General features: G+C 68.6%; 34 protein-coding genes and 1 tRNA gene. 25 read left to right on the plus strand and 10 right to left on the minus strand.

From position 1 onward, the window contains the following. Positions 1–513 precede the first annotated feature (513 nt). Genes QMG61_RS14865 through QMG61_RS14880 form a run of 4 tightly spaced genes read right to left on the minus strand, consistent with a single transcriptional unit; the run spans position 514 to position 5,775 of the window. Positions 514–2,256, minus strand: a complete 1,743-nt coding sequence (locus QMG61_RS14865; protein WP_283495114.1) for a dipeptide ABC transporter ATP-binding protein — start codon at positions 2,254–2,256, stop codon at positions 514–516. Further along, complete coding sequence (locus QMG61_RS14870; RefSeq protein WP_283495115.1) at positions 2,253–3,113, minus strand: ABC transporter permease; 861 nt, start codon at positions 3,111–3,113, stop codon at positions 2,253–2,255. Before QMG61_RS14870 ends, QMG61_RS14865 begins: the two co-directional genes overlap by 4 nt. Next, positions 3,110–4,129, minus strand: a complete 1,020-nt coding sequence (locus tag QMG61_RS14875; protein WP_502847049.1) for an ABC transporter permease — start codon at positions 4,127–4,129, stop codon at positions 3,110–3,112. The genes QMG61_RS14870 and QMG61_RS14875 overlap by 4 nt, the downstream gene beginning before the upstream one ends. After that, entirely contained in the window at positions 4,126–5,775 is a 1,650-nt protein-coding gene (locus QMG61_RS14880) for an ABC transporter substrate-binding protein (RefSeq protein WP_283495116.1), read from the minus strand. Before QMG61_RS14880 ends, QMG61_RS14875 begins: the two co-directional genes overlap by 4 nt. A gap of 373 nt (positions 5,776–6,148) precedes the next feature. Here QMG61_RS14880 and ileS point away from each other — a divergent pair, with 373 nt between their 5' ends. Genes ileS through ndk form a run of 4 tightly spaced genes read left to right on the plus strand, consistent with a single transcriptional unit; the run spans position 6,149 to position 11,715 of the window. Then, positions 6,149–9,592 carry an isoleucine--tRNA ligase gene (gene ileS, locus QMG61_RS14885; RefSeq protein WP_283495117.1) on the plus strand — a complete coding sequence of 1,148 codons (3,444 nt, stop codon included), beginning with the start codon at positions 6,149–6,151 and terminating at the stop codon, positions 9,590–9,592. After that, positions 9,585–10,961, plus strand: a complete 1,377-nt coding sequence (locus tag QMG61_RS14890) for a bifunctional folylpolyglutamate synthase/dihydrofolate synthase (protein WP_283495118.1) — start codon at positions 9,585–9,587, stop codon at positions 10,959–10,961. The genes ileS and QMG61_RS14890 overlap by 8 nt, the downstream gene beginning before the upstream one ends. After that, complete coding sequence (locus QMG61_RS14895) at positions 10,958–11,296, plus strand: DUF4233 domain-containing protein (RefSeq protein ID WP_283495119.1); 339 nt, start codon at positions 10,958–10,960, stop codon at positions 11,294–11,296. Before QMG61_RS14890 ends, QMG61_RS14895 begins: the two co-directional genes overlap by 4 nt. Next, positions 11,293–11,715 (plus strand): nucleoside-diphosphate kinase, encoded by a 423-nt coding sequence (ndk, locus tag QMG61_RS14900; protein WP_283495120.1) that lies wholly within the window; start codon positions 11,293–11,295, stop codon positions 11,713–11,715. Before QMG61_RS14895 ends, ndk begins: the two co-directional genes overlap by 4 nt. An 87-nt stretch (positions 11,716–11,802) precedes the next feature. Here the strand turns inward: ndk and QMG61_RS14905 are convergent, their stop codons facing one another. Next, a complete protein-coding gene (locus QMG61_RS14905) occupies positions 11,803–12,402 on the minus strand; it encodes a vitamin K epoxide reductase family protein (protein ID WP_349358585.1) in 600 nt (199 codons plus the stop codon). Between the two features lie 278 nt (positions 12,403–12,680). Between QMG61_RS14905 and QMG61_RS14910 the strand changes: the two genes are divergently transcribed. Beyond that, entirely contained in the window at positions 12,681–15,251 is a 2,571-nt protein-coding gene (locus QMG61_RS14910) for an Rne/Rng family ribonuclease (protein WP_283495145.1), read from the plus strand. 63 nt (positions 15,252–15,314) lie between these two features. Here the strand turns inward: QMG61_RS14910 and QMG61_RS14915 are convergent, their stop codons facing one another. After that, positions 15,315–15,605 (minus strand): DUF4031 domain-containing protein, encoded by a 291-nt coding sequence (locus QMG61_RS14915; protein WP_283495121.1) that lies wholly within the window; start codon positions 15,603–15,605, stop codon positions 15,315–15,317. Positions 15,606–15,802: 197 nt separating this feature from the next. Between QMG61_RS14915 and rplU the strand changes: the two genes are divergently transcribed. From rplU to QMG61_RS14980, 13 genes are all read left to right on the plus strand, one after another. Next, entirely contained in the window at positions 15,803–16,111 is a 309-nt protein-coding gene (gene rplU / locus QMG61_RS14920) for a 50S ribosomal protein L21 (RefSeq protein ID WP_134447928.1), read from the plus strand. 19 nt (positions 16,112–16,130) lie between these two features. Continuing rightward, positions 16,131–16,388, plus strand: a complete 258-nt coding sequence (gene rpmA, locus QMG61_RS14925) for a 50S ribosomal protein L27 (protein ID WP_134507497.1) — start codon at positions 16,131–16,133, stop codon at positions 16,386–16,388. A gap of 77 nt (positions 16,389–16,465) precedes the next feature. Beyond that, positions 16,466–18,043 carry a GTPase ObgE gene (obgE, locus tag QMG61_RS14930; RefSeq protein WP_283495122.1) on the plus strand — a complete coding sequence of 526 codons (1,578 nt, stop codon included), beginning with the start codon at positions 16,466–16,468 and terminating at the stop codon, positions 18,041–18,043. After that, a complete protein-coding gene (gene proB / locus QMG61_RS14935; RefSeq protein ID WP_283495123.1) occupies positions 18,040–18,849 on the plus strand; it encodes a glutamate 5-kinase in 810 nt (269 codons plus the stop codon). Before obgE ends, proB (QMG61_RS14935) begins: the two co-directional genes overlap by 4 nt. 70 nt (positions 18,850–18,919) lie before the next feature. Continuing rightward, positions 18,920–19,735: a glutamate 5-kinase gene (proB, locus tag QMG61_RS14940; protein ID WP_283495124.1), complete on the plus strand. Its 816-nt coding sequence runs from the start codon at positions 18,920–18,922 to the stop codon at positions 19,733–19,735. Positions 19,736–19,744: 9 nt separating this feature from the next. Continuing rightward, entirely contained in the window at positions 19,745–21,016 is a 1,272-nt protein-coding gene (locus QMG61_RS14945; RefSeq protein WP_283495125.1) for a glutamate-5-semialdehyde dehydrogenase, read from the plus strand. Positions 21,017–21,088: 72 nt separating this feature from the next. Beyond that, on the plus strand, positions 21,089–21,283 hold the full coding sequence (locus QMG61_RS14950; protein ID WP_283495126.1) for a hypothetical protein: 195 nt from the start codon (positions 21,089–21,091) through the stop codon (positions 21,281–21,283). 14 nt (positions 21,284–21,297) lie between these two features. After that, positions 21,298–21,891 (plus strand): nicotinate-nucleotide adenylyltransferase, encoded by a 594-nt coding sequence (gene nadD / locus QMG61_RS14955; RefSeq protein ID WP_283495127.1) that lies wholly within the window; start codon positions 21,298–21,300, stop codon positions 21,889–21,891. Positions 21,892–22,094: 203 nt separating this feature from the next. After that, positions 22,095–22,883, plus strand: a complete 789-nt coding sequence (locus QMG61_RS14960) for a hypothetical protein (RefSeq protein ID WP_283495128.1) — start codon at positions 22,095–22,097, stop codon at positions 22,881–22,883. 40 nt (positions 22,884–22,923) lie between these two features. Then, on the plus strand, positions 22,924–23,301 hold the full coding sequence (gene rsfS, locus QMG61_RS14965; protein WP_283495129.1) for a ribosome silencing factor: 378 nt from the start codon (positions 22,924–22,926) through the stop codon (positions 23,299–23,301). 72 nt (positions 23,302–23,373) lie between these two features. After that, positions 23,374–23,449, plus strand: a tRNA-Ala gene (locus QMG61_RS14970). Between the two features lie 152 nt (positions 23,450–23,601). Continuing rightward, positions 23,602–24,954: a phosphoribosyltransferase family protein gene (locus QMG61_RS14975; RefSeq protein ID WP_283495130.1), complete on the plus strand. Its 1,353-nt coding sequence runs from the start codon at positions 23,602–23,604 to the stop codon at positions 24,952–24,954. A gap of 93 nt (positions 24,955–25,047) precedes the next feature. Beyond that, positions 25,048–25,452: a YchJ family protein gene (locus tag QMG61_RS14980; RefSeq protein ID WP_283495131.1), complete on the plus strand. Its 405-nt coding sequence runs from the start codon at positions 25,048–25,050 to the stop codon at positions 25,450–25,452. 55 nt (positions 25,453–25,507) lie between these two features. Here QMG61_RS14980 and QMG61_RS14985 read toward each other — a convergent pair whose 3' ends face one another. The 3 genes from QMG61_RS14985 to QMG61_RS14995 all read right to left on the minus strand — a co-directional run bounded on the left by QMG61_RS14985 (position 25,508) and on the right by QMG61_RS14995 (position 29,537). Then, on the minus strand, positions 25,508–26,161 hold the full coding sequence (locus QMG61_RS14985; RefSeq protein ID WP_283495132.1) for an anaerobic ribonucleoside-triphosphate reductase activating protein: 654 nt from the start codon (positions 26,159–26,161) through the stop codon (positions 25,508–25,510). Further along, a complete protein-coding gene (locus QMG61_RS14990) occupies positions 26,158–28,254 on the minus strand; it encodes a ribonucleoside triphosphate reductase (protein ID WP_283495133.1) in 2,097 nt (698 codons plus the stop codon). Before QMG61_RS14990 ends, QMG61_RS14985 begins: the two co-directional genes overlap by 4 nt. Before the next feature lie 656 nt (positions 28,255–28,910). After that, positions 28,911–29,537 (minus strand): NUDIX hydrolase, encoded by a 627-nt coding sequence (locus tag QMG61_RS14995; RefSeq protein ID WP_283495134.1) that lies wholly within the window; start codon positions 29,535–29,537, stop codon positions 28,911–28,913. Between the two features lie 86 nt (positions 29,538–29,623). Between QMG61_RS14995 and QMG61_RS15000 the strand changes: the two genes are divergently transcribed. Then, the gene (locus QMG61_RS15000; protein ID WP_283495135.1) at positions 29,624–30,595 is read left to right on the plus strand and encodes an NAD(P)-dependent alcohol dehydrogenase; all 972 of its coding nucleotides are present in this window, start codon (positions 29,624–29,626) and stop codon (positions 30,593–30,595) included. Between the two features lie 38 nt (positions 30,596–30,633). Here QMG61_RS15000 and QMG61_RS15005 read toward each other — a convergent pair whose 3' ends face one another. Further along, positions 30,634–31,467 (minus strand): class I SAM-dependent methyltransferase, encoded by an 834-nt coding sequence (locus tag QMG61_RS15005; protein ID WP_283495136.1) that lies wholly within the window; start codon positions 31,465–31,467, stop codon positions 30,634–30,636. A gap of 211 nt (positions 31,468–31,678) precedes the next feature. On the opposite strand from QMG61_RS15005, the gene QMG61_RS15010 reads away from it, so the two are divergent. The 6 genes from QMG61_RS15010 (at position 31,679) to QMG61_RS15035 (ending at position 40,387) form a co-directional block, all read left to right on the plus strand. After that, a complete protein-coding gene (locus tag QMG61_RS15010) occupies positions 31,679–32,713 on the plus strand; it encodes an LLM class flavin-dependent oxidoreductase (protein ID WP_283495137.1) in 1,035 nt (344 codons plus the stop codon). Between the two features lie 117 nt (positions 32,714–32,830). Then, positions 32,831–35,128 (plus strand): glycogen debranching protein GlgX, encoded by a 2,298-nt coding sequence (gene glgX, locus QMG61_RS15015; RefSeq protein ID WP_283495138.1) that lies wholly within the window; start codon positions 32,831–32,833, stop codon positions 35,126–35,128. Further along, positions 35,125–37,485: a malto-oligosyltrehalose synthase gene (gene treY / locus QMG61_RS15020; RefSeq protein ID WP_283495139.1), complete on the plus strand. Its 2,361-nt coding sequence runs from the start codon at positions 35,125–35,127 to the stop codon at positions 37,483–37,485. The genes glgX and treY overlap by 4 nt, the downstream gene beginning before the upstream one ends. Further along, entirely contained in the window at positions 37,475–39,319 is a 1,845-nt protein-coding gene (gene treZ / locus QMG61_RS15025; protein ID WP_283495140.1) for a malto-oligosyltrehalose trehalohydrolase, read from the plus strand. The genes treY and treZ overlap by 11 nt, the downstream gene beginning before the upstream one ends. Then, the gene (locus QMG61_RS15030; protein ID WP_283495141.1) at positions 39,316–39,855 is read left to right on the plus strand and encodes a hypothetical protein; all 540 of its coding nucleotides are present in this window, start codon (positions 39,316–39,318) and stop codon (positions 39,853–39,855) included. Before treZ ends, QMG61_RS15030 begins: the two co-directional genes overlap by 4 nt. After that, positions 39,848–40,387, plus strand: coding sequence for a hypothetical protein (locus QMG61_RS15035; RefSeq protein ID WP_283495142.1), 540 nt, complete (start codon positions 39,848–39,850; stop codon positions 40,385–40,387). Before QMG61_RS15030 ends, QMG61_RS15035 begins: the two co-directional genes overlap by 8 nt. Positions 40,388–40,425: the final 38 nt, after the last annotated feature.

The following is a 40,425-nucleotide window of genomic DNA, read 5'->3' on the forward strand; positions in this document are numbered from 1 at the left end:
CGCGGCAAACCCCAGGTCGCCGCCCCCGCCTGGGCCGGCACCACCACCACCTGGATCCCCGGCGCCACCCACCGCGCCCAACACCCCACCCTCACCCCGGTCTCGACAGGCTCGACCACCGGGCCAGGCTGACCCGCCGGGTCTCGACGGGCTCGACCACCGGGCCAGGCTGAGCGTCCGCGAGGGTCTCGACGGGCTCGACCACCGGGCCGGGCTGAGCGTCCGCGAGGTCTCGACGGGCTCGACCACCGGGCCGGGCTGAGCGTCCGCGAGGGTCTCGACAGGCTCGACCACCGGGCCGGGGTGAGCGTCCGCGAGGTCTCGACGGGCTCGACCACCGGGCCGGGCTGACCGCCCGCGAGGGTCTCGACGGGCTCGACCACCGGGCCGGGCTGACCGTCCGCGAGGTCTCGACAGGCTCGACCACCGACGAGCTCGAACACCGGGCCGCTCGACCAGCGGGCCGCCTGACCTCAGCACTCCTTCAAGGGAGTCCGTGAGACCCGCGCGTGGTTAGGCCAGCCGGGGGACCGCTGCCAGCAGGGACCGGGTGTACGGGTGCACCGGCGCCCCGAACACCTGCTCGGTTGGGCCGGTCTCCACAATCCGGCCGGCCAGCATCACGGCGACCCGGTCGCTGACGTGCTGGATCACGCCCAGGTCGTGCGAGATAACGAGCAGGCTGAGCCCCCGTTCGCGCTGAAGCTCGTCGAGCAGGTCGAGAACCTGGGCCTGCACGGTCACGTCCAGGGCCGAAACGGGCTCGTCGCAGACGAGGATCTGCGGATCCGAGGCGAGGGCCCGCGCGATCCCGACCCGCTGGCGCTGACCGCCGGAGAGGCTCAGCGGGCGCCGGCTCAGAAGCGCCGACGGGAGCGACACCTGGTCGAGCAGCTCGAGCACCCTCGCCCGGTCGCCGGAGGCCGTTCTTCCCACCTGGAGGTCCGGCCGTTCGGGGCCGTCCCCGGCGAACCAGGGCCTCGCCTGGCGACGCGCGCCCCGCACGGCGTCGCGAAGCACCGCTCCGACCGTGAGTCGGGGGTCGAAGGAGCTGAGGGCGTCCTGGTAGATCGCGCCGAGCTCGGGCCGCAGCCGGCGGCGCTCCCGCTCGGAGGCCGCACTGAACGGGCGGCCGAGCACGCGCACTTCACCCGCGTCCGGCCGGCTGAGCGCCAGCAGCAGACGCGCCGTCGTGGTCTTGCCCGACCCGGACTCTCCGACCAGGCCGAGGGTGGTCCCGCGGGCGAGCTGGAACGAGATTCCGTCCACCGCGGACATCACGGTGCCGTCCGGTTGGCGGAAGTTCTTGACCAGCCCGATCGTTTCCAGCACGACCTCGCCGGGCGCCGGCATCGCCGCGAGCGCTACCACGGGTACCACCGGGGATGCCTCGGCCGGTGGAGCAGTGAGGCGGGTTCCGCGGGGCTTGTCGACCGGAATCGCCGCGATCATCCGTCTGGTCTGCTCCTGCCGCGGCGCGGCGAGCAACCGCGCGGTCCGCCCCTGTTCCACGATCCGGCCGGCACTCATCACGGCGATCCGGTCGGCGATCCGGCCCACAACGGCGAGGTCGTGGCTGATCAGCAGGATGGCCGTGCCACGCGCCTTGAGACTCTCCAGGAGCTCGAGGATCTGCGCCTGCACGGTCACATCGAGGGCCGTCGTGGGCTCGTCGACGAGCAGAAGCGGCGGGTCGAGAGCGATCGCGGCGGCAATCAGGGCCCGCTGGCGTTGCCCGCCGGACAGCTCACCCGACCGTTGGCGTACCCGGGTCCGCCCGTCCGGCAGACCGACTCGCTTGAGCACGTCCTGCACCCGTTCCCGCCGGGCCGCCCGGTCGAGGGTGGTGTGCAAACGGAGTGAATCGGCGATCTCGCGGCCGATTGGGCGAAGCGGATCGAGGGAGACGAGTGCATCCTGCAGCACCAGTCCGACATCCCGGCCGCGACGGCGACGCCATTCGCCCTCGGTCAGGCCGAGGACATCATTGCCGTTGATCGCGAGTTCGGTGGCCTCAAGCCAGGCGGTGTCCCCGGCCAGGCCGATCAGGCTCCTGGCGGTGACGCTCTTTCCGGAGCCCGACTCGCCGACCAGCGCCAGGCACTCGCCCGGCGCGATGTCGAAGGAGAGCCCGGAGACGACCGGGTTCTCTCCCGGCTGCCCGAACCCCACCGTGAGGTCGCGGACGCGGAGCATGGAGACGAGCGGCCCCGGTGCCGCCGAACGATGACCGACCGGATGCGTGCCCTGGCTCATGCGTGCCTCAATCGTCGTTCGATGGCGCGGCCGAGGCTCGTGGCAGTGATCGCGGTGAGCACGATGAACAGCCCGGGGAAGAACGCCATCCACCAGGCCGAGGTGATGTAGGTGCGGCCGGCCGAGAGCATGGCGCCCCATTCGGCGGCCGGCGGGGCTGCGCCGAGCCCAAGGTAACTCAGCGCCGATGCCCAGACGATGGCCTGGCCGATGCCGAGGGTGCCGAGCACGAACAACGGTGCCAGCGTGTTCGGCAGGATGTGCCGCCAAAGGATCTGCCAGGGGCCGCGGCCGAGCACGGTGGCCGCTTCGACAAAAGCCGACGACCGCACCGAGATGAGCTGGGCCCGGATGATCCGGGCATAGCCGGGCGCCGTGGCCAACCCGACGGCCACGGTCGCCGTCTGGGCGCCCGGGCCGAAGACGAGGATGACGAGCAGGGCCAGGAGCAACCCGGGGAACGCGAACATCACCTCGAGAAAACGATTCACGGTGAAGTCAACGACCCGACCCAGCATCCCGGCCATCGTGCCCAGCAGGATCCCGAGGCCGAGGCCGAGCGCGGTGGCCAGCGTGCCGATCGCCAACGAGCCTCCCGTGCCGTGGCTGACCCTGGTGAAGATATCGCGGCCGGACTCGTCGGTGCCGAACCAGTGACCGGGGTTCGGCGCCTGGAAAGCCGACAGCGGGTCGATCGCCAGCGGGTCGCCCGGGGCGACAAACGACGGGACGAAGGCGGCCACGACGAGGAACAGCGCGAAGGCCAGGGCGAGCGCCTCCGCGACGCCGATCTGGCGACGCGGGGTCCTGGCCCGTTCGAGGCGGCCGAGCCCGGCCTGGATCTCGAGCTCGCTCATCGGCGCCGCAATCTCGGGTCCGCGATCCACTGGGCGAGGTCGGTGGCGACGGTCATCAGGATGTACCCCGCGGCAACGATCATCACGACCCCGATCACGACGGGCACGTCGCGCACGGTGACGGCGTTGAGCATGGTGCGACCGAGCCCGGGCCGGGCGAAGATGGTCTCGACGACGACGGCGCCGCTGATCAGGGAGCCGAACGCCCAGCCGGAGAGGCTGATCGCCGGAAGGGACGCGTGCCGGAGCGCATGGATCCAGCGCACCCCGCGTTCGCCCTCGCCACGCGCCCTGGCCGAGAGCACGAACGGTGATTCGAGGGCGGTGAGCAGGGACTCGCGCATGATCTGGCCAAGGAACCCGGCCAGGGGAATGGCGAGGGTGAGCACGGGCAGCACGAGGCCGGCCGGCCCTGAAGTGCTGATCGGCGGTAGCCAACCCAGCCAGACGCTGAACAGCACGATCAGTGCGGTGGCGAGCCAGAAGTGAGGCAGCGCAGCGGCGACGATCTCCAGGCCGGATCCGATCCGGCGGGCGAGTCGGTCGCCGCGGGTGGACCAGGTGGCGAGCAGGAGCGCGAAGAACCAGGCGACGACAAGGGCGAGGGTCGCCAGCAGAAGCGTGCCGCCGAGCTGGCCGACCAGGAGGGGGGCGACGTCCTGCCTCAGGGCATAGGAGCGACCGAAGTCGCCGGTGGCCAGGCGGCCCAGTTGCGCCAGGTACTGCACCAGGACGGGCTGGTCGAGCCCGTACTGGGCGCGCACGGCGGCCAGTGCCTCCGGGGAGGTCTGCGAGCCGGGGCCGCCGAGGATGGCCTCGGCCGGGTCGCCCGGGATCAGCCTGACGGCGAAGAAGGTGATCGTGGCGACCGCCCAGAGCACGAAGACCGCCCCGGCCAGGCGGGCGGCGACCAGGGCGGGGACCGAGAGCCGGAGGGCGCGCCGCGGCACAGCCCGGTCCGGCCCGACGGAGCGTGCTCCGTCAGGCCGGTGGGCGCCCGCCGCGGCGTCGGTCACTCGGCCGGAAGCCAGGCGTCGTAGAACGTGGGCGTGGACACGGTCGGCATGGCGCGGGCGCCGGTGACATCGGAGCGAAGCAGGTAGTGGTTCTGCTGGTCGTAGAGCGGCAGGATGTAGAAGCCCTCGAGCACACGGTTCTGGGCCTGGCTGTAGAGCGAGGCGCGCTTGGCGGCATCCGTGACCGCCGTGGCCTCGGTGAGCAGCGTGTCGACCTTCGGATCGTTCACCTGGGCGTGGTTGGCGAAGTAGCCGCTCGGCGCGGGAACGATGCCGGCGGAGTCGAAGAGGATGCGCAGCACATCAGGGCCGACCTTGGTGTACGGGGCGCTGACGGCGTCGTAGGCGTTCTCACCGAGCGCGGTGTACCAGCTGGAGAGGTCCATCGGGGTGAGCACCACGTCAAAGCCGGTCTTCTTCGCGGTCGCCTGGATCTGCTCGAACAAGGACTGTTCGGCGGGGATGGACTGGTTCGTGCTCACCGGGAATTCGACGGTCAGGCGTGCGCCGTCCTTCACCCGGTAGCCGGCCGAGTCACGGGCGGTCCAGCCGGCGGAGTCGAGCAGGGTCTCGGCCGCCTGGGCGTCGTAACCGAACAGGTCCGGCCGTGAGATCCCAGCAGCCTCGACGCTGGACAGCGCGGAGTAGGAGCGGGTGGCCGTTCCCTGGAAGAGGCTGGCCACAGCGTCGTCGACGTTGGCCGAGCGGATGAAGGCCTCACGAACGAGCGGGTCGTTGAAGGGAGCCTTGGACGAGTTGAGTTCGATCCGGTTCGAGGCTCCGGGCCGGGGTGCGTCGAGGTGCCGGATCGAGTCGCCCTTCTCGGCCTGCACGATGGTGTCCGGCTGGGCGTTGTCGATCACGTCGACGTCGCCGGCCTGCAAGGCCGCGAAACGGGACGCGGAGTCGGGGATGAACCGCCAGACGATTTTCGCCAGGTAGGCCGGGCCGGTGTGGTCGGCGTCGGCGGGCGGTGACGTGTAGTCCGGGTTGCGCACAAGCACGACCGAGTCCTGCTTCACCCAGCTCTCGACCATGAATGGGCCGGTGCCGACGGGAGCCGCGCAGTTCTCCTCCACGCCGCGGGCGAGGCCGGCGGGGGACTCGATCGCCAGCCACGGCTGGGTCAGCGACTCGAGCAGAGCGCTGTCCGGCTCACTGAGAGTGACGCGAACCACGTTCGCAGAGACGGCTTCGGTGCCGGCGACCTTGGCCAGGGCCAGGTAGCCGGTCGACGAGCCGGTCTCGGGGTCCTGCAAGTGGGCGATGTTGGCCTGCACGGCGGCCGCGTTGAGCGGGGTCCCATCCGTGAAGGTCACGCCGTCCTTCAATGTGAACTCCCAGGACAGTCCATCGGGGCTTTCGGTCCAGGACTTGGCGAGCCAGGGAATGATGGTGCCGTTGCTGTCCCGGGAAACCAGAGACTCGAGGTATTGAGTGCTGATCAGGGCCTGCGGGTAATTGCCGCCGACGTGCGGGTCGAGGCAGGTCGGTTCGGCGTCTCCCGACGCGTAGGTGAGGGTGCCTCCCTTGACCGGAGTGGTGCTGTCGACGGCGTCGGGCGAGGCCGCGCAGGAGGTGAGCAGCAGGCCGGCGGCCAGGACGGCGCCGAGGGCGGCTGAGCGAGAATGAACCGGGGAGCGCATGATGGGAATCTCTTTCCACGGCGGGGAACGGCCGAGTTGTGCTGGTCGGGGAGCCGCCCGTGCCGGGCCGCCAATGGTCCATCGTAAAACACGGGGCAGCGACACAGAATTCCACCCGGCGGATGCGGCAGGGTAGAATCGTGCACGCATGACTATGATCCGGCCATCACCGGTGAGTCTTCGGAAGAACGGCCCTCCCGGGGCCTGGTAGAACCGAACGGGTCGGGCCCGTCACAGCCTCTGAACAAGCGGTCGTCCGGTCAACCGGTCGGCAAGCGAGGTGGTACCGCGGCGTTTCCTTTCGGAGTCGGCGTCCTCGTGGAACAGGGCAGTTTTCGCTCACCCGGAAACTTCCGACTCGTCCAGGAGAAGCATGACGTACCCCAAAGGTCAGCAATCAGATTCGGCCGCCCGGCAGAGCGCAGCCATCGTGCCGTCGCCGAACTTCCCCCAGCTCGAAACCGAGGTGCTCTCGTTCTGGAAGGACGACGCCACCTTCCAGGCGTCGATCGACAACCGCGACGGTGCCCCGGAGTGGGTCTTCTATGACGGCCCGCCGTTCGCCAACGGTCTGCCGCACTACGGCCACCTCCTGACCGGGTATGCGAAGGACCTCTTCCCGCGCTTCCAGACCATGCGCGGCAAGCAGGTGCACCGCCGGTTCGGCTGGGACACCCACGGGCTGCCGGCCGAGCTCGAGGCCGAACGCGAGCTCGGCATCGTCGACAAGAGCGAGATCGAAAAGATGGGAATCGGCGCCTTCAACGCCGTCGCCCGCAGTTCCGTGCTCAAGTACACCAAGGTCTGGGAGGAGTACGTCACCCGCCAGGCCCGCTGGGTCGACTTCGAGAACGACTACAAGACCCTCGACATCACCTACATGGAGTCCGTGATCTGGGCCTTCAAGCGGCTGCACGACAAGGGCCTGGCCTACGAGGGCTACCGAGTGCTGCCCTACTGCTGGCGCGACCAGACCCCGCTGTCCAACCACGAGCTGCGGATGGACGACGACGTCTACAAGATGCGCCAGGACCAGACCGTCACGGTCACGTTCCCGCTCGTGGGTACCAAGGCGGAGTCCCTCGGCCTGACCGCGGTGCGCGCGCTCGCCTGGACCACGACCCCCTGGACCCTGCCGACCAACCTCGCCCTGGCCGTCGGACCGCAGATTGTGTATGCCGTTGTGCCGGCGGGCCCGAACGGCACCCCCGACGCCACGGTCCTCCGCGAGGAGACCGGACGATCGGATTCCGCGGCCCGGGTGCTCGGCGCCGAGTACCTGATCGCCATCGACCTCGTCGGCAACTACGCCAAGGACCTCGGCTACGAGTCCGCCGCGGAGGCAAGCGAGGCCATCTCCCGCACCGTGCTCGGCAGCGACCTCGAGGGCGTCTCCTACGACCGGCTCTTCGACTATTACGCGGACACCGCGCTCTGGGGCACCCAGAACGCCTGGACGATCGTCGTCGCCGACTACGTCACCACCGCGGACGGCACCGGGATCGTGCACCAGGCACCCGCATACGGCGAAGAGGACCAGCGGATCTGTGAGGCCGCCGGCATCCCGGTCATCATCTCCCTCGACGACGGCGGAAGGTTCCTGCCCGACGTCCCCGAGGTCGCCGGTCAGCTCTGGTCCGACGCGAACAAGCCGCTCACCCAGCTGATCCGGGCGGAGGGCCGCCTGCTCCGCCAGGCCAGTTACGAGCACTCCTACCCGCACTGCTGGCGCTGCCGCAACCCGCTCATCTACAAGGCCGTCTCGAGCTGGTTCGTGCGGGTGACCGACTTCCGGGACCGCATGGAGGTGCTCAACCAGGACATCAACTGGGTCCCGGAGAACGTCAAGGACGGCCAGTTCGGCAAGTGGATCGGGAACGCCCGCGACTGGTCGATCAGCCGCAACCGGTACTTCGGTTCGCCGATCCCGGTCTGGAAGAGCGACAACCCCGACTACCCGCGGATCGACGTCTACGGCTCCCTCGACGAGCTCGAGGCCGACTTCGGCGTTCGCCCCACCGATCTGCACCGCCCGCACATCGACGAGCTCACCAGGCCCAACCCCGACGACCCGACCGGGCAGTCGACCATGCGCCGCATCACGGATGTGCTCGACGTCTGGTTCGACTCCGGCTCGATGCCGTTCGCCCAGGTGCACTACCCGTTCGAGAACCGGGACTGGTTCGACAGCCACAACCCGGCCGACTTCATCGTCGAATACATCGGCCAGACCCGCGGCTGGTTCTACATGCTGCACGTGCTCGGGACCGCCCTGTTCGACCGTCCGGCCTTCAAGAACGTCGTCAGCCACGGCATCGTCCTCGGCAACGACGGGCAGAAGATGTCCAAGTCGCTGCGCAACTACCCCGACGTGAACGAGGTTTTCGACCGCGACGGGTCGGATGCGATGCGCTGGTTCCTGATGAGCTCGTCCGTGCTCCGCGGCGGCAACCTCATCGTCACGGAGGAGGGCATCCGCGAGGGCGCCCGCCAGGTGATGCTCCCGCTCTGGAGCACCTGGTACTTCTTCTCCCTCTACGCCAACGCGTCCGGCGACACCGGCTACGACGCGAGCTGGCGCACCGACTCCACCGATGTGCTCGACCGCTACCTGCTGGCCAAGACCGGCGCCCTGATCGGTGGAGTCACCGCCGACCTCGAGAACCTGGACAGCACCCTCGCCTCCGCCCGGCTCCGCGACTTCGCCGACGTGCTGACCAACTGGTACGTGCGTCGGTCGCGCGACCGGTTCTGGGCCGGGGCCACGGTCTCGGGCGCCGCCGGCAGCGAGGCCTTCGACACCCTCTACACCGTGCTCGAAACGGTCACCAGGGTCGCCGCGCCGCTGCTCCCGCTCGTCACCGAGCGCATCTGGCAGGGACTCACCGGCGGTCGCAGCGTGCACCTGGCCGACTGGCCGGATCCGGAACTGTTCCCGGCCGACGACGTGCTGGTGGCCGCCATGGACCAGGTGCGCACCATCAGTTCCACTGTGCTCTCCCTGCGCAAGCAGGCCGGGCTGCGGGTGCGGCTGCCGCTGGCGAACCTCACCGTGGTCACCACCGATACCGCCGCGATGGCGCCGTTCGAGGCCATCCTGCGCGACGAACTCAACGTCAAGAACGTCTCTCTGGTCGAACTCGCCGCCGACAGCGCGACCGCCTACGGCGTCACCTCCCGGCTGAACGTGAACGCCAGGGCCGCCGGCCCGCGCCTCGGCAAGCAGGTGCAGCAGGTGATCAAGGCCGCCCGCGCCGGGGACTGGAGCGAGACCAACGGCATCGTCACCGCGGGCGGGATCGAACTCGCCCCGGGGGAGTACGAGCTGGTGCTGCAGACCGGCAACCAGACCGCCGACAGTGACCCGGCCGCCGACTCAGGCGACACGACGGCGCTCGCCCTGCTCGCCGGTGGCGGCTTCGTGCTGCTGGACACGACCACGACCGCCGAACTCGAGGCCGAGGGCTTCGCCAGGGACCTGATCCGGGCCGTGCAGGACACCCGAAAGTCCGCCGGATTCGAGGTGAGCGACCGCATCCGCCTCGATCTGGTCTTCTTCGACGACAAAGACGCGGCCACCTTCGCCCTGGCCGCCGAAGTCGACGTGCCGACCGAAACCCTGACCACCCGCTTCGCCACCCACCGCGTCGTCGACAGCGACGCCGAGTTGCTGACCGCGACCCTGCCCTCCGAGTGGCTCCCCGGTCTGGTCGGCGCGCCCGTCGAACACTACGTCCGCTTCGAAGCCGGCCAGTACGCCAACCAGGGTGCCGTGCTGGTCGCCGTCGCCAGAGAGAACGGACTCATCCATGTCTAAGTCCAGCCCCAAAGCAAACGATGCCGGGCGCGAGGCCGGCGACGCCGTCTACGCGGCGCTCCTCACCCGGGTCGGCGAGGGCTCCCCGCGGCCGCGGCTCGAACCGACCAGGCGTGCCCTCGAGCTGCTCGGTGACCCGCAAACCGTCTACCCGATCATCCACATCACCGGCACCAACGGGAAGACCAGCACCAGCCGGATCGCCGAGAGTCTGCTTCGGGCGTACGGCTTGCGCACCGGACTGCTGATCAGCCCGCACCTGGTGCGGCTCAACGAGCGCATCGTGATCGACGGGGAGCCCATCGACGACGCGGCCCTCGCCGCGAACTGGGACGACATCACCCCGTTCCTGGCCATGGTCGACGACGAGCTCACGGCGGCCGGCGATGAGCCGCTGACCTTCTTCGAGGCGCTCACCGTGCTGGCGTTCGCCTGCTTCGCCGACGCCCCCGTCGACGTCGCGGTGATCGAGGTCGGCATGGGCGGCGAGTGGGACTCGACCAATGTCGCCGACGGGCAGGTCGCCGTGATCACGCCGATCGCGTTGGACCACACCAAGCGCCTCGGCGACACGATCGCGGAGATCGCGCGCACCAAGTCCGGGATCATCAAGCCCGCGTCATCCGTCGTCACCGCCAGGCAGACGGGCCCGGCACAGGCCGAACTCGAACGGGCCGTCGAACTGACCGAATCGACCCTGGCCAGCGAAGGCGAAGACTTCGCCCTCCTCGACAGCCAGGTCGCGGTCGGTGGGCAGCTCATCTCGGTGCGCGGGCTCGCCGGCACCTACTCCGACCTGTTCCTGCCGCTCTACGGCACCCATCAGGCGCAGAACGCGGCCGTCGCGATCGCCGCCGTGGAGTCCTTCATCGGGGCCGGCAGCCAGGAGCTCGGCTACGACCTCGTCGAGGAGGGTCTGGCCTCGGCGACCTCACCGGGCCGGCTGCAGCTGGTCGGCGTCGAACCGACCGTGCTCGTGGATGCCGCGCACAACCCGCACGGTGCGGCCGCCCTGGCCGCGGCCCTGGACGCCTACTTCGACTTCGACGAGATCGTCGCCGTGGTCGGGATCCTCTCCGACAAGGACGCAACGGGGATCATCGCGGCGCTCCAGCCGGTCGTCACCCGATTCCACGTCACCGCGTCCCACTCCGAACGCGCCATTCCCGTCGACGACCTGGCCGACCTGGTCGCCGAGTCGGCCGGGGAGGACACCACCATCCGCTTCGACGACCTCGCCCAGGCCCTCGAATCCGCCAGGGACTGGGCCGAGGAATCCCCCAAGCGCGCGGTCATCGTCACCGGGTCGATCACCCTCGTCGGCGAGGCCATCGCCCTCGCCGACGCGCGGGAATGGCTGGCGAAATGAGCCAACGCTCGGTGAAGCGAACGCTCGCCTCGATCGTGCTGGGCTTCGAGATCATCGTCGTCTTCCTCGCCGCGCTGGTCATTTTCGGGCTCGGCGCGCTGCCGGCCTGGCTGGCGCTCGGCGGGGGAGCGGCACTCTGCCTGGCGATGGTCGCGGTCATCGGACTGCTCGGCGCGAGCTGGTCGTACTATGCCGGCTGGGGCGTGCAGGCCATCGTCCTGGCCAGCGGATTCCTCAATCCCACAATGTTTCTCGTCGGCGCAATGTTCGCCGCCATGTGGACGTACTGCATGGTCGTCGGCACCAGATTAGACAACCAGAAGGAGAGCTCATGAGCACCCAGATCGAAGAAACCCTTGTATTGGTCAAGCCTGATGGCGTCGCCCGCGGCCTGTCCGGAGAGATCCTGCGCCGGATCGAAGCGAAGGGCTACTCCCTCGTCGACGTGAAGCTGGTTCAGCCGGACCGGTCGCTCCTCGCCGAGCACTACGCCGAGCACGAGGGCAAGCCGTTCTTCGAACCGCTCCTGGAATTCATGGAGAGCGGCGCCATCCTCGCGCTCCGGATCGCCGGAAACCGGGCCATCGAGGGCTTCCGCGCCCTGGCCGGAACGACAGACCCCACGACCGCGGCACCCGGCACCATCCGCGGTGACCTCGGCCGCGACTGGGGTGTCAAGGTGCAGCAGAACCTGGTCCACGGCTCAGACTCGCCCGAGTCCGCCGCACGTGAACTGGCGCTCTGGTTCGCCTAACCCCCCACGCCGAACTGTGAGAAAAGACCGCCTCCGGCCCGCCGGGGGTGGTCTTTTCTCACAGTTCGGCGAGGTGATTCGGCGCGATCAGAGGCGGTGCAGGAAGTCCATCTGCACCTGGGCGATGGTGGCGGCAACCAGGTAGCAGCCGATCGTGAGCACGACGATCCAGGAATACGCTCCCGCGGCGAACCTGCGCACCGCAGCGGATGCCGGCAGGTTCCCCTCGGTCAGATTGTGCAGGGTGACCGCGAGGAAGACCGGGATCGTCACGACCCAGGTCACCATGCACCACGGGCACAGCACATCGAGCACGAAGAAGCTCTGCGCCATCAGCCAGACCACCAGGGCGAGCGCGGCGGTGACGCCCACGTTCAGGCAGATCCAGAACCAGCGGGCGAACCGAGCCCCGGCGAGGATCGCCGCGCCGATGGTGATCACAACGGTCCAGCCGACCAGGCCGATCAGCGGGTTGGGGAAGCCGAAGATGGCACCCTGCCAGGAGCCCAGATTGGTGCTGCAGCCGACCAGCACGCTGAAGTTGCAGGACAGCTGCGCCTGCGGATCCTCGAGGACGTGGATCTTGTCCAGCGTGAGCAGGAAGGCCGCGGTCAAGGCGACCAAACCCCCGATGATAAGCAGAATGGCGAGCCCAACGGGGCGCTTGGATATCACGGGCTGCGGCACCCTCGGATTATGTCATGAGCCTCGCGCGTGATCCTGAGAATGCATGCGATAATCGAGGAAGTCGCTTGAGCCGCGCTCAAGCCGACGCCAGAAGGCCTAATGGGCGGTGAAAGCCCAGATTCATTGGTCCCACGACCAAAGGTATTAGCAGCCAGAGCCAAGAGCCGGTTGCGAACGAAGAGGATTCCCGGGGTTTTTGCGCAAGCGGAAATCTCGCACGAGAGAGTAGCCGGATGGGTGGCGCGGTCGCCCAAAACCGGTCAAGGAGCGCACCAGTGATGGTGGAAGACAACGAAAACAAGAAACGCAAGGGACTGTTCGGTGGTCGCAGGACCAGCCGACGAGCCTCCGCGGCCGCATCGAATACGCCGGAGGCGGCCTCCGCGCCGCAGCCGGTGCTGACGGATGTCGCCCCGGCCCGAGACGCGAGCACCACCGCGACGCAGACCAGCGCCGTGACCACACGCAATGAGCCGGCCGATTCGACATCCGCTTTCGAGGCCGCGCCCCAGACCCCAGCGGAACAGGACACCAACGTGGACCTCACCACCCCGCCCGTCGAACAGGCCGAGGTGCGACGTCCGTCGACCTCCCTCCTCTTCCAGGCACCGAACATCGTCCCGCTCCCGGCCCGCACCGGTGCGCGCCAGACAACGCCGCGTCAGGACAACCAACGGCAGGATCAGGACGACGACGGCGACGAAGCCTCGACAGTGCGCCGCCGTGCCCGGCGCCGCACGGGTGACGAGGGTCGGTCCGGCTCGGACGACCCGGCGAACACCGTCGTTCGGGTGCGCACGCCGCGCGAGCCGGAGCTGATCACCGAACCCCAGCGAATCAAGGGGTCCACCCGTCTCGAAGCCAAGAAGCAGCGTCGCCGCGACGGCCGGGATGCCGGTCGCCGCCGTCCCGTGATCACGGAGGCCGAGTTCCTCGCCCGCCGTGAGGCCGTCGACCGCGTCATGGTCGTGCGCGCCAAGCACAACAAGATCCAGATCGGCGTGCTCGAGGACGGCGTGCTCGTCGAGCACTACGTGGCCAAGAACCAGGATGCCTCGCTCATCGGTAACGTCTACCTCGGCCGGGTGCAGAATGTGCTCCCGAGCATGGAAGCCGCCTTCGTCGACATCGGCCGCGGCCGAAACGCCGTGCTCTACTCGGGCGAGGTCGACTGGGACGCCGCAGCGGAAAACTCCGGCAACAGCAGCCAGGCCCGACGGATCGAACTGGCCCTCAAGCCGGGCGACAAGGTGCTCGTGCAGGTCACGAAGGACCCGATCGGCCACAAGGGCGCGCGCCTGACCAGCCAGGTCTCCCTTCCGGGCCGCTACCTCGTCTACGTGCCCAATGGCTCGATGAACGGGATCAGCCGCAAGCTGCCCGACACCGAGCGCGCCCGGTTGAAGAAGATTCTCAAGGAAGTTCTCCCCGACAACGTCGGCGTGATCGTACGCACCGCGGCGGAGGGCGCCACCGACGAGCAGCTGACCCTCGACGTGAACCGCCTCACCTCCCAGTGGGCATCCATCGCCAAGCAGGTTGACACCGTGCAGGCGCCCGCCCTCCTGCACAGCGAGCCCGACCTGCTGATCAAGATCGTCCGGGACGTCTTCAACGAGGACTTCCAGAAGATGGTCATCTCCGGTGACGACTCGCAGGAGATCATCGAGGCCTACCTGCGTCAGGTGGCCCCCGACCTGGTCGAGCGGGTCGAGCGCCACGAGGGTGAGGTCGACGCCTTCGACGAGTACCGCATTTCAGAGCAGATCGAGAAGGCCCTTGACCGCAAGGTCTGGCTGCCATCGGGTGGCTCGCTCGTGATCGACCGCACGGAGGCCATGACCGTCGTCGACGTCAACACGGGCAAGTTCGTCGGCTCCGGCGGAAACCTCGAGGAAACCGTCACCAAGAACAACCTCGAAGCGGCCGAAGAAATCGTGCGCCAGCTGCGTCTGCGCGACATCGGCGGCATCATCGTCGTCGACTTCATCGACATGGTTCTCGAGACCAACCGGGACCTCGTGCTTCGACGCATGCTCGAATGCCTCAGCCGCGACCGCACCAAGCACCAGGTTGCCGAGGTCACCTCGCTCGGTCTTGTGCAGATGACCCGAAAGAAGCTCGGCCTCGGACTGCTCGAATCCTTCAGCGAGAACTGCGAGGCCTGCGCCGGCCGGGGGATCGTCATCCACCACGACCCCGTCGTCAAGCACCGTCAGACCGCCCAGCCCGCCATGGAGCGTCGCCCGCGCAGCAAGTCCGGCAACAGCGGCGATAGCGGCAACGGCAACGGCAATCGTGACAACAGCCGCGGCGGCACCGACCACTCCCACCGGGGTGACGGGGGCTCCCGCGGCGGGAGCAACTCCGGGAACCAGCAGTCGGAACCGACGAAGTCGGGAGCCGGCACGCACGGGATCACCGAGGACGCCAAGCACGCCCTCGCGCAGATCGCGGCCCGCACCATCAGTCGCGCCCTGACCGGGTCCATCCCGGTGGTCCCCGCAGCACTGGCGGAACCGACCGCGGCAGCGGTCGAGGCCGCACCGGTCGAGGCTGCACCGGACAACGTTGCCGAGGTTGCCGTCGCGGCCTCTGTCGCGGCCGAGCCGCTGGTCGACGATCGTTCCGAGTCCATGGCGATCCTCGACATTCCGGTGACGAAGTCTCCGCGCAGCAGGCGCACGGTCAGCAAGCAGGTCACCGACCAGCTCCTCGACTCGGTGCTCGAGTCGCTCCCCGAGCCCAAGCAGCCGGGCCAGGGGCGCGCGCGCAGCCGCCGGGTCACCACCGCCGGCGGCTCGACCGCCACGGCGCAGCCGATCGTCACCCCCGGCGACACGCAGTAACGAACGGCGCCGCCCGGCGACCGATGGAGAGCGGCTTCGGCCGTGACCCATCGGTCGCTGCGTTTAACCGATGGGCGGCATCGCTCGATTCCGGCGTTCCTTCTGTGGCACCCGGAGACCACTGGCGCGCAGGCGCAGCACGAGCTCCCGGTTCCCTACCGGATGCGCCCCAGCGGCCACCAGTGCGTCGTACCGGTGCTCGGGCACGTCGTAATGGTCGAGGTCGAACCCTCGGCGGGGGATCTCGTTGGCGGCCGCAAACGCATGCAACTCGTCCAGCGAGTCATCGCTGACAAGGTGGGACCAGATGGTACCGTGGGCGGGCCACATCGGGCTGTCGATCAAGACGGTCATCACCAGATTCTATGTTCCCCCTCGGTTTGACCGGGGGTGGAGGATCAGCTAAAGTCGATTGTTGGTGTGCGATGGGCCTGAGCCCGCGCGGTCACCAAGGTTTTCTGACAGCGACGGGCCGACTTGGTTTGTTCAACGCAGTAACTTTCCATCTTAGGAATCGGAGCCTCACGGCTCCCCAGAGTTAGGTACGTAACGTGGTTTACGCAGTTGTGCGCGCCGGTGGGCGGCAGGAGAAGGTAGAGGTCGGGACCATCGTCACGATGGACCGAATCAAGGCTGATAAGGACGGCAACGTCGAGCTGGCCGCCGTGCTTCTCGTCGACGGCGACAAGATCACCTCTGACTCGAAGTCGCTGGCCAAGGTCACGGTTACCGCCGAGGTCCTCAACGACCTCCGTGGTCCGAAGATCGTCATCCAGAAGTTCAAGAACAAGACCGGGTACAAGAAGCGTCAGGGGCACCGTCAGGAGCTCACACGCGTTCAGGTCACCGGCATCGCCTAAGGCCTGAGGAGAAGAACAGATGGCACACAAAAAAGGTGCGAGTTCCACTCGCAACGGTCGCGACTCCAACGCTCAGCGCCTCGGCGTGAAGCGCTTCGGTGGTCAGGTTGTCAGCGCGGGCGAGATCATCGTTCGTCAGCGCGGCACGCACTTCCACCCCGGAGTCAACGTCGGCCGCGGTGGAGACGACACGCTCTTCGCCCTGGAGTCCGGCTCGGTTGAGTTCGGCGCCAAGGGCGGCCGCAAGGTCGTCAACATCGTGGTGGCTGCCGCGTAGGCATCCACAACTCTTGATCGTCAGGGCGGGCTTCGGCTCGCCCTGACGTGTTTTCGCCACCTGAAAGGGGCACCCCCATGGCCACATTCGTTGACCACGTCACGCTGCACCTGAGAGCGGGCAACGGAGGGAACGGTTGTGTCTCCGTCAAGCGTGAGAAGTTCAAGCCTCTCGCCGGCCCCGATGGCGGAAACGGCGGCAACGGTGGGGACATCGTGCTCGTCGCCGACCCGCAGGTAACCACGCTGCTCGGCTTCCACCGTTCACCGCACCGCAGCTCCACCAACGGCGGACCCGGCATGGGCGACCACCGGGCCGGCTACGCCAGCGACCTGATGGAACTCTCCGTGCCGCTCGGCACCGTCGTCAAGGACGCCGAGGGCAATGAACTCGCCGACATGACCGAACCCGGCTCCCGGATCGTCGTTGCGCCGGGCGGCCAGGGCGGCCTCGGCAACGCGGCCCTCGCGTCGACCAAGCGCAAGGCCCCCGGCTTCGCGCTGCTCGGCACCTACGGCTGGGAAGGCGACGTCCAGCTCGAGCTCAAGACCGTGGCGGATGTCGCGCTCGTCGGCTACCCGTCGGCCGGCAAGTCCAGCCTGATCGCAGCGATCTCGGCCGCACGCCCCAAGATCGCCGACTACCCCTTCACCACCCTGCACCCCAACCTCGGCGTCGTCGACGCGGGTGAGGTTCGCTACACCGTCGCAGACGTTCCCGGCCTGATCGAGGGCGCGAGCGAGGGCAAGGGCCTCGGGCTCGAGTTCCTGCGCCACGTCGAACGCTGCACCGCGCTGCTGCACATCCTCGACTGCGCCACCCTCGACCCCGACCGCGATCCGCTCAGCGACCTCGACGTCATCCTCGGCGAACTCGCCGCATACCCCGTCCCCGAGGGGCAGAAGCCCCTGCTGGACCGCCCGCAGCTGGTGGCCCTGAACAAGATCGACGTGCCGGAGGCCCGCGAACTCGCAGCCTTCGTCAAGGGCGACCTCGAGGCCCGCGGCTACCGCGTCTTCGAGATCTCCACGGTCAGCCACGAGGGCCTCCGCGCGCTCAACTACGCCCTGGCCGAGGTCGTCGAAGCCGGCCGGGTCGAGGCCGCGGCCAGCCAGGCGCTCAAGCCGCGCATCGTCATCCGGCCCAAGGCCGTTGACGACAGCGGTTTCGTGGTCAAGGTGGAGGGCGGGTCCTTCGGTAACATCTACCGCATCATCGGCAGCAAGCCCGAGCGCTGGGTGCAGCAGACCGACTTCAAGAACGACGAAGCCGTCGGGTTCCTCGCGGACCGGCTGGCCAAGCTCGGGATCGAGAACGAACTGTTCAAGGCGGGCGCCATCGCCGGCTCGACGGTCATCATCGGCCCGGGCAACGGAGTCGTCTTCGACTGGGAGCCGACGCTCACCTCCACCGCCGAGCTGATCACCGCGCCGCGCGGCACCGACACCCGGCTCGACGATTCCAAGCGCCGCACGAGCAACGAGCGCCGCGAGGAGTACTTCGGTCGGATGGACGCCAAGGCGGCCGCCCGCGCGGAGCTCATCCGCGAACGTGAGGCCGGAATGTGGTCAAGCGGCGAAGAGGAATTCAATGGGGAGGTGACCGGTGACGGTTCGGTCCCGGTGAAGGGCACGAAGGAAGGCGGGACCGAATGAGCGCCCGCGCCCGCGCCCAGGTCTCCGCCGCCCGCCGCATCGTGGTGAAGGTCGGTTCCTCGTCGATCAGCGGTGACAATGCCGACCAGATCGCACCGTTGATCGAGGCCCTCGCCGAGACCCACGGGCGCGGCGTCGAGGTGGTCCTGGTCTCCTCAGGCGCCGTGGCGAGCGGGATGAGCTTCCTCAACCTCGACGGTCGGCCGAGCGACCTGGCCACCCAGCAGGCTGCGGCATCCGTCGGGCAGAATGTGCTCACCGCCCGCTACCAGGAGACCCTGGACCGGCACGGCATTGCCGCCGGGCAGGTGCTCCTCACCGAGGGTGACCTGCTCAACGAGCCGCACCGCAGCAACACCCGCCGTGCCGTGAACCGCCTGCTCGACCTGCGCATCATGCCGATCGTGAATGAGAACGACACCGTCGCCACCTACGGCCTGCGGTTCGGCGACAACGACCGGCTCGCCGCCATGCTGTCCGTGCTGATCAGGGCGGATCTGCTCCTCCTGCTCAGTGACGTGGACTCGCTCTACACCAAGCCCCCCCACCTTCCCGGCGCTGAACGGATCGACCACATCCGCTTCGACGAGGAACTGGGCGGCATGGAGTTCGGGGCCACCAAGGCGGACGGCGGCGTCGGCACCGGCGGAGCCAACACCAAGGTCAAGGCCGCTCGCCTGGCCGCGTCCGCCGGCACGGCCGTGCTCGTGACCGCGACCGGACTCGCGGCCGCCGCACTGCGCGGAGAGCAGGTCGGCACCTGGTTCGAGCCGATGCCCACCGCACCGGGGCGCGCGCTCCTGTGAACCATGGCGCGGTGAGCCGAACGACGCCGAGCCGGGGGACGAATCCGCGGCCGGATGAAGGCACCGTCGAATGAGCGTGCTCGCGCGGCACCAGATCGGATCGGCGGCTCGCATCGTCGTCAAGGTCGGTTCCTCCTCGATCAGCGGTGACAACGCCGGTCAGATCTCCCCCCTCGTCGACGCCCTCGCGGCGGCCCACGCTCGCGGAGCCGAAATCGTGCTGGTTTCCTCCGGAGCCATCGCGACCGGGATGCCGTATCTCCAGCTCGACGAACGGCCCACCGACCTGGCGACCCAGCAGGCCGCGGCATCCGTCGGCCAGAATCTGCTGATCTTCCGCTACCAGGACAGCCTCGACCGGTACGACATCGTCGCCGGCCAGGTTCTGCTCACCGCCGGCGACCTCGAGATCCCGGCGCACCGCAGCAACGCCCAGCGGGCGATGGACCGGCTGCTCGGGCTGCGCATCCTGCCGATCGTGAACGAGAACGACACCGTCGCCACGCACGAGATCCGTTTCGGCGACAACGACCGGCTGGCCGCGCTCGTCGCCACGCTGATCCAGGCGGACCTCCTCGTGCTGCTCAGCGACGTCGACGCGCTCTATACCCGTCCGCCGCACCTGGCCGGCGCCGAGCCGATCTCCCACGTCGGCGCGGGCGAGGAACTGCCCGGGGTCGAGTTCGGGGCGAGCCGCTCCGGTGTGGGCACCGGGGGAGCCGCCACCAAGGTGTCGGCGGCCCGGATCGCCTCCGGCGCCGGCACGGCCGTGCTGCTCACGTCGACGGCGCTCGTGGCCGAGGCGCTGCGCGGAGACCTGGTCGGAACGTGGTTCGAGCCGACCGAAGGCGACACCATCCAGCCGACGGGCAGCCCGGTCGCGTAGGCTACCGGGATGTCGTCACAGTCCCTGACCGAAACCGTCCAGCTCACGCCCATCCTCGAATCGGCCAGGGCCGCATCGGTTGCCCTCGCCGCGGCGCCCACCCAGGTGAAGAACCTGGCGCTGGCCGCGATTGCCGCCGCATTGCGCGGGAGCGTGCCGGACATCCTCGCCGCGAACAGGATCGACCTGGCCAACGGTCACGAGAACGGCCTGTCCGCCGGGATGCTCGACCGCCTCAGCCTGGACGACACCCGGATCGAAGGACTGGCCGCCGCCGTCGAGCAGATTGCCCTGCTCACCGACCCGATCGGCGAGGTTGTGCGGGGGAGAAGCCTCCCCAACGGCATCAGGATCAGCCAGGTGCGCGTGCCCTTCGGCGTGGTCGGGGTCATCTACGAGGCCCGGCCCAACGTCACCGTCGACATCGCCGCGATCGCGCTCAAGAGCGGCAATGCCGTCGTCCTTCGCGGGGGATCCGCCGCCGAGAACACCAACCGCATCCTCGTCGGCCTGCTGCAGCAGGCGATCGGCTCGGCCGGCTTGCCCGCCGAATCCGTGCAGACCATCGATCCCTTCGGGCGCGAGGGCGCCACCGCCCTGATGCAGGCCCGCGGCTACGTCGATGTGCTGATCCCCCGGGGAAGCGCAGGCCTGATCCAGGCCGTCGTGAACCAGTCGAAGGTGCCGGTGATCGAGACCGGAGCCGGCGTGGTGCACATCTTCCTCGACGAGAGCGCGAACGCGGACTGGGCCGTCGAGATCGTACACAACTCGAAGGTGCAGCGCCCCAGCGTCTGCAACTCCCTGGAAACCCTGCTCGTCCACCGGGACGCCGCAACCAGGTTGCTGCCCGCCGTGCTGGCGAAGCTCGCGGCATCCGGGGTCACGATCCACGCGGACCCACGGGTCAGGGAGATCTTCCCCGACGCCGTTCCGGCGACACCGGAGGATTGGGGTACCGAGTACATGGGCCTGGAGATCTCCGTGGCCGTGGTCGACTCCCTCGACGAGGCGATCGCCCACATCCGCCGTTACTCGACCGGGCACACCGAATCGATCATCACCAACGATGTCGTGAACGCGGAGCGGTTCCTCGCCGAGGTGGACTCGGCGGCCGTCATGGTCAACGCCTCCACCCGATTCACCGACGGCGGCGAATTCGGATTCGGCGCCGAGGTCGGCATCTCCACCCAGAAGTTGCACGCCAGGGGGCCGATGGGCCTGCCGGAGCTCACCAGCACGAAGTGGATCGTGCGCGGCTCGGGCCAGGTTCGCGGATAGGCCCCGCTAGAATACTGTCGGAGCCGTCCGCTCTCGTCGGTCAGCCCTGAACCACCCCTGAATGGAGAACCCATGTCGTTCCTGAACGTAGTGCTCGCGCAGGTCGAACACGCTCTGCCCATGCCGACGTTCGTCTACGGCCTGATCGCGCTCGTGATCTTCGCCGCGCTCGGCGTCGTCGTCTGGTCCTACCGTGACGTGGCAAACCGCCACCAGACCAAGGCTCAGGCATACGCCGACGCGCACGGCGCGCACGGCGACCACTAGGGATCCTCGTTCCGATGCCACCGCGCCGCCCGAGAATCGGAGTGATGGGCGGCACCTTTGACCCGATCCACCACGGGCACCTCGTCGCGGCCAGCGAAGTCGCGCAGAGCTTCGACCTCGACGAGGTCGTTTTCGTGCCTACCGGGCAGCCATGGCAGAAACAGGATGTCACGGAGAGCGAGCACCGCTACCTGATGACGGTGATCGCCACGGCCTCGAACCCGCGGTTCACGGTGAGCCGGGTCGACATCGATCGCACCGGGCCGACCTACACGATCGACACCCTCCGCGACCTGCACGCCCAGCGTCCGGATGCCGAACTCTTCTTCATCACCGGGGCGGACGCGATCCGGCAGATCCTGGACTGGAAGGACGTTCAGGAGCTCTGGAACCTCGCCCATTTCGTGGCTGTGAGTCGTCCGGGACACGAGCTCAGCGTTTCGGGATTACCCAACCAGGACGTAAGCTTGTTGGAGGTTCCGGCTTTGTCTATTTCGTCCACAGACTGCCGGGCACGTGTGAACCGGGGCTTCCCGGTCTGGTATCTGGTCCCCGATGGGGTAGTCCAGTACATCTCAAAGCATCATCTGTATCGGAGTGTGGCATGACGTTGGGTAATGACCCACAGCCACTGACGCGGCGACAAGCCCGCGAGTTGGCTCAGGGGCACGAGCCTGCCTCGGCGGACCAGCAGCATTCGTCGACCCACGTTCCCACGCACTCCTCCGCCAGCGCTCCGGCGCAGGCCGAAACTCCGCCAGCGACACCGGCTCCAGCGACACCGGCTCCAGCGGCACCGGAGAAGCCCGCCGTGGCATCCGTGTTCGCGCCGCCCGTGACGAAGTCCGGCTGGGCCGCCGCCGTGAGCGCCCCGCGCCAGCCCGGCGCCGAACGAACCGTCCCCGACCGAACGCTCACCCGCCGTGAACTGCGCGCCCTGATGCTGGCCGAGGGCCACGATGCCGAGTCGGGGCATGACGAGCACGCTGCAGACCAGCCTCCCGCCGTGAGGGCGAACCCGCCCGTTCCCGTCGAGTTCCTCGTCGAAGCCAAGTCTTCCGTCTCCTCGACCAGGCCCCGCCCCGGACTTCTCCACCCGCCGGTCGGCCACTGGTCCCTCGATCGTGACGAGGATGAGAGCATCCTCCCCGGTGAGCTCCGGGTGGAACCCTTCGACCAGCTCATGTCCCGCGGCATCGGAGCCGGCGGAATCCCGACGACCACGAACGCGCTGATCCTCCCGTCGATCCCGCACCAGGGAACGACCTCAGGGCCGTTGACCAGCACGGGCGAGATCATGATCACCGGTTCGATCGACCTGCCGCGCAGCCTGGGCTCCACCGGTGCTCACCCGAACCTGATCGACTCCGCCGAGATGGACCGCATGCTCGACCAGCTCGACGAGAGCGGTCACCACAGCGACGTCGCCCCCGTCAGCGCGAGCCGCGCCGTCAGCACCCACGCCTCGACCAGGGGCGTCATGGCGCCGCCGCCCAAGCGCGGCGTTACCCTGCCCACCATCCTGACCATCATCGTCGGCGCGCTGGCCCTCGGTGTTGTGGGCCTCTTCGTCGCCGGCTACGTCTTCAAAGTTTTCTAATGCCATCTCATTCGCTTTCACTAACTCAGGGATTCAATCGATGACCGCTTCTGCCCATGCTCTCGAGCTCCTCAAGCTGGCCGCTGCCGCCGCAGACTCGAAAGCGGGGGAAGACCTCGTCGCAATCGATGTCTCCAACCCGCTTCCGCTCGCCGACGTCTTCCTGATCGTCACCGGGCGCTCCGAGCGCAACGTCGTCGCGATCGCCGGCGAGATCGAAGACAAGCTCACCGAGGCCGGTCACAAGCCGCTGCGTCGTGAGGGTCGGGCCGCGGGCCGGTGGATCCTCGTCGACTTCGGAGACCTCGTCGTCCACGTATTCCACGAAGAGGAACGCGTCTACTACTCCCTCGAACGACTGTGGAAGGATTGCCCGGTCATTCCGATCGAGCTGCCGGCCCACAAGGTCCAGGAGTAGCAGTGGTACTCAACCGGGCTCGGGATGTAGTAGCCTAGAGAAGTTGTTTCGGGGGAATCCGAAACACAATCTGGGTCCGTGGCGCAGCTGGTAGCGCACCTGCATGGCATGCAGGGGGTCAGGGGTTCGAATCCCCTCGGATCCACCAGGCAAGACAGTTCGACAAGAAAGACCCGCTCACCGAGCGGGTCTTTTTTTGTGCGCCGACAATCTCCGGCCAGGACCTGTCGTCGAGCCCGGGTCGGGGGGATGATGTGCAGAAGCACCCGATAGCTGTGCAGGATCCGGAGGTTTCGAACGATGGTGGTATTCGCCGATCGTGGTGATGCGGGTCGACAACTCGCCGAACGCCTGCTCCCTTTGCGTGGCCGGGACGTGGTTGTGCTCGGTCTGCCGCGTGGTGGTGTGCCCGTGGCGTTCCAGGTCGCCGAGGCCCTCCACGCCCCCCTCGACGTGATCGTTGTGCGCAAACTCGGCGTGCCGTACCAGCCCGAACTCGCGATGGGGGCCATCGGCGAGGGCGGAGCCCGTGTCCTCAACACCGAGGTGCGTGCACTGACCGGCGTCACCGACGAGGAACTCGAGACCGTGGAGCGGCGGGAACGGTCGCTGCTGGCCGAACGGGTGGCGGACCTGAGGATGGGTAGGGAGCGGCTCGACCTGGCCGGACGAACGGTCGTCATCGTCGACGACGGCATCGCAACGGGGTCGACGGCACGGGTGGCCTGTGAGGTGGCTCGCCACCTCGGGGCGACCACCGTGATCATGGCGGTTCCGGTCATGCCGGCGGAGACCGACGGAAGCTTTCTCGGGGCCGATGAGGTCGTCAGTGTCCTGGCGCCGGAGCATCTGGTCGCCGTGGGAAATCACTACCGCGACTTCTCGGCGACCAGCGACGAGGAGGTCATCGTGCTGCTGGATACGGCGGCCCGGCGAATGCGCAACGGCAGGGTCGTTGCCGACAGCCTTGATCGAGACGTGGAGATCCCCGCAGACGGCGTGCTCCTGGAGGGCCATTTGCGCCTGCCGAAGGGCGCCACCGGAATCGTGGTTTTCGCCCACGGCAGCGGCAGCAGCCGGCACAGCCCTCGGAACCAGTTCGTCGCGGAAATGCTCCTCCGCGTCGGGCTCGGCACCCTGCTCCTGGACCTGCTCACCGCCGAAGAGGAGCCGAACCGCACCAACGTCTTCGACATCGAACTGCTGGCGCACCGGCTCACCGCCGCCACGACCTGGCTGCGCAGGCGCCCCGAGACGGCGGGGTGCCGGATCGGTTATTTCGGAGCGAGCACGGGCGCCGGTGCGGCGCTGTGGGCCGCCGCCGAACCGGGCAGCGACATCGCGGCCGTCGTGTCCCGCGGCGGACGTCCCGACCTCGCCGCGGCCCGGCTGCCGCAGGTATCGTCCCCGACCCTGCTGATCGTGGGCGGAGCCGACGCCGCCGTGCTCGAACTCAACCGGCAGGCCCAGGCCCGACTGCGCTGTCGAACGCGGCTGACCGTCGTCGACGGAGCCACCCACCTGTTCGAGGAGCCGGGGACCCTGGCGATCGCGGCCAACCTGGCCGGCGATTGGTTCACCCACTACCTCCTGCTGGAAGCGGAGGAGAACCCGCCGGACGGCCTGGTACCCCCGAAGGCGGAGTCACCCTGAACCGGGCCGGCCGCCGGCCGGTGCAGAACTGATCAGCCTGGGATGCCGACACCCGGTTGTGAAGGCCGAACGCTCCTGGCCGATAATGGGACTGTGCCGACCATCGAGACGAAGATCGCCCGCCCGGAGCGCTGCCCGTGCCAGAGCGGCGAGCGCTATCTCGACTGCTGCGGCCCGCTGCACAGCGGGGAGGCGGTGGCGCCCACCGCCGAACGCCTGATGCGATCCCGATACAGCGCGTTCGCGGTCGGCGACACCGGCTACCTGCTCTCGACCTGGCATCCGAGCACCAGGCCCCGCGAATTCAAGCTCGACGCCGGCCTCGTGTGGACACGCCTCGACATCGAACGGACCCTTCGCGGGGGTCCATTCGACACCGAAGGAATTGTCGAATTCACGGCGCAGTGCCGCAGTGACGGCACCCGCAGCACGCAACACGAGGTGAGCCGGTTCGTGCGGGTGGACCGCCGCTGGCTCTACCTGGACGCCTCGGGCTGACGAGCAGGCCAAGCGGGCCCAGGAGGCTGACCGGGCCGACCGGCGGTAGCCCGACTCAGGCGAGGTACGCGGCCAGCCGTTCCGCGAATTCGGGTCGGGCGCCCTCCATACGAACCGTCTGGATCACGTGTTCGCGCACGCCGAGATCGCTGAGGATGCCCGTGAGTCCGGCAACGTCGTCGTCCGACATGATCATCGGATCAACCGTCGTGCGCACCTGCAGGTCGACGGGGGAGTCCAGTGCGACCCGGAGGCAGGCGAAGGCCTTGGCCGCCGCGGACTGCACGCCGGTCACCGCACCGTAGAGATTCTCCGGCGCCTTGATGTCGAGACCGACCCAGTCGCAGAGCGGGAGCACCTCGGCGAACCGCTTCGGGTACGGCCCCGCGGTGTGCATGCCGACCCCGAAGCCCAGGGCCTTGACTTCGTGCATCGCCGCGGCGAGTCCGGGCTGCCGGGTCGGCTCACCGCCAGAGAAGACGACGCCGTCGAGCAGCCCGTGGCGTTTTTCAAGGAGTTCACGCACCTGCTGCCAGGAAACCGTTCCCGGCGTGCGCGGGTCGAGCAGCTCGGGGTTGTGGCAGTAGGTGCAGGCCAGGGGGCAACCCTGGAGGAACACCGTTGCCACGAGCTTGCCCGGCCAGTCACAGGTGGACAGGCTGACCAGCCCCGCGATCTGCAGGTCGTCCGCGCACGCCGGGGTCGTCATCGGGCCATCGCGGCTTCGACGAAGTGGGTGCGCTCGGCGTGTTCGCCCTTCTTGCCGATGTTGAACGAACTGACCGGACGGAAGTAGCCCATCACCCGGGTCCAGACCTCACACGGACCGCCACACGTCGTGCAGGTCGGGTGCTCGCCGGCCAGGTAGCCGTGGTCGGGGCAGATCGAGAACGTCGGCGTGACCGTGATGTACGGCAGCCGGTGCGTCGACAGGGACCGCTTGACCAGCTCGCGGCAGGCCGCGGCCGTCGAGAGCTTCTCCGACATGTACAGGTGGAGCACCGTGCCGCCGGTGTACTTGGTCTGCAGCTCGTCCTGACGGTCGAGCGCGTCGAACGGGTCGTCGGTGAAGCCCACCGGCAGCTGAGACGAGTTCGTGTAGAACGGGTTCGCCACGGTTCCGGCCTGCAGGATCGACGGGAAACGCTTCTTGTCTTCCTTGGCGAACCGGTAGGTGGTGCCCTCGGCGGGCGTGGCCTCCAGGTTGTACATGTTCCCGGTGGCCTCCTGGAACTCGATCATGCGCGTGCGCACGTGATCGAGCAGGCGGACGGCGATCGCGTGGCCCTCCTCGGAGGTGATGTCGTGGGCGTCGTCGGTGAGGTTGCGGATCATCTCGTTGATTCCGTTGACGCCGATGGTGGAGAAGTGGTTGCGGAGGCCCGCGCCGAGGTAACGCTTCGTGTAGGGGAAGAGACCCTCGACGATCAGCTTGTCGATGACCGTGCGCTTGAGCTCGAGGGAATCCTTGGCCAGGTCGAGCAGGCGGTCCAGGTCGGAGAGGAGCGCGGCCTCGTCGCCGCGGTGCACGAAGCCCAGGCGGGCGCAGTTGATGGTGACGACGCCGAGGGATCCGGTCTGCTCTGCGGAGCCGAAGAGCCCGTTTCCGCGCTTGAGCAGCTCACGCATGTCGAGTTGCAGACGGCAGCACATCGAGCGGATCTGGTTCGGCTTGAGTTCGGAGTTGATGAAGTTCTGGAAGTACGGCGTGCCGTATTTCGCGGTCATCTCGAACAGCCGGTCGGCGTTCTCCGACTCCCAGTCGAAATCCTCGGTGATGTTGTAGGTGGGGATCGGGAAGGTGAACACCCGGCCGCTGGCATCCCCGGCCGTCATCACGTCGATGTAGGCCCGGTTGATCACGGCCATCTCCTCGGCGAGGTCACCGTAGGCGAAGGACTGCTCCACGCCGCCGATGACCGGCACCTGCTCGCGCAGGTCTTCCGGGCAGACCCAGTCGAAGGTGAGGTTGGTGAAGGGGGTCTGGGTGCCCCAGCGGGAGGGCACGTTGAGGTTGTAGATGAGCTCCTGGATGCCCTGGCGCACCTCGGAGTAGCTGAGCTTGTCGATGCGCACGAACGGCGCCATGTAGGTGTCGAAGGAGCTGAACGCCTGGGCTCCGGCCCACTCGTTCTGCATGGTGCCGAGGAAGTTGACGATCTGGCCGATCGCGGAGGAGAAGTGCTTCGGGGGAGTCGATTCGACCTTGTCGGGAACGCCGTTGAGGCCTTCCTCGAGCAGCACCCGTAGGGACCAGCCGGCGCAGTAGCCGGCGAGCATGTCGAGGTCGTGGATGTGCAGTTCACCCTCGCGGTGCGCCCTGCCGATCTCGGGCGAATAGACGTTGGACAGCCAGTAGTTGGCGACGACCTTGCCGGCCGTATTGAGGATGAGCCCGCCGAGGGAGTAGCCCTGGTTCGCGTTCGCGTTCACGCGCCAGTCGGAGCGGTCCAGGTATTCGTTGATCGAGGTGCTCACGTCGACGGTGGTGCGGGTGACGTCGCGGTCCCTGGCGTGCTGGTCCCGGTAGGCGATGTATGCCCGGGCGGTGGCGGCATAATTCTTGGACAGCAGGGTCTGCTCCACGAGGTCCTGCACCTGCTCGACGGTCGGATACGCCCGGCCCAGGTCGGCCAGCGCCACGACGACGGTGTTCGTGACCAGGTCGGCGTCGTCGCCGACCATCTCTCCCGACGCGGTTCCGGCGCTGGTGATGGCGGTCCGGATGCGTTGGGCATCGAAGGGGGCCGTCGCGCCGGTGCGCTTGATGATGCCTAAGGGAGAGCTGGTTTGTGCTGTCATTCGAGGAGATCCTTGGTTTGTGGCCGCCATCCGGATGAGTCGGGCCGTTGAATCACCACCCTACGCCTGGGCACCACATGTAGTGGTCAGGTCGCGATGCGCTCCCGCATATAGTGTTTCGCCCAATACTTAGTGCCCAATGTTTTCGCGCCATCCCGCGGTCTTCAATCCGGAAAATGTGGTCAGACCACATTGCCCGCCCGCGCGTGTCGTGCCACCCCACCGCGCCGCGCCGCGCCGCGCCCCGCCCCGTGCGCCTCGCGGCCCGCGTTCTGGAAGCGGGCGCGCCGAGCACCACGCGCCGCGTTCCGGAACGCGCGCCGCGACGATGGGCACAGGCGCGGCGGCGCGGTCACGAGAGGCGCGCGCGGCGCGGCGGTGCGGACGGATGCCGTGGGGCGGGCCGCCTAGAGGAGGCGGGCGTCCAGCTCGGCGACGTGACGAAGCCGGCGTTCGTGCTCGGCGTCGAAGGCATCCTGACCGCTGGCCTTCGCGATGAAGCCCGGATGATCCGAGTAGTGCGCCCAGCGGTCCAGATCGGCCCGTGCTGCGGCGATCTCCTTCGGCGTCGGTGCGGAGGCATCAGGCTGCCTGGGTCGATTATCGCCTGATTGGTCGCCGGCGTGGTTATCCCGCGCCCGTGCCGAATGCGCAATTCAGGCCGATGGATGTCCCCGCGTACCGGTGCGAGCGGCCTGACCGGCGACCCGGGCCAGTTCGTCCAGCACTCCGTGCAGCCGGAGTGCGAAGTCCGGCGGGACCGTGGCGGGGAGCGCCACGATGGGCCACCAGGCCACGTCGTCGCTCTCGTCGCTGACGGCCGGAACGGCGTCCGGTGCCACGACGGCCGCGAACCCGACGTCCCAGTGCACGCCGCACCGGCCGAAGCCTCCGCCCAGGGAATGCCGGTCCAGGTCGACGATGGCTCCGCCGGATAGCGGGCTCAGCTCGTCGATTCCGCACTCTTCGCGGGCCTCGCGGAACGCGGCCGAGGCGACCGAGTCGTCCGCCGCCTCGATGTGACCGCCGAGTTGCACCCAGAAACGCCCCTTCCGGTGGAAACAGAGCAGTACCCGCGTCAGGTCGGGGCTGAAAACGAAGCAGCTCGCGGTGAGATGCTCCGGCCCGCCGTTTCTGTCCAGGGCGGTTCGCGGAGAGCCGGCGACGAGGTCCCGGTATTCGGCGCGGAGCGTCTGGTGCCGAACGGAGCGCGGTGTCCACGCCTCGAGCGCGTTCACGAAGTCCGTCGCGGGCGAGGGAGAGTTCGCCGGGGTCTGGGGCATCGCCTCAGGATAGCCGCGGAGACACCGGCCGACCGGGCGAGTCGCGCCGCCTTCCGGATTTCGCCCGGGTTCGTTAGGGTCCAGAGATGAGAGCAGCGGTGCACACACGCTACGGCCCGCCCGATGTGGTCCGGATTGAGAACGTGGAAAGGCCGGCGGTCACCGACGACGGTGTGCTGGTGCGGGTGCACGCGACAACGGTGAATCGCACGGATTGCGCCTACCGGGCGGCCCGGCCGTTCTTCATGCGACTCTTCACCGGGTTGGTCCGGCCGAGTGTGACCATCCTCGGCAACGAGTTCGCGGGGGTGGTCGACGCCGTCGGCGGCGCCGTCACGACGTTCGCCGTCGGTGACCGGGTGTTCGGATACACCGAGGGCCCCTTCGGAGCCCACGCGGACTATCTGGCGATGCCCGAGACCGGCTCCATCGCGACAATGGCCGAGAATTCCACGTTCGCGGAGGCCGCGGCGAGCACCGAGGGCTCGCACTACGCCCTGGCGCAGATTCGGGCGGCGAAGATCGGGGCCGGGCAGGCCGTGCTCGTCTACGGCGCGACCGGGGCGATCGGCTCCGCGGCCGTGCAATTGGCCAAGGGTCTCGGCGCCACTGTGACGGCTGTCTGCGGGACCGCCGATCTGGAGCTGGTCAGGGGGCTGGGCGCCGACCGGGGCGTTGACTACACGGCGGAGGACTTCACCCGGGACACCGACCGCTACGACGTCGTCCTGGATGCCGTCGGCAAGAGTTCGTTCGGCCGGTGCCGGCCGCTCCTCAAGCCGGGCGGAATCTACCTGTCGACGGAGCTCGGCGCCGGGGCCCAGAACCCCTTCCTCGCCCTCGTCGGCTCGGTCCGCGGCGGCACCAGGGTGATGTTCCCGATCCCCAGGCACGACCAGGCGATGATCGTCTACCTCAGGGGGCTGATCGAAGCCGGAACCTTCACCCCGGTCATCGATCGCAGTTACCCGCTCGACCGCATTGTCGACGCCTATCGCTACGTGGAAACGGGCCAGAAGACGGGCAACGTCGTCATCAGCCTCGACCAGCAGAACTGACCCAGACGAGCCTCGCCGGCCCCTGACCGCCGCCCTCGCTAACCGGCCGCGGTTCCGCGGCCGAAGACGGCCACCAGAGGGTGTTCAACGCTTTCTCCGCCGGCTCCGGTCAGGGTCTCCTCCAACTCGGCGAGGATGGCGGCCGTGGCCTCCGGGTCCATGGTGGCGATCTCGGGACCGAAGGGGGTCCCCGCGATTCCGCGGGCCTCGTCGTGAAGTGTCGGCCAGCGCACGGCGAGGTGTTCCAGAGTCGCGGCGACCTGCGCGAACCCGCCGTCCGTCAACGCCTCGGCGACCTGCCCGGTGGTCATGGAGAGTGTCCCGCCGGCCATCGCCCGCGCGAACGGCGAGTCGGGCAGGTGCCGGCGAACGACGGCGGCATAGCTGTCGAACGGCTCCAATCGTTCACCGAGCGCCCAGACCGCGACGAAAACGGTACCGCCCGGGCGGAGGACGCGCCTCATCTCACGAGCCACCGCGACGCGATCGGGCATAAAAGGAAGCCCCTGGTGGCAGAGCACGACGTCGACGGATGCATCGGGCAGCGCGATCGCCGCGGCCGAGCACTCCAGGGCGTCGATCGGCGCTGCTGCCTGATCGGGTTCTGCGACCAGGTCCGCCGCCAGCGCCGCGAGCATGGCCCGGCTGATGTCGCTGGCGATGACCCGCCCGCCGACACCGACGACCGAAGCAGCGGCACGCGCCACGGCCCCGGTTCCGGCGGCCACGTCGAGCACGGTCTGTCCGGGCACGAGACCGGCGTAGGAAACCAGGCGCCTGGCCCACGGGTCGAACAGTACCGGCTGGAGGTAGCGGCGATAGTGCTCGGCCACGCGCGCCGGTTCGAACAAACTCCGGTCCGGATCCACCATGATCTGCACTCCCTCACGCCCGGCGCCGATTGCTGTGCCGCAGCACCGGAGAGAATAGACCCGGGGAAGGGCGGGCGGAAGATGCCCGCCCCGCACCACCAGCACTCATGAACCCGTAACAAGTCAGGGTTCACCGCCGGAATACGGCGGGCACCGACACGGTTCCCCTGTTGAATGCATTTGCATGCAAATTGACTGAGGGAAGACGACGATGGCGCAGAAGATCGAATTGGGACTGGACACCTTCGGAGACGTGACCTTCGACGCGGCGGGGGCGCTGCTTCCGCAGCCGCAGGTGCTGCGGAACGTGGTCGCCGAGGCTGTGCTCGCCGACCAGGTCGGACTGAACTTCTTCGGAATCGGCGAACACCACCGCACCGACTTCGCGGTGTCGGCCCCCGAGGTCGTCCTGGCCGCGATCGCGGGGCAGACCCGCGACATCCGGCTCGGCTCAGCGGTCACGGTGCTCAGCTCGGATGACCCGGTGCGGGTTTTCCAGCGCTTTTCCACCCTGGACGCCGTGTCGAACGGGCGCGCCGAGGTCATCCTCGGTCGCGGCTCCTTCACCGAGTCCTTCCCGCTCTTCGGCCTGGAGCTCGACCAGTACGAGCTCCTGTTCGAGGAGAAGCTCAACCTCTTCACCGAGCTCCTCAAGGAGGAACCCGTAACCTGGGCCGGGGAAACGCGGGGCGCCCTGAACCACCAGAGCGTGTATCCGCCCACCGAATCCGGTTCGCTTCGTACCTGGATCGGTGTCGGCGGCAGCCCGCAGTCGGTCGTGCGCGCCGCACACTACGGGCTGCCGCTCATGCTGGCCGTCATCGGTGGCTCGCCGCTCGCGTTCGAGCCGCTGGTCGACCTGTACCACCGCGCCCTCGCCCAGTTCGAGAAGCCGACCCAGCCGATCGGGGAGCACTCGCCGGGTTACGTGGCGGCGACGGATGCCCAGGCGCGTGAGGAGATGTGGCCGCACTACGCCGCCATGCAGGAGCGGATCGGGCGTGAGCGAGGCTGGGGGCCAGTCAGCCGGGAGCGCTTCGAGCACGACGCCGGCCCGGACGGTGCACTCTTCGTCGGTTCGCCCGAGACCGTCGCAACCAAGATCGCCGCCGTGGTGACGGGCCTCGGACTGTCGCGCTTCGACCTCAAATACAGCCTCGGTACGCTGGCCCACGAGAAATTGATGACCAGTATCGAGCTCTATGGCACCAGAGTCGCCCCGCTCGTGCGTGAAAAACTGACCTGATTCGGACCCGCTGAGGGGTCGGGCGACGCGCCGCGCGGCGGGAGACGGTAGCGTACTGATGTGCCCAGCCGCCGCCGCCGGGCACACTGAATCGATCCGAAAAACCTGAGGAGTCCCTTGGAAACCTGGCCTGGAACTGCTTACCCACTTGGCGCAACCTATGACGGCAGCGGAACAAATTTCGCGCTCTTCAGCGAGGCCGCCACGAAGGTGGAACTCTGCCTCTTCGACGATGAGGGCGGCGAGACGCGCATCGATGTCATCGAGTCCAGCGCGTTCATCTGGCATTGTTTCCTCCCGCTCGTGCAGCCCGGCCAGCTTTACGGCTACCGCGTGCACGGCGAGTACGACCCGGCGAACGGGCAACGGGCCAATCCCAACAAGTTGCTGCTTGACCCGTACGCGAAGGCCACCTCCGGCACCATCGACTGGGACCCGTCGCTGTTCTCCTACAACTTCGGCGACCCCGACTCCACCAACGATGACGACTCCGCGTCGCACATGATGCTCGGCGTCGTCATCAACCCGTTCTTCGACTGGGTCGGCGACCGGCCCCTGCGCACGCCGTACAGCGAATCGCTGATCTACGAGGCCCACGTCAAGGGGCTCACCAAGTTGCAGGAGCTCGTGCCCGAGTCACAGCGCGGCACCTACGCGGGCGTGGCGCATCCGTCGGTCATCGACCACCTGCAGAAGCTCGGGGTCACCGCGATCGAACTCATGCCGGTGCACCAGTTCGTCAACGACGGCACGCTCGAGGAGAAGGGCCTGCGCAATTACTGGGGCTACAACACGATCGGCTTCTTCTCGCCGCACAACGACTACTCGTCGACGGGGGACCGCGGCCAGCAGGTGCAGGAGTTCAAGGGAATGGTGCGTGGCCTGCACGACGCGGGCATCGAGGTCATCCTCGACGTGGTCTACAACCACACGGCGGAGGGCAACCACCTGGGGCCGACGATCTCGTTCAAGGGCATCGACAATCAGGCCTACTACCGCCTGATGGACGACGACAAGCGCTACTACATGGACTACACCGGCACCGGAAACACCCTCAACGTCCGGCACCCGCACTCCCTGCAGCTGATCATGGACTCGCTGCGGTACTGGGTGACCGAGATGCACGTCGACGGCTTCCGGTTCGACCTCGCCTCGGCCCTCGCCCGCGACCTCTACGACGTCGACAAGCTCTCCACCTTCTTCGAACTCGTGCAGCAGGATCCGATCGTGTCCCAGGTGAAGCTCATCGCCGAGCCGTGGGATGTCGGCCCCGGCGGCTACCAGGTCGGCAATTTCCCGGCCCAGTGGACGGAATGGAACGGCAAGTATCGGGACACCGTGCGCGACTTCTGGCGCGGCGAGCCGTCGACGCTGGGTGAGTTCGCCTCCCGCATCTCCGGGTCCGCCGACCTGTACGAGCACTCCGGCCGGCGGCCGGTGGCGTCGATCAACTTCGTCACCGCGCACGACGGGTTCACCCTCTCCGACCTCGTCTCCTATAACGAGAAGCGCAACGACGCCAACGGCGAGGACAACAACGACGGCGAATCCCACAACCGTTCCTGGAACATGGGGGCCGAAGGCCCGACGGAGGACCCCGAAATCCGGTCCCTGCGGGCCCGGCAGCACCGCAACTTCCTCGCAACCATGCTCCTGTCGCAGGGTGTGCCGATGATCCTGCACGGCGACGAGCTCGGCCGCACCCAGCTGGGCAACAACAACACCTACGCCCAGGACAACGAGTTGAGCTGGGTGCACTGGGATGACGCGGACCACCCGCTGATCGAGTTCACCGCGGCCGTGTCCCGCCTGCGAAAGGATCACCCGACGTTCCGCCGCAGCCGGTTCTTCGACGGGCACCCGGGCAAGCGCGCCGAGGGCGACCCGCTGCCCGACATCGTCTGGCTCAACGGCGACGGCAAGGAAATGCAGTCGCAGGACTGGGACGAGAACCGGGCTCGCACCGTGGGCATGTTCCTCAACGGAATCGGGATCCGGGAGCGGAATTCCCGCGGTGAGGACGTCACCGACGTCAACTTCCTCCTCATCTTCAACGCCGATCCCGACGACGTGGCCTTCACCCTTCCCTCTGCGGAGTACGCACCCGCCTGGGAGATCGTCGTCGACACAGCGGGGAAGGGCGCCGACGCGCTGCCGCACGCGGCCGGGGCGGTGCAGACCGTGACGTCACGCTCGCTGGTGGTGCTGCGCGCCTACCAGCCGCCGGAATCCGTGCCGGACCACTCCGTCGCAGCCTCCCTCGCTGCCCTGGCCGGCACGATGAGCACGACCGAGGCCCGCCCGGATATCGTGCCACCGACCCCGGAGGTCGTGGAACCCGAAGTCGCCGATCAGCCGACGAAGCCGGTGAAGAAAGCACGCAAGCCGCGCACCAGGCCGGAGGGCGCGGCATGAGGCTCCCCCTCTCGACCTACCGCCTCCAGATCACGGCGGGCTTCGACCTGGTTGCCGCCGCCGGAGTCCTCGACTACGTCACGGCACTGGGCGCCGACTGGCTCTATCTTTCCCCGTTGCTCACGGCCGAGGAGGGCTCCGACCACGGCTACGACGTGGTCGACCATTCCACCGTCGACCCGGTTCGCGGCGGGCCGGAGGGTCTCCTTCGACTCGCGACCGCGGCGAAGGACGCGGGCCGGGGGATCCTCGTCGACATCGTTCCCAACCACGTCGGTGTCGCCACCCCCCGGCACAACGCGTGGTGGTGGGACCTGCTCGCGGGTGGCCGGGGCTCACGGTTCGCGGAAGCATTCGACGTGGACTGGGCGGCCGGCGACGGCCGCATCCTGCTCCCCGTACTCGGCGACGGCGACGATGAGCTCGAGCGCCTCCAGGTCGTCGGCGACGAACTCCACTACTTCGACAACCGGTTTCCGCTCGCCCCGGGCAGCGCCGACGACGGGGCCGATGCCAGGGCGGTGCACTCCCGTCAGCACTACGAGCTGGTCAACTGGCGTCGCGCCGACACCGATCTGAACTACCGGCGATTCTTCGCCGTCAACAGCCTGGCCGGAATCCGGGTGGAAGTGCCCTGGGTGTTCGAGGAATCGCACCGGGAGATCGTGCGCTGGGTGCGCGACGGACTCGTGCACGGGCTCCGGGTCGACCACCCCGATGGCCTGGCCGACCCGGGCGGCTACCTTGACGCGCTGCGCGCGGCCACCGGGGGAGCCTACGTGCTGGTCGAAAAGATCCTCGAGGGCGACGAACAGCTGCCGGCGAGCTGGGCGACCAGGGGGACCACCGGCTATGACGCCCTGGGCGACCTCGACCGGGTCCTCGTCGACCCGGCCGGGCAAGGCGCCCTCGAGTCCCTCGAGGCCCGCCTCCAGGGCGAGGCCGGGCGCCTCCAGACCGGCGCCGACACCGTCGACTGGGAGGAGCTGGTGCACGTCAACAAGCGCACCATCGCCGACGAGACCCTGCAGGCCGAGGTGCGGCGGCTGGCCCGGCTGGTCCCGCAGATCAACGACCCGGGCGACGCGATCGCCGAACTGCTCGCCTGCTTCCCCGTCTACCGTTCCTACCTCCCCGTCGGGATCGACCGGTTGCAGAGCGCCGCACGGCGTGCCGTCTCGCGGCGCCCCGACCTGGAACCGACCATCGACCTGCTCCTGCCCGTGCTGTCCGACCCGCAGCATCCTGCCGCCGTGCGGTTCCAGCAGACGTCGGGGATGGTGATGGCCAAGGGAGTCGAAGACACCGCCTACTACCGGTACGGCAGGCTGACCTCGCTCAACGAGGTCGGCGCCGACCCATCGGAGTTCGCGCTCGACCCGGCCGAGTTCCACCGCCGCCAGCAACTCCGCCAGGCCACAATGCCGGATTCCATGACCACGCTCTCCACTCACGACACCAAACGTGGCGAAGACGTGCGCGCCAGGATCACCGTGCTCGCGGAGGTCCCGCACGAGTGGGAGGCAACCCTCGACTCGCTCCGCGCTGCCGCCCCGCTCGGCGACGCACCGTTCGAGAACCTGCTCTGGCAGGCCGTGATCGGGGCCTGGCCGGCCAGCCCGGAACGCCTCGCCGCCTACGCGGAGAAGGCCGCCAGGGAGGCAGGGACATCCACGACCTGGACCGACCAGAACACGGCCTTCGAAACGGCCCTGCGCGACCTGGCCGCCGCGACAGCCGGCAACGACACGGTGGCCGGAACGATCGCGGGGTTCGTCGATCGGGTACGGCAGGCCGGGTGGAGCAACTCCCTCTCGGCCAAGCTCGTGCAGCTCACCACCTCCGGTGTCCCCGACGTCTATCAGGGCAGCGAACTCTGGGAGACCTCCCTGGTCGACCCCGACAACCGCCGCCCCGTCGACTACGGGATCCGGCGCGAGTACCTGGCCCGGATCGACGACGGATGGCTGCCCGCGGTCGACGAGACCGGCGCCGCGAAGCTCCTGGTCACCACGCGTGCCCTGCGGGTGCGTCGCGACGAGCCGGGCCGGTTCTTCCGTTACGCACCGGTGCCGTCGTTCGGTGCCCGCGCCGGGCACGTGATCGCCTTCGACCGCGGCGGGGCCGTCACGGTCGCGACCCGGCTTCCGCTCGGCCTGGCCGATGCCGGCGGGTGGGCGGACACGACCATCGTGCTCGCCGGGCGTCCGGTCGTCGACCTCCTGACCGGCATCCGTTTCGAGGGTGGGACGCTCCGGCTGGCCGAGCTTCTGGCCCGTTACCCCGTGGCGCTGCTCGTGCCCGCCGATGACACCGACCAGCGTGAAGCGACGAGAGGCGGCCGACATGCCCAGTGAGTCCATCCAGGGGAGCGGGGACGCCAGGGCCGACGACTCGTTCGCCGTCTGGGCGCCCTCCGCCGGCGCGGTCGGCCTGGTGCTGAACGAGCGGACCGTGCCGATGACGCGGGCGGAGGACGGCTGGTGGCGGGCGTCGCGCCCGGTGGCCTCCGGCCCACTGGACTACGGTTTCCTGGTCGACGGTGAGGGGCCCTTCCCCGACCCTCGATCGCGGCACCAGCCGAACGGCGTGCACGGGCTGTCTCGAACCGTGGCTTCCCGCGACGACTCGGGAACGGACGGCGACCGCACGGACGGCGGCTGGACCGGACGCCAACTGGCGGGCAGCACCATCTACGAACTTCACCTGGGCACCTTCACCCCGGAGGGAACACTCGATGCCGCGGCCGGGAAGCTCGCCCACCTGGCATCGATCGGTGTCGACTTCATCGAGCTGCTGCCCGTGAACGCGTTCAACGGCAGTCACAACTGGGGCTATGACGGGGTGCTGTGGTACGCCGTGCACGAGGGCTACGGCGGTCCGGACGCCTACCGGCGCTTCGTCGACGCCTGCCACCGGGCCGGCATCGGGGTCATCCAGGACGTCGTCTACAACCACCTCGGCCCGAGCGGAAACTATCTGGGCAAATTCGGCCCGTACCTGAGCGACGCCGCCGGGGCCTGGGGGTCATCCCTCAACCTGGACGGACCGCACTCGGACGAGGTGCGCCGCTACATCATCGACAACGCGCTGATGTGGCTCGACGACTACCAGGTCGACGGTCTGCGTCTGGATGCCGTGCACGCCCTGCACGACGAGCGAGCCACCCACCTGCTCGAGGAGCTGGCCATCGAGGTCGACGCCCTCGGCGCGCACGTCGGTCGGCCGCTCAGCCTGATCGCCGAATCCGATCTGAACGATCCGCGCCTGATCACCGAGCGGGCGGCCGGGGGGTACGGTCTGACCGGGCAGTGGAGCGACGACTTCCACCACGCGGTGCACGTGGCCCTGACCGGGGAGATCACGGGCTACTACGCCGACTTCGAACCGCTCGACGCCCTGGCCAAGGTGCTCACCCACGGCTTCTTCCATGACGGCACCTTCTCGACCTTCCGGGCCCGCACGCACGGCCGCCGGATCGACACCGAACGGATGCCGGCCTGGCGCCTCGTCGTCGCCAGCCAGAACCACGACCAGATCGGCAACCGCGCCGTCGGCGACCGGTTGAGCGCGCAGCTGGACTCCGGGCAGCTCGCCATCGCCGCGACCCTCACCCTGCTCGGCCCGTTCACGCCGATGCTGTTCATGGGGGAGGAATGGGGCGCCCGCACCCCCTGGCAGTTCTTCACCTCGCATCCGGAGCCCGAGCTCGGCGAGGCCACCGCGACGGGCCGGATCAGCGAATTCGCGCGAATGGGGTGGGACCCCGCCGCGGTGCCTGACCCCCAGGACCCGGAAACGTTCACCCGGTCCAGGCTCGACTGGGCCGAACCCAGCCGACCGGAGCACGCCCGGCTGCTCGCCTTCTACCAGCACCTCGCGGTCCTGCGCCGAAGCATCCCGGCATTCACCGACCCCAGGTTCGCCCACGTCGAGGTGGCATTCGACGACCGGGAACGGTGGCTCAGCCTGCGACGCAGCGACACGGAGATCCTATTGAACCTCGGCGACGAGCCTCGCCGGATTGCCACGTCGGGGGGCCGCCTTGCGGCGTCATTCGCCGCAACGGGAGACGCCGTCCTCGCCCGGGACTCCGAGGTTCTGACCCTGGCCGCGCACGCCGTCGTCGTCTTCCTCGATCGCACCGGGAGCGCGGCCCCGCGCCTCGTGCGGGACCCGGCATCGAGATGAGATTCTTCCTGGCGGAATCCACCCGGGCCGCCCTGATACGACTGGCGGAGCTGGCCGAGCCGACCCCGGCCGGCGCCGTGCCTCCGCTCGAACGGCTGCGTGCCATCCGTCGCCTCATCCACGAGCTCGAGGCCGACCCGGCGACCCTGGCCGGCGTGCGGGACTCGCTGGACGCGGGCGCGGGCTGGGACGAGGTTGCCGACGCCGCCCTGTTGAAGCCTGCGGCGGCCCGGTGGCGATGGAGCGGGACCGACGAGGAGATCGCGGCCAGAGCGGCGGCCGGCCGCAAGCGGGCCGCCCGGCCCAGCAGCGTGCCGACGGAGCTGCCCGGGTTGTCCGTCGCGCAGGCTGCGGCGACACTGGGAGTGACTGCCCAGGCCATCTACCTGAAGGTGAGCCGGGGCAAGCTGGCCAGCCGCACCGCCCAGCTGCCGGACGGACGCTCCTACAAGCGGGTCTTCCTCGACGGAGTGGTCCCGACCGACAGCAAGACCGACGCCTACCGCCTCACGGAAGAGGGAACAACCGATGACTGATCTGCCCACGAACCCCGACGATCGAACCGAGGTCATGCCCGCATTCACCGGCGCCCAACCGACACCGGCCGCCGCGGGGGCACCGGCACCGACACCGACACCGGCCGCCCCGGCGCCACCGGACGTCCGGGCCGCCTCGCATGGCCCCGCCCGGGCGGGCGCCGTGCAGCGAACGGCCCTCGTCGTTCTGGCCGGGATCGGCGCCCTGATGCTGGCGTTCATCGTGATGATCCTGGTCGGCGTGACCGGCGAGAGCATCAACGCTCTCGCCGTGTTTGCGACCCCGATCGCGTCGATGGTCGCCGCCTACTACGGAATCACACTGAGCATCCAGCAGGTGCGGAACGAACGCGCCGAGAAGGAGAAGGCGATCGCCCGAGCGGATGCCGCGGATGCCGCCAGCCGGGAAACCGAGGTCTGGTCCGCCCAAATGGAGTCGGGGCTCAGGGTGGCGATGGCCAAACTCGTGGGCGCCGGCATCCGCACCGACGAGGTCACGAAAGCCGCGGGCACCCCGGAAGGCTTCTTCTAACAAACCCCGCCCCCTAACCCCACCTCCTCCCTCCCCGC

This window comes from Cryobacterium sp. PH31-AA6 (assembly GCF_030063195.1).
In the GTDB taxonomy this organism is placed as follows: domain Bacteria; phylum Actinomycetota; class Actinomycetes; order Actinomycetales; family Microbacteriaceae; genus Cryobacterium.

Bases quoted from the DNA above. Each gene is read 5' to 3' on its own strand.
- QMG61_RS14880 (WP_283495116.1), bottom strand. From the start codon at position 5,775: ATGCGCTCCCCGGTTCATTCTCGCTCAGCCGCCCTCGGCGCCGTCCTG.
- QMG61_RS14870 (WP_283495115.1), bottom strand. From the start codon at position 3,113: ATGAGCGAGCTCGAGATCCAGGCCGGGCTCGGCCGCCTCGAACGGGCC.
- rsfS (WP_283495129.1), top strand. From the start codon at position 22,924: ATGACCGCTTCTGCCCATGCTCTCGAGCTCCTCAAGCTGGCCGCTGCC.
- QMG61_RS14895 (WP_283495119.1), top strand. From the start codon at position 10,958: ATGAGCCAACGCTCGGTGAAGCGAACGCTCGCCTCGATCGTGCTGGGC.
- QMG61_RS14915 (WP_283495121.1), bottom strand. From the start codon at position 15,605: ATGACCGTCTTGATCGACAGCCCGATGTGGCCCGCCCACGGTACCATC.
- ileS (WP_283495117.1), top strand. From the start codon at position 6,149: ATGACGTACCCCAAAGGTCAGCAATCAGATTCGGCCGCCCGGCAGAGC.
- proB (WP_283495124.1), top strand. From the start codon at position 18,920: ATGAGCGTGCTCGCGCGGCACCAGATCGGATCGGCGGCTCGCATCGTC.
- rpmA (WP_134507497.1), top strand. From the start codon at position 16,131: ATGGCACACAAAAAAGGTGCGAGTTCCACTCGCAACGGTCGCGACTCC.
- QMG61_RS14945 (WP_283495125.1), top strand. From the start codon at position 19,745: ATGTCGTCACAGTCCCTGACCGAAACCGTCCAGCTCACGCCCATCCTC.
- treY (WP_283495139.1), top strand. From the start codon at position 35,125: ATGAGGCTCCCCCTCTCGACCTACCGCCTCCAGATCACGGCGGGCTTC.
- QMG61_RS15035 (WP_283495142.1), top strand. From the start codon at position 39,848: ATGACTGATCTGCCCACGAACCCCGACGATCGAACCGAGGTCATGCCC.
- proB (WP_283495123.1), top strand. From the start codon at position 18,040: ATGAGCGCCCGCGCCCGCGCCCAGGTCTCCGCCGCCCGCCGCATCGTG.
- treZ (WP_283495140.1), top strand. From the start codon at position 37,475: ATGCCCAGTGAGTCCATCCAGGGGAGCGGGGACGCCAGGGCCGACGAC.
- QMG61_RS14890 (WP_283495118.1), top strand. From the start codon at position 9,585: ATGTCTAAGTCCAGCCCCAAAGCAAACGATGCCGGGCGCGAGGCCGGC.
- QMG61_RS14910 (WP_283495145.1), top strand. From the start codon at position 12,681: ATGGTGGAAGACAACGAAAACAAGAAACGCAAGGGACTGTTCGGTGGT.
- QMG61_RS15030 (WP_283495141.1), top strand. From the start codon at position 39,316: ATGAGATTCTTCCTGGCGGAATCCACCCGGGCCGCCCTGATACGACTG.
- QMG61_RS15005 (WP_283495136.1), bottom strand. From the start codon at position 31,467: ATGGTGGATCCGGACCGGAGTTTGTTCGAACCGGCGCGCGTGGCCGAG.
- QMG61_RS14990 (WP_283495133.1), bottom strand. From the start codon at position 28,254: ATGACAGCACAAACCAGCTCTCCCTTAGGCATCATCAAGCGCACCGGC.
- QMG61_RS15010 (WP_283495137.1), top strand. From the start codon at position 31,679: ATGGCGCAGAAGATCGAATTGGGACTGGACACCTTCGGAGACGTGACC.
- QMG61_RS15000 (WP_283495135.1), top strand. From the start codon at position 29,624: ATGAGAGCAGCGGTGCACACACGCTACGGCCCGCCCGATGTGGTCCGG.
- nadD (WP_283495127.1), top strand. From the start codon at position 21,298: ATGCCACCGCGCCGCCCGAGAATCGGAGTGATGGGCGGCACCTTTGAC.
- QMG61_RS14985 (WP_283495132.1), bottom strand. From the start codon at position 26,161: ATGACGACCCCGGCGTGCGCGGACGACCTGCAGATCGCGGGGCTGGTC.
- QMG61_RS14995 (WP_283495134.1), bottom strand. From the start codon at position 29,537: ATGCCCCAGACCCCGGCGAACTCTCCCTCGCCCGCGACGGACTTCGTG.
- QMG61_RS14950 (WP_283495126.1), top strand. From the start codon at position 21,089: ATGTCGTTCCTGAACGTAGTGCTCGCGCAGGTCGAACACGCTCTGCCC.
- QMG61_RS14975 (WP_283495130.1), top strand. From the start codon at position 23,602: ATGGTGGTATTCGCCGATCGTGGTGATGCGGGTCGACAACTCGCCGAA.
- ndk (WP_283495120.1), top strand. From the start codon at position 11,293: ATGAGCACCCAGATCGAAGAAACCCTTGTATTGGTCAAGCCTGATGGC.
- QMG61_RS14865 (WP_283495114.1), bottom strand. From the start codon at position 2,256: ATGAGCCAGGGCACGCATCCGGTCGGTCATCGTTCGGCGGCACCGGGG.
- obgE (WP_283495122.1), top strand. From the start codon at position 16,466: ATGGCCACATTCGTTGACCACGTCACGCTGCACCTGAGAGCGGGCAAC.